At 66.4% G+C, this 57,004-nt stretch carries 48 protein-coding genes and 3 pseudogenes (1 of these 51 cut by a window edge); 21 read left to right on the top strand and 30 right to left on the bottom strand.

What is annotated here, in order from left to right:
• The 3 genes in view from ABIC51_RS36025 to ABIC51_RS36015 are tightly spaced (each overlapping or abutting the next) and all read right to left on the bottom strand, a layout consistent with a single transcriptional unit that may run on beyond the window.
• Nucleotides 1-359, bottom strand: the beginning of a protein-coding gene (locus ABIC51_RS36025) for an iron-siderophore ABC transporter substrate-binding protein (RefSeq protein WP_175897549.1). It extends 616 nt beyond the left edge of the window; the window shows 359 of its 975 coding nt (coding positions 1-359); the start codon lies at nt 357-359; its stop codon lies off the left edge, out of view.
• Nucleotides 356-1,186, bottom strand: coding sequence for an ABC transporter ATP-binding protein (locus tag ABIC51_RS36020; RefSeq protein ID WP_124917557.1), 831 nt, complete (start codon nt 1,184-1,186; stop codon nt 356-358). The genes ABIC51_RS36025 and ABIC51_RS36020 overlap by 4 nt, the downstream gene beginning before the upstream one ends.
• Nucleotides 1,183-2,859, bottom strand: a complete 1,677-nt coding sequence (locus tag ABIC51_RS36015) for a cyclic peptide export ABC transporter (RefSeq protein WP_034196066.1) — start codon at nt 2,857-2,859, stop codon at nt 1,183-1,185. Before ABIC51_RS36015 ends, ABIC51_RS36020 begins: the two co-directional genes overlap by 4 nt.
• Nucleotides 2,860-3,078: 219 nt before the next feature.
• Here ABIC51_RS36015 and ABIC51_RS36010 point away from each other — a divergent pair, with 219 nt between their 5' ends.
• Nucleotides 3,079-3,864, top strand: coding sequence for an AraC family transcriptional regulator (locus tag ABIC51_RS36010; RefSeq protein WP_027791912.1), 786 nt, complete (start codon nt 3,079-3,081; stop codon nt 3,862-3,864).
• 77 nt (nt 3,865-3,941) lie between these two features.
• Here ABIC51_RS36010 and ABIC51_RS36005 read toward each other — a convergent pair whose 3' ends face one another.
• Together ABIC51_RS36005 and ABIC51_RS36000 are read right to left on the bottom strand one after the other, a co-directional pair.
• On the bottom strand, nt 3,942-4,700 hold the full coding sequence (locus tag ABIC51_RS36005) for an SDR family oxidoreductase (protein WP_146253908.1): 759 nt from the start codon (nt 4,698-4,700) through the stop codon (nt 3,942-3,944).
• A gap of 127 nt (nt 4,701-4,827) precedes the next feature.
• The gene (locus ABIC51_RS36000; RefSeq protein ID WP_146253909.1) at nt 4,828-5,772 is read right to left on the bottom strand and encodes a LysR family transcriptional regulator; all 945 of its coding nucleotides are present in this window, start codon (nt 5,770-5,772) and stop codon (nt 4,828-4,830) included.
• 166 nt (nt 5,773-5,938) lie between these two features.
• Between ABIC51_RS36000 and ABIC51_RS35995 the strand changes: the two genes are divergently transcribed.
• Nucleotides 5,939-7,153, top strand: coding sequence for an FAD-dependent oxidoreductase (locus ABIC51_RS35995; RefSeq protein ID WP_175897548.1), 1,215 nt, complete (start codon nt 5,939-5,941; stop codon nt 7,151-7,153).
• Nucleotides 7,154-7,276: 123 nt separating this feature from the next.
• Here ABIC51_RS35995 and ABIC51_RS35990 read toward each other — a convergent pair whose 3' ends face one another.
• Both ABIC51_RS35990 and ABIC51_RS35985 read right to left on the bottom strand, forming a co-directional pair.
• Nucleotides 7,277-8,209, bottom strand: a complete 933-nt coding sequence (locus ABIC51_RS35990; protein WP_060319595.1) for an alpha/beta hydrolase — start codon at nt 8,207-8,209, stop codon at nt 7,277-7,279.
• Nucleotides 8,210-8,270: 61 nt separating this feature from the next.
• On the bottom strand, nt 8,271-9,368 hold the full coding sequence (locus tag ABIC51_RS35985) for an OpgC domain-containing protein (protein ID WP_027791907.1): 1,098 nt from the start codon (nt 9,366-9,368) through the stop codon (nt 8,271-8,273).
• Nucleotides 9,369-9,748: 380 nt separating this feature from the next.
• Here ABIC51_RS35985 and ABIC51_RS35980 point away from each other — a divergent pair, with 380 nt between their 5' ends.
• Nucleotides 9,749-10,903 carry a porin gene (locus ABIC51_RS35980; protein ID WP_027791906.1) on the top strand — a complete coding sequence of 385 codons (1,155 nt, stop codon included), beginning with the start codon at nt 9,749-9,751 and terminating at the stop codon, nt 10,901-10,903.
• A gap of 41 nt (nt 10,904-10,944) precedes the next feature.
• On the opposite strand, the gene ABIC51_RS35975 is transcribed toward ABIC51_RS35980, so the two are convergent.
• A complete protein-coding gene (locus ABIC51_RS35975; RefSeq protein ID WP_226127920.1) occupies nt 10,945-11,856 on the bottom strand; it encodes a LysR family transcriptional regulator in 912 nt (303 codons plus the stop codon).
• Between the two features lie 138 nt (nt 11,857-11,994).
• Here ABIC51_RS35975 and ABIC51_RS35970 point away from each other — a divergent pair, with 138 nt between their 5' ends.
• Entirely contained in the window at nt 11,995-13,011 is a 1,017-nt protein-coding gene (locus ABIC51_RS35970) for an aldo/keto reductase (RefSeq protein WP_124917561.1), read from the top strand.
• Between the two features lie 211 nt (nt 13,012-13,222).
• Nucleotides 13,223-13,963, top strand: a complete 741-nt coding sequence (locus ABIC51_RS35965) for a sulfite exporter TauE/SafE family protein (RefSeq protein ID WP_226127918.1) — start codon at nt 13,223-13,225, stop codon at nt 13,961-13,963.
• A gap of 102 nt (nt 13,964-14,065) precedes the next feature.
• Here the strand turns inward: ABIC51_RS35965 and ABIC51_RS35960 are convergent, their stop codons facing one another.
• Both ABIC51_RS35960 and ABIC51_RS35955 read right to left on the bottom strand, forming a co-directional pair.
• A complete protein-coding gene (locus ABIC51_RS35960) occupies nt 14,066-16,252 on the bottom strand; it encodes a hypothetical protein (RefSeq protein ID WP_226127916.1) in 2,187 nt (728 codons plus the stop codon).
• 482 nt (nt 16,253-16,734) lie between these two features.
• A complete protein-coding gene (locus ABIC51_RS35955) occupies nt 16,735-17,631 on the bottom strand; it encodes a LysR substrate-binding domain-containing protein (RefSeq protein ID WP_027791901.1) in 897 nt (298 codons plus the stop codon).
• A gap of 522 nt (nt 17,632-18,153) precedes the next feature.
• Here ABIC51_RS35955 and ABIC51_RS35950 point away from each other — a divergent pair.
• The 3 genes from ABIC51_RS35950 (at nt 18,154) to ABIC51_RS35940 (ending at nt 21,150) form a co-directional block, all read left to right on the top strand.
• Nucleotides 18,154-19,014, top strand: coding sequence for a peptidoglycan DD-metalloendopeptidase family protein (locus ABIC51_RS35950; RefSeq protein ID WP_060173425.1), 861 nt, complete (start codon nt 18,154-18,156; stop codon nt 19,012-19,014).
• A 219-nt stretch (nt 19,015-19,233) separates the two neighbouring features.
• Entirely contained in the window at nt 19,234-20,133 is a 900-nt protein-coding gene (gene bla, locus ABIC51_RS35945) for a class A beta-lactamase (RefSeq protein WP_175897545.1), read from the top strand.
• Between the two features lie 144 nt (nt 20,134-20,277).
• Nucleotides 20,278-21,150: a LysR substrate-binding domain-containing protein gene (locus ABIC51_RS35940; protein WP_027791898.1), complete on the top strand. Its 873-nt coding sequence runs from the start codon at nt 20,278-20,280 to the stop codon at nt 21,148-21,150.
• Nucleotides 21,151-21,216: 66 nt separating this feature from the next.
• Here ABIC51_RS35940 and ABIC51_RS35935 read toward each other — a convergent pair whose 3' ends face one another.
• The 9 genes from ABIC51_RS35935 to sapR all read right to left on the bottom strand — a co-directional run bounded on the left by ABIC51_RS35935 (nt 21,217) and on the right by sapR (nt 29,162).
• Nucleotides 21,217-21,552, bottom strand: a complete 336-nt coding sequence (locus ABIC51_RS35935) for a hypothetical protein (RefSeq protein ID WP_059697445.1) — start codon at nt 21,550-21,552, stop codon at nt 21,217-21,219.
• 326 nt (nt 21,553-21,878) lie between these two features.
• A complete protein-coding gene (locus ABIC51_RS35930) occupies nt 21,879-22,133 on the bottom strand; it encodes a GlsB/YeaQ/YmgE family stress response membrane protein (RefSeq protein WP_027791896.1) in 255 nt (84 codons plus the stop codon).
• Nucleotides 22,134-22,262: 129 nt separating this feature from the next.
• Nucleotides 22,263-23,039 carry an ABC transporter ATP-binding protein gene (locus ABIC51_RS35925; protein ID WP_059697443.1) on the bottom strand — a complete coding sequence of 259 codons (777 nt, stop codon included), beginning with the start codon at nt 23,037-23,039 and terminating at the stop codon, nt 22,263-22,265.
• Entirely contained in the window at nt 23,036-23,950 is a 915-nt protein-coding gene (locus tag ABIC51_RS35920) for an ABC transporter ATP-binding protein (RefSeq protein WP_226127914.1), read from the bottom strand. Before ABIC51_RS35920 ends, ABIC51_RS35925 begins: the two co-directional genes overlap by 4 nt.
• A 1-nt stretch (nt 23,951) precedes the next feature.
• Nucleotides 23,952-24,866 carry a nickel transporter permease gene (nikC, locus tag ABIC51_RS35915; protein WP_226127911.1) on the bottom strand — a complete coding sequence of 305 codons (915 nt, stop codon included), beginning with the start codon at nt 24,864-24,866 and terminating at the stop codon, nt 23,952-23,954.
• 67 nt (nt 24,867-24,933) lie between these two features.
• Nucleotides 24,934-26,004 carry an ABC transporter permease gene (locus tag ABIC51_RS35910; RefSeq protein WP_354006952.1) on the bottom strand — a complete coding sequence of 357 codons (1,071 nt, stop codon included), beginning with the start codon at nt 26,002-26,004 and terminating at the stop codon, nt 24,934-24,936.
• 10 nt (nt 26,005-26,014) lie between these two features.
• Nucleotides 26,015-27,616 (bottom strand): ABC transporter substrate-binding protein, encoded by a 1,602-nt coding sequence (locus tag ABIC51_RS35905; protein ID WP_027791891.1) that lies wholly within the window; start codon nt 27,614-27,616, stop codon nt 26,015-26,017.
• A gap of 61 nt (nt 27,617-27,677) precedes the next feature.
• Complete coding sequence (gene ddpX, locus ABIC51_RS35900; RefSeq protein WP_027791890.1) at nt 27,678-28,241, bottom strand: D-alanyl-D-alanine dipeptidase; 564 nt, start codon at nt 28,239-28,241, stop codon at nt 27,678-27,680.
• Between the two features lie 27 nt (nt 28,242-28,268).
• The gene (gene sapR, locus ABIC51_RS35895; RefSeq protein WP_226127908.1) at nt 28,269-29,162 is read right to left on the bottom strand and encodes a sap1 transcriptional regulator SapR; all 894 of its coding nucleotides are present in this window, start codon (nt 29,160-29,162) and stop codon (nt 28,269-28,271) included.
• A gap of 259 nt (nt 29,163-29,421) precedes the next feature.
• Between sapR and ABIC51_RS35890 the strand changes: the two genes are divergently transcribed.
• From ABIC51_RS35890 to ABIC51_RS35875, 4 genes are all read left to right on the top strand, one after another.
• Nucleotides 29,422-29,670, top strand: coding sequence for a helix-turn-helix domain-containing protein (locus ABIC51_RS35890; protein ID WP_021161351.1), 249 nt, complete (start codon nt 29,422-29,424; stop codon nt 29,668-29,670).
• Nucleotides 29,671-29,673: 3 nt separating this feature from the next.
• On the top strand, nt 29,674-31,008 hold the full coding sequence (locus tag ABIC51_RS35885) for a type II toxin-antitoxin system HipA family toxin (protein WP_060173420.1): 1,335 nt from the start codon (nt 29,674-29,676) through the stop codon (nt 31,006-31,008).
• 380 nt (nt 31,009-31,388) lie between these two features.
• On the top strand, nt 31,389-32,645 hold the full coding sequence (locus ABIC51_RS35880; RefSeq protein WP_060173419.1) for an oxalate decarboxylase family bicupin: 1,257 nt from the start codon (nt 31,389-31,391) through the stop codon (nt 32,643-32,645).
• A gap of 90 nt (nt 32,646-32,735) precedes the next feature.
• Entirely contained in the window at nt 32,736-34,052 is a 1,317-nt protein-coding gene (locus tag ABIC51_RS35875; RefSeq protein ID WP_226127906.1) for an Nramp family divalent metal transporter, read from the top strand.
• A gap of 25 nt (nt 34,053-34,077) precedes the next feature.
• Here ABIC51_RS35875 and ABIC51_RS35870 read toward each other — a convergent pair whose 3' ends face one another.
• From ABIC51_RS35870 to ABIC51_RS35840, 7 genes are all read right to left on the bottom strand, one after another.
• The gene (locus ABIC51_RS35870; RefSeq protein ID WP_226127904.1) at nt 34,078-35,331 is read right to left on the bottom strand and encodes a hypothetical protein; all 1,254 of its coding nucleotides are present in this window, start codon (nt 35,329-35,331) and stop codon (nt 34,078-34,080) included.
• A gap of 27 nt (nt 35,332-35,358) precedes the next feature.
• The gene (locus ABIC51_RS35865; protein WP_021161346.1) at nt 35,359-35,901 is read right to left on the bottom strand and encodes a class I SAM-dependent methyltransferase; all 543 of its coding nucleotides are present in this window, start codon (nt 35,899-35,901) and stop codon (nt 35,359-35,361) included.
• A 178-nt stretch (nt 35,902-36,079) separates the two neighbouring features.
• Nucleotides 36,080-37,669 carry an ABC transporter substrate-binding protein gene (locus ABIC51_RS35860; protein ID WP_226127902.1) on the bottom strand — a complete coding sequence of 530 codons (1,590 nt, stop codon included), beginning with the start codon at nt 37,667-37,669 and terminating at the stop codon, nt 36,080-36,082.
• Between the two features lie 137 nt (nt 37,670-37,806).
• A complete protein-coding gene (locus ABIC51_RS35855) occupies nt 37,807-38,142 on the bottom strand; it encodes a hypothetical protein (protein WP_021161344.1) in 336 nt (111 codons plus the stop codon).
• Between the two features lie 257 nt (nt 38,143-38,399).
• The gene (locus tag ABIC51_RS35850) at nt 38,400-38,729 is read right to left on the bottom strand and encodes a hypothetical protein (RefSeq protein ID WP_027791882.1); all 330 of its coding nucleotides are present in this window, start codon (nt 38,727-38,729) and stop codon (nt 38,400-38,402) included.
• Nucleotides 38,730-38,895: 166 nt separating this feature from the next.
• Nucleotides 38,896-40,455 (bottom strand): DHA2 family efflux MFS transporter permease subunit, encoded by a 1,560-nt coding sequence (locus ABIC51_RS35845; RefSeq protein WP_124814588.1) that lies wholly within the window; start codon nt 40,453-40,455, stop codon nt 38,896-38,898.
• Nucleotides 40,456-40,868: 413 nt separating this feature from the next.
• The gene (locus ABIC51_RS35840) at nt 40,869-41,771 is read right to left on the bottom strand and encodes a LysR family transcriptional regulator (protein WP_060195414.1); all 903 of its coding nucleotides are present in this window, start codon (nt 41,769-41,771) and stop codon (nt 40,869-40,871) included.
• A 145-nt stretch (nt 41,772-41,916) separates the two neighbouring features.
• Between ABIC51_RS35840 and ABIC51_RS35835 the strand changes: the two genes are divergently transcribed.
• Nucleotides 41,917-43,947 carry an FUSC family protein gene (locus ABIC51_RS35835; protein ID WP_027791878.1) on the top strand — a complete coding sequence of 677 codons (2,031 nt, stop codon included), beginning with the start codon at nt 41,917-41,919 and terminating at the stop codon, nt 43,945-43,947.
• Nucleotides 43,948-43,989: 42 nt separating this feature from the next.
• Here the strand turns inward: ABIC51_RS35835 and ABIC51_RS35830 are convergent, their stop codons facing one another.
• Together ABIC51_RS35830 and ABIC51_RS35825 are read right to left on the bottom strand one after the other, a co-directional pair.
• A complete protein-coding gene (locus ABIC51_RS35830) occupies nt 43,990-44,910 on the bottom strand; it encodes a bestrophin family protein (RefSeq protein ID WP_027791877.1) in 921 nt (306 codons plus the stop codon).
• A gap of 12 nt (nt 44,911-44,922) precedes the next feature.
• Entirely contained in the window at nt 44,923-47,247 is a 2,325-nt protein-coding gene (locus tag ABIC51_RS35825; protein ID WP_175897540.1) for an FdhF/YdeP family oxidoreductase, read from the bottom strand.
• A 155-nt stretch (nt 47,248-47,402) separates the two neighbouring features.
• Here ABIC51_RS35825 and ABIC51_RS35820 point away from each other — a divergent pair, with 155 nt between their 5' ends.
• Nucleotides 47,403-48,824, top strand: a complete 1,422-nt coding sequence (locus ABIC51_RS35820) for an aminotransferase-like domain-containing protein (RefSeq protein ID WP_354006951.1) — start codon at nt 47,403-47,405, stop codon at nt 48,822-48,824.
• Between the two features lie 57 nt (nt 48,825-48,881).
• Here the strand turns inward: ABIC51_RS35820 and ABIC51_RS35815 are convergent.
• A pseudogene (locus ABIC51_RS35815) lies at nt 48,882-49,625 on the bottom strand (mechanosensitive ion channel family protein); the annotation flags it as partial.
• A gap of 310 nt (nt 49,626-49,935) precedes the next feature.
• Between ABIC51_RS35815 and ABIC51_RS35810 the strand changes: the two are divergent.
• From ABIC51_RS35810 to ABIC51_RS35790, 5 genes and pseudogenes are all read left to right on the top strand, one after another.
• Nucleotides 49,936-52,599: a TnsB C-terminal domain-containing protein gene (locus ABIC51_RS35810; RefSeq protein WP_275905624.1), complete on the top strand. Its 2,664-nt coding sequence runs from the start codon at nt 49,936-49,938 to the stop codon at nt 52,597-52,599.
• Nucleotides 52,565-53,725: an AAA family ATPase gene (locus tag ABIC51_RS35805; RefSeq protein WP_275905625.1), complete on the top strand. Its 1,161-nt coding sequence runs from the start codon at nt 52,565-52,567 to the stop codon at nt 53,723-53,725. The genes ABIC51_RS35810 and ABIC51_RS35805 overlap by 35 nt, the downstream gene beginning before the upstream one ends.
• 1 nt (nt 53,726) lies before the next feature.
• Nucleotides 53,727-55,124 carry a TniQ family protein gene (locus tag ABIC51_RS35800; RefSeq protein ID WP_275905626.1) on the top strand — a complete coding sequence of 466 codons (1,398 nt, stop codon included), beginning with the start codon at nt 53,727-53,729 and terminating at the stop codon, nt 55,122-55,124.
• Between the two features lie 110 nt (nt 55,125-55,234).
• Nucleotides 55,235-55,507, top strand: a pseudogene (locus tag ABIC51_RS35795) (transposase); the annotation flags it as partial.
• Between the two features lie 165 nt (nt 55,508-55,672).
• Nucleotides 55,673-55,945: a Mu transposase domain-containing protein gene (locus ABIC51_RS35790; protein ID WP_275934505.1), complete on the top strand. Its 273-nt coding sequence runs from the start codon at nt 55,673-55,675 to the stop codon at nt 55,943-55,945.
• 66 nt (nt 55,946-56,011) lie between these two features.
• Here ABIC51_RS35790 and ABIC51_RS35785 read toward each other — a convergent pair.
• Nucleotides 56,012-56,218, bottom strand: a pseudogene (locus tag ABIC51_RS35785) (ATP-binding protein); the annotation flags it as partial.
• A gap of 62 nt (nt 56,219-56,280) precedes the next feature.
• Here ABIC51_RS35785 and ABIC51_RS35780 point away from each other — a divergent pair.
• On the top strand, nt 56,281-56,541 hold the full coding sequence (locus ABIC51_RS35780; protein ID WP_011546520.1) for a transposase: 261 nt from the start codon (nt 56,281-56,283) through the stop codon (nt 56,539-56,541).
• Between the two features lie 38 nt (nt 56,542-56,579).
• Nucleotides 56,580-56,957, top strand: a complete 378-nt coding sequence (locus tag ABIC51_RS35775) for an IS3 family transposase (RefSeq protein WP_275934504.1) — start codon at nt 56,580-56,582, stop codon at nt 56,955-56,957.
• The last annotated feature ends 47 nt before the right edge of the window (nt 56,958-57,004 follow it).

Below are 57,004 nucleotides of genomic sequence, written 5' to 3'. Positions count from 1 at the left end.
CGTCGTAGCGGCGTCATCAACGCCGCATGCGCCGGCGTGACGATGATGAGATCCGGCGCGAGCGCGAGCAGCACCTCGAAATTCGGCTGATAAAGCAAGCCGACATCGGCGACGCCGGGCGGCAACGGCGGCGTCACGATGCCGCTCGCATACCAGTCGGGCAACGGAATGCCGACGGGCGCGCGCCCGAGCGCGAGCAGCGTTTCCGTCAGTTCCCAGTTGAGCACCACGATGCGGTGCGGGAACCGTGTGACCGCGGCAGCGACGCATGGCGCGGAGAACCGTGTGCCGGAGCCGGCGAGCACGGTGAGCGCGACGAGCAGTTGCCGGCGGCGCGGATTCGCAACGAGCAGGTTCATGCCGGAAACCCCAGACGCCGCCCGCTGACCGGATCGGCGCTCACGCGCATCGGCACGCCGTAGATCGATTCGAGGTGGACCGGGTCCATGATGTCGGCGGCGCGCTCGCGCATCAGCAGACGGCCCTCGCGCAGCGCAACGATGCGGTCGCAGAACCGCGCGGCCATGTTCACGTCGTGCAGAACGACGACGGCGCTCATCGCCCTCGTCGCGCAGAGCGTGCGCACGAGTTCGAGCACGGAGAGCTGATGGTTGAGGTCGAGCGCCGACGTCGGTTCGTCGAGCAGCATGCAGCGGCAGTCCTGTGCGACCAGCATCGCCAGCCATGCACGCTGACGCTCGCCGCCCGACAGTACGTCGACGGGGCGATCGGCGTGACGGAGCACATCGGCTGCACGCATCGCGCGCTCGACGTGCTCGGCGTCTTCGTCCCCGAAGCGTCCGAGCGCGCCATGCCACGGATAACGCCCGAGGGCGACCAGTTCGTGCACGGTCATGCCGTCGGTGGGCGGCGTCTGCTGCGGTAGATACGCGACCTGGCGCGCGAACTGGCGTGCGCCCCAGTCGGCGAGCGGCTTGCCCGCGTAGCGAATCGTGCCGGCAGTGGGGGCGAGCTGACGAGCGAGCAATTTGACGAGCGTGGATTTGCCCGAACCGTTGTGCCCGACCAGCCCGGTCACGCATGCGGGTTCGATCGCGAGAGTGATCGATTGCAGCAGGGGACGGCCGCTGGCGACGTACGACACGCGTTCGAGCGAGAACGTCGCGGCATTGCCGGTGTCGCCGCATGCGGAGCGGGCTGCTTCGTCGCGCACGATATGGCTCATGCCGCGCTCGCCATGTCGTTGCCGCCCGTACGCCGAGCATTGTCCGCGCCGGCCGTGTCCGCGGTAATCGCGGCGATGCGCCCGTTCTCGAGTTTGATGAGCCGGTCGGCGAGATCGAAGTAGCGATCGTCGTGCGTGATGACCAGCACGGTTTTGCCGTTCGCCTTCAGCGCGGGCAACAGCGTGCGATAGAACACGTCCTTGAAGGCCGGATCCTGATCGGCAGCCCATTCGTCGAAGACATAGAACGGTCGATCCTCCAGGAATGCGACCAGCAGCGCGAGGCGTTTGCGCTGACCTTGCGAAAGGGCGAGCGTGGAGAACGTGCCGCGCTCGATGCGCACCTTGTGGTCGAGTTGCAGCGCGACGAGCAACGTACGCGCCATCCCTTCGCGTTCGCCGGTCAGGCCGAGCAGCGAATCGAACAGATGAAAATCGCTGAAGACCACCGAGAAACGCTGTCGATACGCGGCACGCGTCGTGTCGTCCACGGCGACGCCATCGACGAGCAGACGGCCGCGCTCGGGCGCGTAAAGGCCGACGAGCAGCTTCGCGAGCGTGGTCTTGCCGCTGCCGTTGCCACCGACGAGATACACGAGCTCTCCGGCGTCGAACGTCAGATCGATGGGCCCGAGCGTGAACAGGCCGTCGTCGCTTTCGCGCACATAACGATGTTCGACACCTTCGAACGCGATGCGCGAGAATCCTTCGGCCGGGGCTGGGGCGGAATCGGCGTGATTGCCTGGTTCGGCAGGCAGCGCCGCTTCGAGCGCGCCGATGCGCTCGAACGCAACGCGTGCCGAGTTGAGCGACGGTAGCGCCGCGAGCAGCCCTTCGACGGGCATGATCAGATAGAGGAACACGAGCGCGTAACCCGACATGACGTGTGCGTCGGCGCCGAACAGATGCGCGAGCACGAAAGTCGTCAGGCCGACGAAACCGAACAGCAGCAAATTGCCCCAGCTTGCCGCGAGCGCGTGCAGCACATAGCCGCGCGTGCGCTGCACGCGCACCGCTTCCACGTGCGGTGCGAGCTCGCTGCCGACGAACGCGTCCGCGCGGGCGCGATGCAGCTTGAGTTCCTTGGCGCCGTCGAACAACGCACGAAACTGGTTCAGCAGCGTGTCCTCGCGGTCGCGCGAGGCGCGCAGATGACGCAGCGCACGGGCGCTCACCAGCTGCGTGCCGAGCGTGCCGGCCCCGAGCACGCCCAGCGCGACCGCAAGGATCGGCAGCGAGAGCATGCCGAGGTACGTGAGACAGCCGACGATCACGGCGCCCTGCATCGCAATGGAGGGCAGGCTCACGAAGAACACGACGATGCTGTCGAGATCCTGGGTCAGCGCGCCCACCGCGCGGGCCGCGCCGCACCGCTCCAGATCGCGGAACGACGCGGCGGTAATGCGCCCGATCGTCTGCATGCGCAGTTGAGCCTTGACGCGCTGACCGAGATACATGAATAGCGCCTGCGAGCCGATGCGCGTCACGAGCACCAGCGCGGCGAGCAGTACGAAGCGCATGCCCAGGTGCATCAGCTGTGCGCCCGACGCTTGCAACGCCTGATTGATGAGTGCCACGAGCGCCGCATTCGCGAAGCCGCTCGCGAGACTCGCGAATAGCGCGACCGGCAGCAACCAGCGTGAGTAGCGGAGCAATGAGGCAATGAGAGGCATAAGTCGTCGAAGGTCGTGCGGACGTGCTGGTTGCACGTGTTGTGTCTCATAAATAAGAATGAGACGTATTAAACGTGGCGAGCGGGATTTGGCCGTAACCATTGATGGGTAAGGAGATTAATGCCTCCCGCAGCCGAAAGGTAGACAGGCGATATCGATTTTTTGACAGAATTTGGTGAATTTGAAATATCATGGCGCACTTCCTTTCGAACGTCTCCGATGAAGGCCTTCCTGCTCAAGCGCTATCCGCTGGCGCGAGTGCCGCTGCCGCGCCAGGTGGCCGCGACTCTCGTGAACTACCGTCAAGGCGAACGCGTGGCTTGGCATCAGCATCGCCATGGCCAGCTGGTCTTTGCAGCGAAGGGCGTCGTCCGCGTGCTCACGCCGGCCCGCACATGGACGCTCCCGCCGTCGCGGGCGGTGTGGCTGCCGTCGGACGTCGATCACGAACTGCACGCGGTGGGTGACACCGCGCTATGCAGCGTCTATGTGGAACCCGAAGTGTTTCCGTGGCCTTGGGAGGAGCCGGCGGTCATCGCCGTGTCGGCGTTGCTGCGGGAACTCGCGCTCACGGTGGTCGACGGGGCGGATACCTATACGGCCACGAGCCGTGCCGGGCTCGCCGCGTCGTTGCTGATGAAAGTGCTCGCGGAAACGCCGAGCCTCGCCGAGCCGGGTGTGCCCTTGCCGCGCGACGAGCGCCTGCTCAAGCTGTGCGAGCACATGATGAACGACCCCGCGAGCGATCTCACGCTGGACTTCTGGGGCGAGCAATTCGGCGCGAGCGGCCGTACGCTCGCGCGCCGGCTGCATGCCGAGACGGGGCTGACGTTCGTGGCCTGGCGGCAGCAGATGCGTGTCGCGGAAGCGATCACGCGCCTTGCGCTCGGCCAGTCGGTTGCGCAGGTGGCAAAAGATCTCGGGTATCGCAGCGCGAGCGCGTTCATCGTCATGTTCCGACGGATCACGGGCGAATCGCCGCAGCGATATCTCGCAGCGAGCTGAACAGGCACGATTCGGGCCGGCCCGGCGACGCAGCGCGCCGGACACATGCGGTCCGATCGGGATTCCTCGTCGCGCGCTTACCCGCGCCCGACGAACGGCATGGCCGTCGCCATGATCGTCATGTTCAGGATGTTCGTGTCCAGCGGCAGGTTCGCCATCTGGACGATCGCGTTCGCGACGTGCGTGACGTCCATGCGCGCTTCGGGCGCGAGGCTGCCGTCGGCTTGCGGGACGCCTTGCGTCATCCGTTCCGTCAGCGACGTCGCGGCGTTGCCGATGTCGATCTGGCCGCACGCGATGTTGTACCGGCGGCCGTCGAGCGCCAGCGCCTTGGTGATTCCGGTCACCGCATGCTTGGTGGCCGTGTACGCGATCGTATCGGGGCGCGGCGCATGCGCCGAGATCGAGCCGTTGTTGATGATTCGGCCGCCCTGCGGCGTTTGCGCTTTCATCACGCGCCATGCGGCCCGCGCGCACAGAAAGACGCCGGTCAGGTTCGTCGCGACGACGCTGTTCCACAGATCGAATTCATATTCGTCGAGGGAAACCGCGGGCGCGTTGCGGCCGGCATTGTTGAACAGCACGTCGAGCCGGCCGAACTGCTGCGCGATCTGCGCAAACGCGTGGTCGACCGATGCTTCGTCGGTGACGTCCGCAGGAAACACGTGCGCGTCGCCGCCGGCGGTGCGGATCGCGTCCTGCGTTTCGCGCAACGAGGCCTCCGTGCGACCGAGCAGCGCGACGGTGAATCCCGCGTGGGCGAGCGCGACGGCCGCTGCGCGACCGATGCCGGAGCCGGCGCCCGTGACGGCTGCGAATTTCTTCGAGACAGACATGGCTTGATTTCCTGCTGGTTGAAAGAGGGCGAGGCGGCCGATGACCGGGATCATCGCCGCATCCGGCAATGTAGTCGAAATGCGCGGTGCGCATGTCCGGGCGACATCGCAACGCACGTTCGGCTGACTACTTCGTCCGGCCGGGCGCGGCCTTTCGTGCCCGCGTGCCGGTCTGCGCAAACAGATCGACCACGACGTCGCGCAGCCACCGGTTCCCCTCGTCCTGGTTGACCCGTGCATGCCAGAGCATGTGAATCGGCGTCCCCGGCAGCGCGACGGGCAGTGCGCGCCAGCCCAGCGAAAACGGTGCGGCGAGCTGCTGCGCGAGATGCTCGGGCACCGTCGCGATCAGGTCGGTGCGCTGCAGGATGTAGCCGACGCTCATGAAATGCGGCACCGTCAGCCGCACCTGGCGCGCCACGCGGCGGCGCTTCAGCCATTCGTCCACCTGCCCGTGACCGGTGCCGGCCGACACCACGACCAGATGTTCGGCATTGCGCCACGCGTCGACCGTCAGCGGCGCGTCCTCGAGCGGATGCCCCCGCCGGAACAGGCACACATAACGCTGATCGAACAGCCGGCGCTGATAGAAGCCGCCCTTGAGCTGCGGCAGCAGGCCGATCGCGAGATCGACGCGGCCGTCGGCCATTTCGTCGCCGAGGTGGATGCTCGTGTTGCGCACGGTATTGAGCGCGATGCCCGGCGCCGCTTGCGACAGGTGTTCGAGCAGCGCGGGCAGGAACACGACTTCGCCGATGTCGGTCATGCCGATCGTCAGCGTGCGCGTGGCGCGCAGCGGATCGAAACCGGTCTCGGGATTGAGCGCGGCGTGCAGGGTCGCGAGCGCGTGCGACACGGGTTCCGCCAGGCGCAGCGCGAACGGCGTCGGCACCACGCCGCCCGGCCCGCGCACGAACAGCGGATCGCCGAGCCGGCGGCGCAGCTTCGCGAGCGCGTTGCTCACGCCCGGCTGGCTCATGTTCATCTGCTCGGCGACGCTCGACACGCGCCGTTCCTGCATCAGCCGCTGGAAAAGCAGCAGCAGGTTGAGGTCGATATCGCTCAGTTCCATGGGTTTTGCCTCGCCCGGTTCATTGCATCCGGTGATGATGCAGATTCATTTCATTTTATTGTGGAATGAAAGTCGGCTCCCGAGAATACCGATACGGCCCATGCAATCGGCATGGCCGCTGCGCACGTCGCACACCCCACATCGGAATATCGGAGACACCTTCATCATGCAGACGAACCTGAAGATTGCGATCGTCGGCGCCGGGATCGGCGGGCTGACGCTCGCGCTCGCGCTGCGCGAGCACGGCATCGATGCGCAGATCTACGAACAGACGGAGGTGCTGCGCGAAGTCGGCGCGGCCGTCGCGCTGTCGGCCAATGCGACGCGCTTCTACGAACGCATGGGCCTGCGTGCGGCCTTCGACGCGGTGTGCGCGGACATCCCGGGGCTCGTCTACCGCGACGGCCGCAGCGGTGCGGTGATCGGCCATCATCGCGGCGAGCCCGACTATCGCCGGCAATTCGGCGGCGCGTACTGGGGCGTGCATCGCGCGGATCTGCAGGCCCTGCTGTCGAAGGCGGTCGGCCTCGACAGCATCCATCTCGGCCACCGGTTGACCGATCTCGTGCAGCACGCCGATCGCGTCACGCTGGCGTTCGACAACGGTGTGCGCATCGACGCCGATCTCGTGATCGGCGCGGACGGCGCGCGCTCGATCACGCGGCGCTGGATGCTCGGCTACGACGATGCGCTGTATTCGGGCTGTTCGGGTTTTCGCGGCGTGGTGCCGGCCGCGCGGCTGAGCCTGCTGCCCGATCCCGAAACGCTGCAATACTGGATCGGGCCGCACGGGCACCTGCTGAACTATCCGATCGGCGATGGCGGCGACCAGAATTTCCTGCTGGTCGAGCGTCATCCGTCACCGTGGCCGTCGCGCGACTGGGTGATGCCGTCGGAAGAGGGCGAGCAATTGCGTGTATTCAGGGACTGGCATCCGGCGGTGGTGCAGATGATCACCGCGGTGCCGATCAGCCAGCGCTGGGGGTTGTTCCATCGGCCGCCGCTCGGCCGCTGGAGCCGCGGGCGCGTGACGCTGATCGGCGACGCCGCGCATGCGCTGGTGCCGCACCACGGGCAGGGCGCGAACCAGTCGATCGAGGATGCGGTGGTGCTGGCGGCGCAACTGGCGAAGGCCGGGCCGGGCAACTGGCGAGAGGCGCAGGAAGCGTACGAGCGGCTGCGTCGCGGCCGCACGCGCAAGGTGCAGTACGCGTCGATTTCCGTGGCCGATGTGCTGCACCTGCCCGACGGGCCGGCCGCGCAGGCGCGCAATGCGCGTCTGGCCGAGCGCGACAGCGTGCTGCATCACCTGGACTGGATTCACGATTTCGATGCGCTCGCCGGGGAGCCGGACGAGCGCCAGGGCGGCACGTGGCTTTGAGCCCGCCGTCAGGCCCGGGCGCGCCGGGAGGGCGTGCGCGGCGCATGGGACGGGGCGACGGCCTGCGGCCGGCCGGTCACCGTCGCGCCGGGTGAAAACGTACGGGGTAGCGCCCGCCCGCCGTCACTTCACGCACTCGAGCGCGTACTTCAGTCCCGGCGCGAGCAGCCCGCGCCATACGTCCCACGTATGCCCGCCGTCGACGATGCGCAGTTCGGCCGGGTTCTGCGCGCGGCGCAGGTGCGTGTACAGCACGCTCGATTCGGCCTGGATGGTCAGGTCGTCGTCGCCGGCCGCGATGAACATCGGGATTCGCCAGCTGCGCGCGAAATAGCCGCGCATCAGCGCCGGGTAGTTGAGTTCGTGCCACACGCGCGGGTCGAACTGCCGGTCGCCGAACACGCCGACGTAGCGCGCGGCGGAATTGAGCGGCGGCTCGTTCGCGTAGATCGCGGGGCTCAGCAGCATCGCGCCGCAGAACAGCCCCGGTTCGAGCAGCGAGAAGCGCAGCGCGCCGAACCCGCCCATCGACACGCCGCCTATCGCACGGCCCGCGCGCTGGTTCGACACCGCGAAGTGCGCTTCGACTTCGGGCAGCAGGTCGTTGAGGAACGCGCTCTGCATCTTCTCCTTGCGGTCGACGTACCAGTCGGTGCCGCCCTGCGGCATCACGATCACGACGGGCGGAATCTCGCGGCGCTCGATCAGCGTGTCGGCGGTGGCCTGCAGCCGGCCCTGCGTGACCCAGTCGTTCGCGTTGCCGGCATTGCCGTGCAGCAGGTACATCACCGGGTAGCGCGCGCCTTCCGGGTTGTAGCCGGGCGGCAGGTAGACCGTGTACGACCAGTCGCGCTTCAGCGACGCCGACCGGAACGTGCGCAGCACGACGCTGCTGCCCGGATTGAGCGCGGGCTCCTGGGCGGCCGACGGGGTCGTCGCGGTCTGGACGGCCGGCGGCGGCGCGGGCGATACCGCGGGCGCGGGCGGCGTGGCGCGGGCGGTGGCGATGGAGCCGGCGATCAGGGCGAGGGCGAACGGAAGGGCGAGTCGGCGCATGTCGAATCGTTTCAGGAGAGGCGCCGGCTATCGTAGCAGCGGCGCATGACGGCGCGGCGCGTCATCGCCGCGATCGGAACGGCAGCCGCGCGACGAGCGGCCCGTAGAGTTTGGCGACGAGATACAGCAGGCCGATTGCGACGACGTCGGCGGTCAGCCCGAGTTTCACGTCGAGATAGCCCTCGGTCGCCTGGTAAAGCAGCGAATCGACCGCGAGCGAGATGCCGGTGCCCGCGACGAAGCACAGCAGCCCCTGCCGGCCGATCGTGCCGATCCACGGCATCGCGTGCGCGACCTTCTTCATCCAGCCGAGGTGGACGAGCTTGGCCGCGAGCCACGCGATCGCGAGGAAGTTCGCGAGCCGCAGCGCGCCGAGGTTCTGCTTGATCGACGGATCGGTCGGGAACGGTTCGATGCGCAGCCGGTAATACGCGCCGGCCGCGACGATCGCGAGCGACACGGCCGTCAGCAGCCAGCCCTGCGGCTTGGGCGCGAGCGTCTGGTAGACGGGCTGGCAGCGCGCGATCACGCCGAGCACGAACAGGAACTGCCACGCGAACGGGTTGAAGTCCCACGGCGCGCCTTCGACGGTCGGCAGGAAGCGCGCGACATGCGGCGCCGCGAACCACAGCGAGCCGCTGAACGCGAGCAGCAGCCACGGCTGCGTGCGTGCGAGCGGCAGCGTGAGCGGGACGAGCAGCGCGAAGAACGCATACATCGGCAGCACCGACGCGAGGTACGGCTGGCGGCGGAACAGCAGGATGTCGCGCAGCGCGGCGAGCGGCTTGTGGAGCAGGCCGTCGAGGTCGTTGGTCGGCATGTTCGGGCCGTCGATCGCGAACGCGTTCAGCACGGCCGTGATCAGCAGCATCAGGCCGGCCGTCACGAGGAACGCGCGGTAGATCTCGAACGCGCGCCGGATGAAGCGCTGGCGCGCGGCGGCTTCGTCGTGCCGCTCGGCGAGCGAGTTGTACGCGATCGCGGTCGCGAAGCCGCCGAGGAACACGAACACCTCGGCTGCGTCGCACAGCGCGTACGCGTGCAGCGTCACGCGCGACAGGATGCTGCCGCCGATGTGGTCGACGACGATGACGAGCAGCACGAGGCCGCGAAAGAAATCGAGCTCGGCGTAGCGGCCGGCCCGGGCCGGCGCGGTCATCGGGCCGCCTTCCGGCGCGGGCCGCGTGCGCGGCCGGCACACGCCGCGCATGAATCGGGGTGAAGCATGAATTCGTGAAGAAATGACGAACGGATGCGCATTGTGCCACCGATGCGCCAGGGCTCGGGTTTACGCGGATGGCGGCGCGTCCCGCCGCTGCCGATAAGCCGGGTCAGGCCGTCCGCGCGACGGGGCAGTTGGACGAGCGCAACGTTTTGCGCAGGGTTCACATGCCCCGGTGGACGGACGGTTTGCGACGTGACACCATTTTGTCCTCACGCGGCCGCACACCGCGTCGTCCGCCCTGCGGGCCACACCTAAAACAGATCGAACATTCGCCGGGCGCGCGACACGCCCGGCCCCGGCTCCGGAGATTCGTCATGAAGAAGCACGTCATTTTTACCGCCGCGCTGGCTGCTTTCGCCGCGCCGGTCTTCGCCCAGAACAGCGTGACGCTGTACGGTGTGATCGACGAAGGCTTCAACTACACGAACAACGTGAATGTGAATGGGGTCGGAAAGTCGAATTACCAGCTCGCGAGCGGCTATGCGCAGGGCAGCCGCTGGGGCCTGAAGGGCAGCGAGGATCTCGGCGGCGGGCTGAAGGCGATCTTCACGCTGGAAAACGGTTTTGACGTCAACAACGGCCGGCTCGGGCAGGGCGGCCGCATGTTCGGCCGCCAGGCGTTCGTCGGGCTCTCCGAGTCGCGCTTCGGCACGCTGACCTTCGGCCGCCAGTACGACTCGGTCGTCGATTATCTGGCGCCGCTCACGGCCAACGGCAACTGGGGCGGCACGCTGTTCTCGCACCCGTTCGACAACGACAACACGGACAACTCGTTCCGCGTCAACAACACGGTCAAGTATGCGAGCGCCGACTGGAACGGCCTGACGTTCGGCGGCACGTACAGCTTCAGCAACAGCACCGGCTTCTCGAACAACCGGCAGTACAGCCTCGGTGCGCAGTATTCGCTGGCCGGGCTGCAGGTCGCGGCTGCGTACCTGCAGGCGAACAATCCGGGCGTCGGCAGCGCGGGCGCGATCACCGCGGATGACGCGAACTTCGTCGCCGACCGCCTGCGGATCTTCGGCGGCGGCGTCAACTACACGTTCGGCCCGGCCACGGTCGGTTTCGTCTACACGAAGACGGACGTGAAGAATCCGGTATCGACGGTCTACCTGCCGGCTTCGACGTTCGCCGGCCTCGGGCTGACCGCGACGAAGTTCCAGAACTTCGAGATCAACGGCAAGTACCAGCTCACGCCGGATTTCTATCTCGGCGCGCAGTACGTGTACACGGACGGCAAGTTCGATGCTGCGGCCGGATCGTTCAAGCCGAAGTACCACACGGTCGGCCTGATGGCCGACTACAGCCTGTCGAAGCGCACCGACGTCTACCTGCAGGGCGCATGGCAGAAGGTTGCCGGCGACAAGACCGGCACCGCGGCCGACGGCGGCTACGTGGTCGGGACGGACGGCCCGTCGGCGTCGTCGAACCAGTTCGCGGTGCGCGCCGCGATCCGCCACAAGTTCTGAACGGGCGGCGCCAGGGCCGGGTACACCGGCCCCGGCTGCCGTCACGTCACCCAGGGCGCGGCGCCGAGCGTCTCCGCGAGCCAGTCGACGAAGATCCGCACGCGCGGCGCGAGATGCCGCCCGGTCGGAAACACCACCGACACGGGCAGCGGCTCGGCATTCCATTCCGGCAGCACCTCGACCAGCGAGCCGTCCGCCAGCAGCGGCCCGAGCCCTTCGCGCGGCGCCTGGATCAGCCCGAGGCCCGCAAGGCAGCACGCGAGATACGCCTGCGAGCTGTTGACCGACACGACGCTGCGCATCTTGACCGCATGCAGTTCGCCCGTATCCATGTCCGCATATTCCCAGTCCAGCTCACGGCCCGTTCGGCTCGAGAAATAGCCGACCGCGACGTGGTCCGGCAGCTCGTCCGGCGAGCGCGGCGTGCCGTGGCGCGCCAGATACGCGGGCGCCGCGCAGTTGATCTGCGCCAGCTCGCCGATGCGCCGTGCGACGAGCGACGTGTCGGACATCGTGCCGACCCGCACCGCGCAGTCGATGCCGTCGGCGACGAGGTCGACGAAGCGGTCGGTCGTGCCGATCACGACGCGCAGGTCGGGGTAGCGTGCGTGGAAGTCCGGTAGCGCCGGAATCATCTGGTTCACCGCGAAGCGCTCGGGCAGGTCGACGCGGATCGCGCCGCGCGGCGTCGCGCCGGCGTCCTCGAACAGCGTTTCCGCATCGTCGAGATCGGCCAGCAACCGCATGCAGCGCTCGTAGTAGGCCGCTCCCTCGGCCGTCAGCGCGACGCGCCGCGTCGTGCGCTGCAGCAAGCGGACCTTCAGGTGCTTTTCCAGATACTGGACGGCGTTGCTGACCGTCGGGCGCGGCAGTTGCAACTGCTCGGCCGCTTTCGTGAAGCTGCCGAGATGGGCGACGCGCGCAAAGATGCGCATTGCATGCAGATGATCCATGCGGGGCGGGGGTGTGGGCGGATGGACAGGCTCCATTGTTAATCAGCGTCGAATGGTTTGGTGGAGTGTTTCGCATTTATCGTGCGTCGCGATGCGCCCAGAATCCGGCCTGTTGATTCATCACTCGAGGAAACGGACATGGAGATGCGTGAACTGGGCCGGTCGGGCCCGCGGGTATCGGCGCTCGCGCTGGGCTGCATGGGGATGTCGGACTTCTACGGGCCGGCCGATCGCGCCGAGAGCATCGCGACGCTGCACGCGGCGCTCGACCACGGCATCACGATGCTCGACACCGGCGATTTCTACGGAATGGGCGACAACGAGATGCTGATCCGCGATGCGCTGCGCGGCCGGGCACGCGACCAGGTGCTGATCAGCGTGAAATTCGGCGCGCTGCGCGATCCGGCCGGCGGGTTTGCGGGCTACGACGCGCGGCCGGCGGCGATCCGCAACTTCGTCGCGTACTCGCTGAAACGGCTCGGCACCGACTACATCGACATCTACCGGCCGGCGCGCGTCGATCCGGCGGTGCCGATCGAGGAGACGATCGGCGCGATCGCCGATCTCGTGAAGGCCGGGTACGTGCGCCATGTCGGCCTGTCGGAAGCCGGCGTCGACACGATCCGCCGCGCGGCGGCCGTCGCGCCGATCTCCGACCTGCAGATCGAATATTCGCTGCTGTCGCGCGGTATCGAGGCCGGGATCCTGCCCGCGTGCCGCGAACTCGGGATCGGCGTGACGGCCTACGGCGTGCTGTCGCGCGGGCTGCTCGGCGGGCGCTGGAGCACGGCGCGGCAGGGCGAGCGCGATTTCCGCGCGGCGAGCCCGCGCTTCCAGGGCGAGAACCTCGCGCACAACCTCGCGCTCGTCGACGCGCTGCGCGCCATCGCCGACGAGAAGGGCAGCAATCCCGCGCAGGTCGCGATCGCGTGGGTGCTGTCGCGCGGCGGCGATATCGTGCCGCTGATCGGCGCGCGCAAGCGCACGCAGCTTCAGGACGCGCTGCAGGCGGCTGAGATGCAACTAACGGTCGATGACATCATGCGCATCGAAGCGGCGGTTCCCGCCGGGGCGGCTGCCGGTGAGCGTTATCCGGCCGCACAGATGGCTCACCTCGACAGCGAGCAGGGACGGGGGACATTTCAGGGGGACTGATCGACCGGGCCGGTAGCCGGCGCACGCGACCTGCGTTGAACGAAGGCAGGCGTGCGCCGGACGGCGGCGGCGCGGTGTGCGAATGTGCGCGCGCGCCGGCCGCGCCGGTTCCGCGCGGCAGGCCCGAGCCAGCCTCAGGCAAAGCCAGATGGCGGGCGGCGCGATCGGGGTTCACGATCGGCGCCGTACTCATCCGGACGGAATGCCTTTCATGCACATTGATACGCTGACGATCGTCGCGGTGGTTTTCCTGCTGGCCGGCGCGGTCAAGGGAATGATCGGGCTCGGCCTGCCGACCATCGCGATGGGCTTGCTGACGCTCGCGATGCCGCCGTCGGCCGCCGCGAGCCTGCTGCTTGTGCCGTCGTTCATCACCAACGTGTGGCAGTTGTGGCTCGGCCCGTCGTTCGGGCCGCTGCTGCGCCGGCTGTGGCCGTTGCTCGCCGGTCTGACGATCGGCACGCTGACGGGCGGGCTGCCCGCGCTCGCGGCCGGCAGCACCTGGACGCATGCGGCGCTTGGCGTGGTGCTGATCCTCTACGGGGTGTGGGGGCTCGCCGCCGCGCGGCTGCCCGCGCCGGGGCGCCACGAAAAATGGCTGTCGGCCGTGGTCGGCTACCTGACGGGTGTCGTGACGGCCGCGACCGGCGTGTTCGTCGTGCCGGCCGTGCCGTACCTGCAGGCGCTGCGGCTGTCGAAGGACGACCTGATCCAGGCGCTCGGGCTGTCGTTTACCGCCTCGACGATCGTGCTCGGCCTGCAGTTGCGCGTGACGGGTGCGCTGGAGACGGTCGATCTCGGCGTGTCGGCGCTCGCGCTCGTGCCGGCGCTGGCGGGTATGGCCGGCGGGCAGTATGCGCGGCGCGTGATGAGCGAGAAGGCGTTCAAGCGCTGCTTCTTCGTCGGGCTGATCGCGCTCGGCGCGTACATGGCGGCTTCGGGGTGGCGGTGAGCGGGCATCGCCGGCGAGCGTGATGCCCGCTGTCTGTGACGATCCCGAAGCCGGTCGTCGAAACCGGCTTCGGGCGCATTCACCGGGCGCGGGCCACCCCGCTCAGGCCGGATCGGCGTACTTCAGCGTCCACCCGAACGTACGGGTCGCGCCCGCGCCGAGTGCGAACGGCTTCGTCGTGCACGCGAAGTTCGAATGCAACTGGCCGATCGGCGTCGTCGACAGCGGATTCGTCGTGCCGTTCACCGTATCGAAGGCGGACAGCGCGCAGTTGTCGAACCCGGTCGCCGCGTAGCCGGTCGCGGGGCTGTTCGCGTACGTGACCGACACGCCGTCGCCGTTGGCCTGGGTCGAGGCGAAATCCGCGAACGACGTGAAGTCCGTTTCGACCGACAGGTTGCCGGTGAGCGTACCGGTGCTCAGCGTGTCGCTGCGCGCCACCGAGCCGTGCGCGAACGTCAGCACCGTATGCACCTGGAGGTCGAGATCCGTCGTGTACGCCGCGTTCTTCGATGCGAGCCGGAACTTCGCGGTATCGAACGACACGATCACCTGCCCGTTGCCTTGCTGGACATTCAGGTTCCTGTAGTACGTGACGGGAATGTAGGTCTTGCCGTTGTACGACACCTGCGGAATCAGCAACGCGTAGCCGAGATCGGTCGTGCCGTAGGTCAGCTTGTCGGAGGACGGCACCGGGTAGTACGGCGTGAACGAGTTGTAGTCGGGCGCCTGGCTGAGGTTCAGGTTGATCACGCGCCGGCCGTCGCGCACGGTCACCAGCGCCGCGCTGTACGGATGCGCGGGGTCGTTCGGCCGGTTGTACCAGGTGAGCGTGTAGCGCGGGCGCGCGTCGAGCCATGCGTTGTAGTCGGCGTCGGCCATCGGTGCCTTGCCGCCGAAGCCGAGCTTGTTCCACCACGCGTTCACGTACAGGTACTGGTGCAGCAGGCTGAAGTTCTCGCCCATCACGCGCGGCTTGCCGCGATATGCGTCCGTGCCGCGACCCTTGACCCACATGTTCACCGAGGGCGTCGGCAGCGACGGGTCGTACCAGAACGTGTCGAAGCGATGCGCCGCCTTCGTGATGAACGTGTATGCGACCTGCTTCTCCTGGTCGGACAGCACGCCGGCGTTGGCCGCGGCCGTCAGCACTTCCATGAACGCGGAATCGCCGTACGGGCCGATCGAGCGGCCGTAGTTGAAGCCTTCGCCGTCGCCGTTCAGCTGCGGCAGGATCAGGTCGACGGACTTGCGCAGATATCCCTTCAGTTCCGGCGTGAAATTCGCTTCGTTGCCCATCTCGAACGTGCGCTCGGTCACTTCGCCGATCAGCAGCGTGCTGTAGCGGTCGAAGCGCGCCTGGTCGTAGTAGGTCGTGTGCGTGTTCGACGCTTCGTCCGAGAACCCGCCCGACGAGTCGTTGCGGATATGGTTCGTGAGCGTGTACAGCAGCGCGTCGCGCGCGCCCATCGTCGCGACCGACGGATCGGTTTTCGACGCGAACGTCGGGCTGTTCCAGCCGAGCTTCTGGCGCAGCCCGGCGATTCCGTAGGACACCGCATAGTAGTTCTGCGCGGTGTTGAGCGACGCGATGTCGATCGGCGTGCCGGCGGCCGGGCACGTATCGACCTTGCCGCTCGCGTCGGGGCCGAACATGTCGCAGAACCGCAGCCGCTGCTGCAGCGTCGCGAGCATCGCGTCGCTGAAGGCTTCGTTGAGCATCCCGTGCGCCTGCAGGTTGTTCAGCGCGACGAGATAGTAGTACTCGCCCCACGACGTGTTCGCATACGTATAGTTGCCGCCCGACTGCGCCATCATCGCGGTCGTGATCTTCTGGTAGGTCGCGAGGTAGCTCGCGTATTGCGGATCGTTCTTCGACTTCATGTCGATCAGGATGTACGACAGGCCGAGCGCGAGCTTGCCGGGCAGGAATTTGTCGCCGGTATTCGTGTCGAGCACGTGGACGGGCGTGCCGTCGCCGAGATCCATCACGACCTGCGTGAAGTCGGGCGACTTCCGGATCAGGTCGAACAGCGCGCGCATCTGGCCCATCATCGTGATCGGCGTATCCGTGCCGGCCGGCACGCGCGTATCGGCCGCGCCGTAGACGAGCGCCTGCAGCGAGTTCGCCGCGAGCGAGGAGGCGGGCGGCGACGTCGGCGTCGAGTTCGACGGCGGGGACGACGAAGACGGCGGATCGGTGATGTCGTTGCCGCCGCAGGCACTGACGAACAGGACGGAAAGGGCGCTGAGCGCGGCGCCGAGCGCGAATCTGCTGCGCGGATGCATTGTGTCTCCAGTCTTGAATAGTGATGAGGGACGGGCGGGGGTGGCCGTCGCCGCGCTCGATGCCCGTGCCTGGCCGCCGCCTTGCAACCCTGATCCCTGAAGACGGACGGCCTGAATCACCACTCGAGCGGGCAAGCGTTCTCCCTGCGCGGGCCGTGGCCGGCGTCGCGCGGATGCATTGGAAAACGTTTTCCAAATTTAGGCATCGAGCGGCGTGATGTCAATGAACTTTCACGTCGAACGCGCCGGGAAAAACCCGGATGGCGGGGTACGAGGAGATGGAGCGACAGATTGGAATGCCGCAAAAATTACGGGGATTTCTTTCGGTCGTGACGAGGTGAAGCGCGGGAGGTCGATGCGGACGCGGCGAGCAGAGAGACTATCCGGCGACATATGCGCGCCGGATTTAGAGAGAAAACGTTATCCATAAGAATCGAAGCGAATCGTGCATGCATCGCGGCATCGACCGCGAGCGACGCGCGTCACCTCGGCGCGGTTTCGCCGGACAGGAACGCGACGAATTCGCGCGTGTACTTCGGCAGCGCGTCGAACGACCGCGCGCACAGCTTCAGGCGACGGTGGCTCCACGGATCGGACAGCTCGACGAGCCGCACGTCCATTGTCTGCATCGCACGTTCGGCCGCATGGCGCGACACGATGCCGATGCCCACGCCGCTGGCGATCACGCGGCAGATCGCATCGAAGCTCTTCAACTGCACGCGGTAGCGGATCCGCTTGCCGAGCGCGCGCGCCTGGTCGGCGAGATGCACCTGCAGTGCGCTGCCGTCGGTGAGGCCGATGAAGTCGGCGTCGGCGATCGTGTCGAATGCGACCTTGTCGTGTGACGCGAGCGGATGCGCGGCCGGCACGACGACGATCAGCCAGTCCTCGCGGAACGGCTTCTGTTCGAGCCCGCCGAGCCCGACCGAATCGGCGACGATGCCGACCTCGGCCGTCTTGTTGCGGATCGCATGCACGATCTCCTGGCTCGAGCGCTCCTCGACGCTGATCGACAGCTTCGGATGATGCGGCAGGTAGTCGGCCAGCGCATCGGGCAGGTATTCGCTCAGCGACGCCGTGTTGCACAGCAGCCGGATGTGCCCGCGCAGCCCCTGGCCGTATTGCTGCAGTTCGCCGCGCATGTGGTCGATCTGCTGCAGCACGGTGCGCGCGTGGTGTTCGAGCGCGCGGCCTGCGTCGGTGGCCTGCGCGCCCGACTTGGTCCGGTGCAGCAGCGGTACGCCGAGCTCGTCCTCCATGCCGCGGATGCGCTCGCTCGCGGCCTGCAGCGTGATGTGGGTCCGCTCGGCGCCGCTCGTGATCGTGCCGGCCTCGCAGATGTTCAGGAAGAGCCGCAGGTCGGTCAGGTCGAAGCGCATGATGGGTGGGGGCGATCGCGTTGGAATGGCCGATAAGTTAGCAGGGAACCGCGGCCGGGGTCTCAGGCTTAGCCTGAGGCCCGATTCGCCGGTTCCGTATTTTCGGGGCGCGATCGATGACGGATCATGGCCGCACATCAACCGGGGGAGCCTGTCATGCGGATCGATCCGTCGTGGGGCGTGTCGTTCAAGATCGCGCTGCACGTGCTGTTCCTGTGCATCGGCATCGCGTGGGCCTGTTCCGAACTCGCCGCGTGGCTGCGTTGAGCGTCGCGGCGCGCAGCAGTGGCACGCTGCGACACCTATCAAAACGAGCTCGTCATAGTTTTACGAAACGAAAATTCTTCCGTTTCCGCGCGAAAAAACCATCAAGTTTTTCCGAATCGGACCGTATTACCGGTAGCGAATGCCGGCCGGCATCCGGTTCGTGATCGTTTGTCATCATTGTTTTCATCCGGTTACACGTCGGCCGTTCCGTTTTTGAGATGCTTGAAAGATTGTCAAACCGGAGTCGGATCGTCCATGAAATCGCACGAGATTCACCGTCACGCGGCGTGGCTGCCGGGCCTGGCCGCCGTGCTCGTCATGGCCGGTTGTGCAAGCACGCAGTCCGTTCCGCCGAGCGACACGCTGGCGGCACAGTCATTACCGTCGAGCCCGCCGGCCGTTGCGCCGGCGGCTGCCACCCCGCCTCCCGCGCCGATTCTCGTCGCGCAGAAGTACGTCGTGAAGCGCGGCGACACGCTGACGGGCATCGCGTCCGCGAACGGCTGCAGCATTGCCGACCTGCGCACCTGGAACAAGCTCGGCGCGAACGGCAGGCTGCGCATGGGGCAGGTGCTGCGCATCGTCAGGCAGCAGCCGTTGCCGCCGCCGGGCGCGGCCGGCGTGCAGGTGGCTGCCTCGTCGGCTGCGAGCAATGGCGCGGGGAGCAGCCCGCCATCGGCGCAGGCCACCGCGTCGACCGCGAGCGACCGTCAGGTCGTCAAGGAAACGAAGCGGCATGCAGGCGGCGTCGCGCTCAAGTGGCCCGCCAACGGCAAGATCGTCGACGGGTTCCGGCCGGGGCAGAACCGCGGCATCCAGATCGCCGGCCGGCCGGGCGACCCGGTCCGCGCCGCGGCCGACGGCCGCGTGATGTACGCCGGCACCGGCCTGAACGATTACGGCAGCCTGATCATCGTCCAGCACAACGCGGATTTCCTGACCGCCTATGCGCACAACCGCAAGCTGCTCGTGAAGACGGGCGACATCGTGCGCCAGGGCGACGAGATCGCCGAGATGGGCGACCTCGACAACTCGCGCGTCGCGTTGCTGTTCGAAGTGCGGCGCGACGGCAAGCCGGTCAATCCGATGCCGTACCTGCCTTCGTCGCAAGGGTGAGGCCAGGTCGTTTCGCTGGAACGTGGCGGCGGTCGCTGCTACGCTAGGGCCTGTTCATGCGAGTCCCGTGCTTCGCGCGGGGCCGACGGCCGTCTTTCGGGGATGCGCGGTGAATGCCGTCGCGGGCCGGCCGCCGGCGCGAACGGGGGCGCTTCGTCAAGGCGTGCCCGCGTCGCTTCGTGCCACCGTTTCCGACAGAAGACAGAACACACCTCATCCATGGAACACTCTCCGACACGCCGCTCGCTGTTGCTTGCCGCCGTGGCCGCGCCGTTCGTCGCCGCGTGCACGTCCGCGCCGGTCGCCGACCAGGGGCGCGCCCACGCCGCCCAGGCCGAATTGACCGCGCTCGAGAAGGCGTCGAATGGCCGGCTCGGTGTCGCCGCGCTCGATACGTCGAACGGCGTGCGCATCGCTCACCACGCGCGCGAACGCTTCCCGCTGTGCGGCACGTATGCGGTCGTCGCGGCCGCCGCGATGCTCGCGCGCGGCTCGCTCGACGCGTCGCTGCTGCCGCGCCGGATTCTTTACCGCCGCTATGAAATCGTGTCGGGCTCGCCGGTCACGGAAAGCCACGTCGACACGGGCATGACGATCGAGCAGCTGTGCGTGGCGATGCTGCAGTCGGGCGACAAGGGGGCCGGCAACCTGCTGATGGGCGTGCTGGGCGGCCCGCAGGCCGTCACGTCGTTCGCGCGCGCGAGCGGCGACACGTCGTTCCGCCTCGATCACTGGGAACCCGAACTGAATCACGCGGCGCCCGGCGACGAGCGGGACACGTCGACACCGGTCGCGATGATCGACACGCTGCAGCGGCTGGTGCTCGGCAACACGCTGCCCGAACCGCAGCGCGCGCAGCTGACGGAATGGATGGTCGGCGGCGCGCGCGGCGCGACCGGCATCGCGGCGGGCGTGCCGCCCGGCTGGCGCATCGCGGACAAGGCCGGCACGGGCGGTTACGGCACGACGACCGACGTCGCGGTGCTGTGGCCGCCGTCGCGTGCGCCGATCGTGATGGCCGTGTCGTTCACGCAGCCGCAAGCCGCGGCGGCGGCCCGCGCGGACGTCGTCGCGTCGGCGGCGCGCATCGTGGCGGGCGCGCTCACCGCGACGGCCTAGGGCCAGCGCAAGCCCGTTATTAGCGTGAACAGGCCCTAACGCCTCGCGCCTCGCGCAAAACCGGCGTTTGGCTTATCGTGTCGGACAGCGCGCGCCGGAGCCGGCGCGCGGCCCTTTCGCGCCGTTTTTGCGTTTGCCTTCTTCATGCACCGACTTCCGCCCCTGCACGCACTGCAGATCTTCTCGACGGTGGCCCGCCACCGCAGCTTCACCCGCGCGGCCGAGCAGCTGTGCGTCACGCAAGGGGCGGTGAGCCGGCAGATCCAGACGCTCGAGGCGCATTACGGCTTTCCGCTGTTCAAGCGGCATGCGAAGGGCCTCACGCTGACGGCGGAAGGCGAGCAGTTGCTGCCGGTCGTCAACGAGAGCTTTGCGCGGATCGAGGACATCTCGATGAAGCTCACGCGGCAGCGCACCGATCTCGCGCTGAAAGTGCCGACCTGCGTGATGCGCTGGATGCTGCCGCGCATCATGCGCTTCCAGGACGAGCATCCCGATCTCCACGTGCAGATCACGACCGCGTGGCAGCACGTCGTCGATTTCTCGACCGAGCCGTTCGACGCGGCGATCGTGTACGGCACGTCGCCGGGCGCGGGCGTGTTCGCGCTGCCGCTGTTCGACGAGCGGCTGACGCCCGTCTGCGCGCCCGAATTGCGGCAGACGTCGCCGCTCGACTCGGTCGGCGACCTGGTGCGTCACACGTTGCTGCATCCGACCCGCGACCATCGCGACTGGCGCGCCTGGCTCGATTACGCGGGCGAGCGCGGCGTCGATCCCGCGCGCGGGCCGACGTTCGACACGCTCGATCTCGCGACGAACGCGGCGATGCAGGGCTTGGGCGTCGCGGTCGGCGACGTGACGCTCGTCGACGACGACGTCAGCGCGCGCCGGCTCGAACGGCCGTTCGATCTCGTGCTCGAGACGGGCGCGCGCTACTTCTTCGTCTATCCCGAGAACATCGGCAACCAGCAGAAGATCCGCGCGTTCAGCGACTGGATCGCGCGCCACCGCGACTGAGCGGCGCCGCGCGCGTTCACCGAACCGGCGTGCGGAACCCGCCGGGCGTCGCGCCGGCGAGCGGCTTTACTGGTATGTCACGACCGCGATCATCGGTGCGTGATTGTTGCCGGGACGGTTCGGTAAAACGATTGCGCGCGAGGCCTGAGTAAAGGTCGTGGTCTTGATCGCCTGCTGGCTCGCCGCGTCGACGAACGCGATCTGGCCGGTTGCCGGGCGCGGACAGTCGGCGCGTACGCGCCCATTGGCGAGATCGGGCGTATCGAGCGCGAACGAGCAGGGCGGCTCGACGATCATGCCGGAGAAGTGGATGATGCCGGACGCGCCGGCGGCGAAGGACGAGGAAGTGGCCAGAAGCGAGGCAGCCAGGGCGAACGAGGCGGCGATATGGCGATGCTTCATGACAGGCTCCATATAGGAAGCGCGTCGCAGCGGGGCCGCTCGGGTGGCAGTCCGTCAACGCCGCGATGCTGTATGCGTAAACGGCAAAACCATTGGGCCTCTTGAATGAAAAAATCGAAATAATGACTATAGGCAAACGATTGCGAATTGCTTGAATCAATGTAGGCCGAATCTGCGCAATCGCAAGTCAGGGAAAAGCCGGGGGGATAAGATCGAACGGCGAACGGTCGTCGCGACCGTTGTGCGGGCAACGGCCTCGTGCCGTCCGGAAAGCAAAACGCCGCTCGTCTCGAGCGGCGTTTTGCGTTGGGGCGAAGGTGCGCCGTTCAGTTCATGCGCTTGCGTACCGCGCCGACGATCACGAGCAGCACGATCGCGCCGACGATCGACGCGATCCAGCCCGCGCCCTGGCCCGGCGAGTACCAGCCGGCGGCGCGGCCGACGTAGCCGGCGATCAGCGAGCCGACGATGCCGAGCACGGCGGTCATCAGGATGCCCATCTTGTCGTCGCCGGGCTTGAGCGCGCGGGCGAGGAGGCCGACGATGAGCCCGACGACCAGGGTTTCGATGAATTGCAGCATGAACGCCTCCCTATTGCGGTTGAGCTGTTGACGAAACGAAGTTGACCCGTGCGGCGCACAAGGGTTCCATGCGGCGGCAAGCCGGCGCGTGGCGTGCCGAGTATCGCATGGCGGCGCGACGTGCGGATGTCACGCGGCCGGCGCGCCCGGCGCAGGCTCGAGACGACGATAGCCTTCGGTTGCATTCAGCAGCGTGCGCGTGTAGTCGCGCGCCACCTGCCCGGCGCGCACGTCCTCGATCCGGAGCTGCTCGACGATCTCGCCCTGCTGCATCACGGCGACGCGCTGGCACAGGAAGCCGATCACCGCGAGGTTGTGGCTGACGAGGATCATCGTCAGGTTGCGTTCGCGATGCAGGCGGCGCAGCAGGTTCAGGATCTCGGCCTGCACCGACACGTCGAGCGCGGACGTCGGCTCGTCGAGCAGCAGCACGCGCGGCTCGACGATCAGCGCGCGCGCGATCGCGACGCGCTGCCGCTGGCCGCCCGACAACTGGTGCGGATAACGAAACCGGAACGTGGGGCCGAGGCCGACCTCGGACAGCGCGCGGGCGATGCGCGCATCGGTGTCGCTCATGCCGTGGATCGACAGCGGTTCGCGCAGCGTCTGGTCGACCGTGAAGCGCGGATGCAGCGACGCGTACGGGTCCTGGAACACCATCTGCACGTGGCGGCGAAACGCACGATCGGGCGTGCCGCCGACCGGCCGGCCGTCGATCGACAGGCTGCCGGACGCGAGCGGCACGAGGCCCGTCAGCGCGCGCAGCAGCGTCGACTTGCCGGAACCCGATTCGCCGACGAGCCCGAACACCTCGCCGTCGCGCACCGCGAAGCTCGCGTCGCGCACGGCGTCGACGTGACCCGTGCGGGTCGGGAAACGGATCGATGCGTGATCGACGTCGATCATCGTGCGGCCTCCTGTCGATCGGCGGGCGTGCCGGCGTGCGGCGCGGGTTCGAGCCACGCCGGATCGCGCCGCAGCACGGGCAGTTCGTCCGGCGGGTTCGTGAGCGGCGGGTTCGCCGCGAGCAGCCCTCGCGTATAGGGATGGGAAGCGTTGCGCAGGTCGCGCGCGGCGCAGGTTTCGACCACGCGGCCCGCGTACATCACCGCGACGCGATCGCAGAACGACATCACGAGCGGCAGGTCGTGGCTGATGAACATCAGGCCCGTGTCGTGGCGCGCGATCATCGCGTCGAGCACCGCGAGCACCTGCATCGACACGGCGACGTCGAGCGCGGAGGTCGGCTCGTCGGCGATCAGCAGGCGCGGGCCGGTCGACACCATCATCGCGATCATCACGCGCTGGCCCATGCCGCCCGACAGCTCGTGCGGATACGCATCGGCGACGCGCGCCGGGTCGCGGATCTGCACGGCCTCGAGTGCATCGACGATCCGCTCGCGCAGCGCGCGGCCGCGCAGCCCGGGTTCGTGCAGCCGGAACGCTTCGCCCATCTGCTTGGCGACCGTCATCACCGGGTTCAGCGAATATTTCGGGTCCTGCAGGATCATGCCCATCTGGCTGCCGCACAGCCGCCGGCGTTCGCGCGGCGACATCGCGAGCAGGTCGTGGCCCGCGAAGCGCATCGTGCGTGCCGACCAGCGCGCGGCGTCGGGCAGCAGGCCGAGCAGCGCGCGGCCCGTCAGCGATTTGCCGGAGCCCGATTCGCCGACGATGCCGAGGCGTTCGCCGGGCGCGAGCGTCAGCGACAGGTCGCGCACGGCATCGGTGACGGTGCCGTCGTGCCCGCGAAAGCCGATCTTCAGGCCGTCGATCTCGCACAGCGGCGCGGGCGTGGGGGCGGGGTTCATCGGCATGTCACGCTCCATGACGGGGATCGAAGACATCGCGCAGCCCGTCGCCGAGCAGGTTGAACGCGAGGCTCACGAGCAGGATCGCGATGCCGGGCAGCGTCGCGACCCACCACGCGTCGAGCAGCACGTTGCGGCCCGACGCGACCATGAAGCCCCACTCGGGGCTCGGCGGCTGTGCGCCGAGGCCGAGGAAGCCGAGGCCCGCGACGGTCAGGATGATGCCGGCCATGTCGAGCGTCGCGCGCACGATCACCGACGACATGCACAGCGGCACGATGTAGCGCAGCAGGATGCGCGGGCCCGACGCGCCCTGCAGGCGGGCGGCGTGGATGAAGTCGGCCTGCGCGATGCGGATCGTCTCCGCGCGCGCGAGCCGCGCATACGCGGGCCACGCGGTGATCGAGATCGCGACGACCGCGTTGATCACGCCGGGCCCGAGCGCGGCCGCGAATGCGAGCGCGAGCACGATCTTCGGGAACGCGAGCGCGATGTCGGTGATGCGCATCAGCACGCTGTCGACGAAGCCGCCGCAATAGCCGGCCGTCGTGCCGATCGCGAGGCCGATCGGCACGACGATCACGACGACGAGCAGCGCAATGCCGAGCGTGAGGCGCGAACCGGCGATCAGCCGCGAAAGGATGTCGCGGCCGAGCTGGTCGGTGCCGAGCCAGTGCGACGGCGAGCCGGGCGGCAGCAGCCGGTCGGACAGCACCTGGCGCAGCGGATCGTGCGGCATGATCAGCGGGCCGACGATCGCGACGACGATCAGCGCGACGAGGATCGCGAGCCCGAACAGGTTGAGCGGGTTGCCGGCGAAACGGCGCCAGCGGCGATACGCGAGGCCGAGTGCGGCCTGCGAGCGCGAGGCGGGCGCGTCGGACAGCAGCCACGCGCGCAGCGTGAGACGCTCGGCGTTCATGGTTGGACAACCTTCGGCATGGGCGATGAAAGAAGCAGGGTGGAAGCGGTCATGTCGTGTCGGCGCCTCAGCGCGCGCGCGGATCGAACACGCGGTACAGCGCGTCGGTCAGCAGGTTGACGGTGATGAACATCGCGCCGATCACGAGCGTCTCGCCGAGCACCGCGTTCATGTCGGCGTTCAGCAGCGCGCCGGTCAGGTACGAGCCGAGCCCCGGCCACGCGAACACGATCTCGGTCAGCACCGAGCCCTCGAGCAGGTTGCTGTAGGTGAGCGCGATCACGGTGAGCAGCGGCACCGCGATGTTGCTGAACGCATGCCGCCAGATCACGCGGCGCTCCGGCAAGCCCTTCGCGCGCGCGGTGACGATGTATTCCTGGCTCAACTGGTCGAGCATGAACGAGCGCGTCATGCGGCTGAGATACGCGACCGAGTAGTAGCCGAGGATCGCGGCCGGTAGCGCGATGTGCGACACCGCGTTGCGGAACACGTCCCATTCGCCCGCGAGCGCCGCGTCGATCAGCAGGCTGCCGGTGCGCGGATCGACCATCCCGTCGTACACGGGATCGAGCCGGCCCGGCCCGCCGACCCAGTGCAGCCGCGCGTAGAACAGCAGCAGCCCCATCAGCCCGAGCCAGAACACCGGCACCGAATTGCCGATCAGCCCGACGAAGCGCGCGATGTGATCGATCGGACGGTTGTGCTTCACGGCGGCCGCGACGCCGAGCGGCACGCCGATCGCGATGCCGATCAAGGTCGCGATCGTCGCCAGTTCGAGCGTGGCCGGGAATACGCGCTTGATGTCGTCGAGCACGGGGTTCGCGGTCAGCAGCGACGTGCCGAGATGGCCGTGCAGCACGTCGCGCGCGTAGATCAGGAATTGCGTGACGAGCGGCTTGTCGAGCCCGAGCGCGATGCGTTCGGCCGCATACGCCTCGGCCGACGCGCGATCGCCGAGGATCGCGAGCACGGGGTCGATCGGCACCTTGCGGCCGATCACGAACGTCAGCGCGAGCAGCCCCGCGAACGTGACGGCGAGCGTGAGCGTCCAGCGCAGCACGCGCAGTGCCCAGCGCACGGCCGGGCGCCGCGCGGGCAGCGTGCGCAGGGCTTCGAGGGAGGAGGCGGGAGTCGACATGCGGTGAATCTTATTGCTTCTTCAGGTTGCGGTACGACACGAGATCGTTGATCGGCCCGACTTCGAGCCCGCTCACGCCGGGCCGCGTCGCGACCTGCGCGACTTTCTCGAACATGATCACGAACGGCGAGCGCGCGAGCATTTCCTTCTGCATCGCCTGATACCGTTGCGCGCGTTTCGCGGCGGTCGGTTCGGCGAGCGCGGCGTCGGTTTCCTTCGTCAGTTGCGGAATGTCCCAGCTGTTGCGCCAGGCCAGCATTTTATAGCTCGACTTGTCGGAATTGTCGGGGTTCCACGCAAAACCCTGCGCGTTGCTGTGCGGATCGATGTAGTCGGCCGACCATTCGCCGATGTAGATGTCGTGCTGGCGCGCGCGGTATTTCGCGAGCGTCTGCTTGTTGTCGCCGGGGATCAGCTGCACCTTGATGCCCGCCTGCGCGAAGTTCGCCTGCACGGCCTGCGCGATTTCGGTGTACGGATAATCGTTGCGCACGTCCATCGTCACCGAGAACCCGTTCGGCACACCGGCCTTCGCGAGCAGCGCCTTCGCCTTCGCGACGTCGAGCCGGTACGGGTTCGCGTTCAGCGTGCCGAGGAAACCTTCGGGCAGGAAGGTCTGGTGGACCTTGTAGGTCGTCTTCACCACGTTGCCCTGGATGCCCGCATAGTCGACGAGCCACTTCAGCGCTTCCTGCACGTCGGGCTTCGCGAGCGTCGCATTCTTCGTGTTCAGGCCGAGATACAGCAGCGTCGCCTGCGGCGATGCCGACACCTTCGCCTTGCCGGATTTCACGACCGACGCCAGATCGTCGGGGCTCAGGTCGCGTGCCGCATCGACGTCGCCGTTCTCCAGCAGCAGGCGCTGGCTCGCGGCTTCGGGCACGTGGCGCAGCACGATGCGCTTCATCGCGAGCGGCAGCCGGTAGCCGTCGAAGCGCTGCAGCACGACGCTGTCGCCGGCGGTCCACTTGACCAGCCTGTACGCGCCGGAGCCGGCCTCGTTGGTCTTCAGCCACGCGTTGCCGAAGTCGCTGCCCTGCTGGTGCGACAGCAGCAGCTTCCTGTCGAGCACCGAGGCGGGCCAGGAGCCCAGCACGTTCAGGACGAAGGTCGGCGCGTACTTCTGGTCGGTCGTGACCGACACCGTCAGGTCGTCGAGCTTCTTCACGTTGGCGACGACGTTCGCCTTCGTGAGCCCGATGCCGGTCAGCACGGCCGCCGGCCCCTTGTCGAGCAGCACCGCGCGCTGGATCGACCACGCGACGTCGTCGGCCGTCAGCGGGTTGCCCGAGTGGAACTTGAGGCCGGGGCGCAGCTTGAACGTGTAGGTCAGCCCGTCGGTGCTCACCGTCCACGACTGCGCGACGTCGCCGTTGAATTTCGACGGATCGCGCAGGTCGACGCGCACGAGCCGGTCGTACGTGTTCGCGACGTATTCCTCCGGCACCAGCTCGTAGACCTCGCCCGGATCCAGCGTCGTGAATTCGTCGAGCAGCGTGGCCATCACGAACATGTCCTTCGGCGTCTCCGCATGCGCGGCGGACAGCGGAACGGCGGCGAGAACGGATGCGGCGGCCAGCGCCGCGACGAGCCGGGATGTCAGGGGTTTCATCTGCGCTCCATGTGTCGTTGAAGTCGTTGAACGTGAACGGTGGGGAGAATGCGTCGGGCCGTCACATCAGGCGCCACGGGCCGCTTGCCGCATTGTCGATCTGGGGCAGCGCATGCGAGCCGGGCAGTTCGTAGTGCCACCATTCGCTGTCGATGTGCGCGAAGCCGGCCGCGTGCATCACGCCGAGCAGCAGCAGGCGGTTGCGCTGCACGGCTTCGGGCAGCCCCGCGTGGAAGTGGCCGGATGCGGCGACCATCTCGTCGAAGCCGGTGCCCATGTCGAGCGGCTCGCCATCCGCGCCGACGAGCGTCAGGTCGAGCGCGGTGCCGCGGCTGTGATTCGAGCCGCGGCCGAGATCGGCGACGAAGTTCGGGTCGGGCAGGAAGTCCCACAGCACCTGCTGCGCCTGCGGCGGCCGGTACGCATCGTAGATGCGCAGCGTGAAGCCGGCCTGCGCGGCGACGTTCACCGCGCGGCGCAATGCGGCTTCGGCCGGCGCCAGCAGCAGGCAGTGCGCGCGGCGGTAGATCGGCTTGCCGGTCAGGTTGCGGTCGGTCGCGTAGACGAGGTCGATGTCGACGCGATGGGTGGCGGGCGTGATTTCGACGAGGCGGTGGTCGTTCATTGGCGGTTCGGGTTCGGGCGGGCTCGCTCAGGATTCGAATTGGTCGAACGTGTGCTGCAGTTCGCGGTTGCGCGCGACGCGCCGGTCGATCGCGGGGCCGAGGCGGTCGACCACGGCCGTGATCAGCAGGTTGAACAGGCAGGTGAGCGGTGCGAGCGAATCCCAGAACTGGCCGACGTCGGTCTTCACCTGCAGCAGGTCGGCCGGCCAGTCGCGCGCCCATGGGCACGAGAGGTCGGTGACCAGCGCAAACGGCTGCCCGCGCTCGGCGGCCGCCTGGCAATAGCGGCGCGCGCTGCGCGAATACGCGCGGGTGTCGGTGACGATGCAGTACGGCTGCTCGAATTCGGAGTTCAGCGAATCGACGTACGAGCCCGACTGGCCGTCGGAATAGAACACGCGCGGGCGCAGGTACTCGAGGTAGCTGCTGAACGCGTTGCTGATCCCGCGCGTCGACTGGATGCCGAGGATGAATACCGCGTCCGCATGCGCGATCCGGTCGGCGACCTGCGCGAACACCGGGCCTTCGGCGAGGCGGTACACGTGGCGGATCGCGTCGAGCTCGCGCTCGAGCGACGATGCGAGCGGGCTGTTGCCGGCATCGCCGTTGCCGTTTCCGTTTCCGTGGGCCGGTTGCGTACCCGCGACGCGGCGGTATTCGTCGAGCCGGTCGGTGATCATCCACGGGCGATCGCCTCCGCCGCGCAGCTCGCGTTTCAGGTCGTCGAGATTGCGGTAGCCGACGCTGCGCAGGAAGCGCCCGACAGAGATGCCGCTCGTGCCGGCCTGCTGCGCGATCTGGTCGGCCGTTTCGAGCCCGAGCCGGTCGAGGTTCGCGAGCATGTAGCTCGCGATGCGCTTCGCGGTCGGCGTGAGCTCGGCGTAGCGGGATTCGACGGTACGGGCGAACGCGCAGGTCATCGGCTGTTAGATCGTTGTCGTCTGATGATCGAATGTCATCTATCTAACGAAGCCAAAATCATTCACGCCAGCGGATAAAAACTATGGTGTGAGGATAGGTGATAGGGTCGGAAGTGCGTTCGACGGTGGGGCGGTCCGCGCCGGAAGGGGCTTGATTTTATCTCTGCCAGGAATAATTTGCGTTTATGTCTGATGGAGATAATTTGCGTTTATGTCTGTCAGGCATATACTGCATTTATTGTCTTCGGGGATCCATGCCGTGAACTTCATCGTCAATACGTCCGCGCAACTGGGCGAAATCCTGTCTTCCGCGCGTCAGGCAAAGGGCCTGACGCAAGCGGAAGCGGCCGGGAGAATCGGCGTGGGCCAGTCGCGCCTGTCGTCGCTCGAAACCACGCGTACCGAAAGCCTGTCGCTTAGCCAGTTGCTCGAGTTGACCGCGCTGTACGGTCTCGAACTCAGCATCCGTACGAAGGACGGGCACGACGCAGCCGACGTCGAGTGGTAAGCGATGGGACGCAGAACGCACACGCGCGCGTTGTCGATCTGGACGAACGGCCAGCGGGTCGGCACGTGGCGGATTCCCGCGCGCGGCGACATGGAACTCCTGTACGACGCTGACTGGAAACAATCGGCCGTCGGCCGCCCGTTGTCGCTGTCGCTGCCGTTCGGTGTCGGCGAAGCACCGCTGCGCGGCGAACGCGTGAATCACTTCTTCGACAACCTGCTGCCGGACAGCGATGCCATTCGGCGCCGCCTGGCCGCCCGGTTCGGCACGGCGACGACCGAGCCGTTCGATCTGCTCGCCGCGCTCGGCCGCGACTGCATCGGCGCGGTGCAATTGCTCGGCGAGGACGATGCGCCGACCGGCCTGAATCGCATCGACGGTACGCCGCTGTCGGACGACGACGTGGCACGCGTGCTCGATCAGGCGAGCGGGGTGGCGACGGCAGGCGGGGACGACGACGATTTCCGGCTGTCGCTGGCCGGCGCGCAGGAAAAGACCGCACTGCTGTTTCATGACGGACGCTGGATGCGCCCGCATGGCGCGACGCCGACGACGCATATTCTGAAATTGCCGCTCGGGCTGGTCGGCAACAAGCGGGCCGACCTGACGGCCTCCGTCGAGAACGAGTGGCTGTGCCTCGCGATCCTGCGCGCGTTCGGCCTGTCGGTCGCGCAGGCGGAAATCGTGCGTTTCGGCGCGCACAAGGTTCTGTCCGTCGCACGCTTCGATCGTGCGTTGCATCGCGATGGCGGGTGGCTGTTGCGCTTGCCGCAGGAGGACTTCTGCCAGGCGCTCGGCGTGCCGCCTCATCTGAAGTACGAGTCGCACGGCGGCCCCGGTGTGCCCGATCTCGCAGGCCTCCTGCGCCGCTCCGAAACGTCGCGGGAAGATCTCGACACGTTGTTCGCCGCCCTGATCGTGTTCTGGATGCTTGCCGCACCGGACGGGCATGCGAAGAACTTCAGCCTGCGCCTGCTGGCGGGCGGCCGTTTCCGGCTGACGCCGCTTTACGACGTGATGTCGATCTGGCCGGTCGAAGGCGACGGCGCGAACCAGTGGTCGTGGCACAAGGCGAAGCTCGCGATGGCCGTGCACGGCAAGCGCAAGCACTATGCGATGCGCGACATCACGCGACGGCACTTTAGCGCGATGGCCGAGCACTGCCTGCTCGGCGATATCGCGACGCCGATCGTCGAACGGCTCGTCGCGATGACGCCGCATGTGATCGAATCGGTCGCCGCGGCGTTGCCGCCCGGCTTTCCGGCACGGGTCGCGGAACGGATTCTGGGCGGCTTGAGGTTTGCCGCGCAACGGCTCGACGCGATGCCGCGAGAGTGAACCGCTTCCGGTCGCGGCGCAGGTCGCCGGTATCCGGCGTATCCGCATCCGCACGGGCCCGCTCGATACGATCGGTGATTCGAATCGGCCGCGTCGTATCCCGATCTCGTGTTGTCGCCATGCAGGGTCGTCACGACGGGGCGCAATCGTATCTCCTCATTTACCGAAATCCGTTTCCTTCCCGCCATCCCGCTGCACCGCAATAATTACAAAATTAAAGCCGATCAGCTTAAATCATTAATTCAGGTTAATAATTCATTTAATTTATTCGTCGAATTGTATTTAACTTGCGTGACGGGATGTTCGATTTTCGATAATCCGAAAAACGGCATGTGTTCCGTAATGGGAATTCACTTGATCGCAAGAATGAAGGAGAAGTCATGACGAATCTTTCTCGACGCAGGATGCTGGCGAATACCGCCGGCGCCATTGCCGCCGCCGGTATTGCGGTATCGGCCAAGGCCGCCTCGTTCGGCAATCCGGACAGTCCGCCGGAAGGCGCGGTCAATGCGCGCAACCGCCAGAGCCTGACCGATCCGGGGCCCAAAAATCCGGCTATCGCCAACCAGTTTCCGTCCTTTCAGGATCCGCCGGCCACCGATATCAACGGCATGCCGTTATTCTGGGCCTCGTTCAATAATGCGCATAAAAGAATTCAAAATGGCGGATGGGCGCGTGAAGTCACCCAGGACGATTTTGCGATTTCCGAAACCATTTCCGGCGTCAACATGCGCCTGACGCGCGGCGGCATTCGCGAGATGCACTGGCACCAGCAGGCCGAGTGGGCCATCATGCTCGACGGCCGGTGCCGGATCACGGTGCTCGACGAACTCGGGCGGCCATCGGTGCAGGACGTGAAAACCGGCGATCTCTGGTATTTCCCGCCCGGCCTGCCGCATTCGCTGCAGGGCCTCGGCACCGACGGCGCCGAATTCCTGCTCGCGTTCGATAACGGCCGCGCATCCGAATTCAACACGCTGCTGCTGACCGACTGGGTCGCGCACACGCCGCCCGACGTGCTCGCGCTCAACTTCGGCGTGCCGGCCGACGCATTCCGGAACATCCCGCTCGACAACCTGTGGATCTTCCAGGGCGACGAACCGGGCCCGCTCGCGGAAGCCCAGCGCGCATCGGCGTCGGCGGCAGGGGCGCCGCCGCATCCGTTCATCTTCTCGCTCGGCGACATGAAACCGGTCAGGAAGACCCGCGGCGGCGAAGTGCGGATCGCGGACAGCACGAACTTCAACGTGTCGACGACCGTCGCGGCGGCGCTCGTCACCGTGCATCCGGGCGGCATGCGGGAGCTGCACTGGCACCCGAACGCGGATGAATGGCAGTACTACCTGCAGGGCGAGGCTCGGATGACCGTGTTCGACACGGGGCCGAAGGCGCAGACGGCCGACTTCCGCGCGGGCGACGTCGGCTACGTGAAGAAAAGCCTCGGGCACTACGTGCAGAACACCGGCAACACCGATCTGGTGTTCCTCGAGATCTTCAAGACCGACCGCTATGCGGAAGTGTCGCTGTCCGACTGGCTCGCGCATACGCCGCCAAAGCTCGTCGAAGCGCACCTGAACGTCGCGCCGGACGTGATCGCGCAGTTTCCGCGCAACCGTCCCGACGTCGTGCCGCTGTAACGCCGCCGCTGTCGCCGCGGCCGGCAGCCGACATGCCGGCCGCGGCGCCCGACCTTCAGGAATCCTGCCTCATTCGAACGGAACACCACCATGATTCCCGTCACGAACAAACCTGCCGGCAGCTTCGCGCTGCCGAGTCTGCCTGCCGGCCACACCGGCCACCCCGACGGCGCGGCGCGTGCCGCGCTGGAAGGGCGCCGCACCGGCGTCGCCGCGCTGCTGCCGTTCGTCGGCCCGGCCGTGATCGCGTCGATCGGCTATATGGATCCCGGCAACTTCGCGACCAACATCCAGGCCGGTGCCGCGTACGGCTACCGGCTGCTGTGGGTCGTGCTGGCCGCGAACGCGATCGCGATGCTGTTCCAGGCGATGTCGGCGAAGCTCGGCATCGTGACCGGCCGCAATCTCGCGGAGCTGTGCCGCGACCGGTTTCCCGCGCCGGTCGTATGGGGGATGTGGGTCGCGTCCGAGATCGCCGCGATGGCGACCGATCTCGCCGAATTCCTCGGCGGCGCGCTCGCATTCGGGCTGTTGTGCCACCTGTCGCTGTTCGCGGGGATGATCGCGACGGCGCTCGCGACCTGCGCGATCCTCGCGCTCGAAAAGCGCGGCTTCCGGCCGCTGGAGGCCGCGATCGCGGCGCTGGTCGGCGTGATCGGCGCGTGCTATCTCGGCGAACTGCTGATCGCGCCGCAGGACTGGCATGCGGCCGCGTTCCACCTGGTCGTCCCGCAGATTCCGGATCGCGCGGCGCTGACGATCGCAGTCGGGATCGTCGGCGCGACGATCATGCCGCACACGCTGTATCTGCATTCGGGGCTCACGCAGGATCGCACCGCGCCGCGCGACGATACGGAGCGGCGGCGGCTCGTGCGCTTCTCGAATCGCGAGGTGGTCGTCGCGCTCGGGCTGGCCGGGTTCGTGAATCTCGCGATGGTGATGATGGCGTCGTCGGCGTTTCACGCGAACGCGCCGGGCATGACCGACATCGGCGACGCGTATCACACGCTGATCCCGGTGCTCGGGCCGGCGGCCGGCGCGCTGTTTCTCGTCGCGCTGCTGACCTCGGGCGTGTCGAGTTCGGTGGTCGGCACGATGGCCGGGCAGGTCGTGATGCAGGGCTTCATCCACCGCCGCATGCCGGTCTGGGTGCGGCGCGCGGTGACGGTCGTGCCCGCGTTCGCGGTGGTCGCGCTCGGTTGCGACGTCACGCGTGCGATGGTCGCGAGCCAGGTGGTGCTGAGTTTCGTGCTGCCGATGCCGATGATCGCGCTGCTGATGCTGTCGGCGCGCGCGGACGTGATGGGCGCTTACGCGATGCGGATGCCGCTGCGGATCGTCGCCGGCGCGGCGACGGTCGTGATCGTCGGGTTGAATGCGTACCTGGTGTGGGCGGCATTCAATTGACCGGCGGCGGGCCGCCGCCCGCTGCCTACTGCTGCATGTCCGGCGCCTCGCGCAGCCGCCAGATCGCATTGCACTGCTGGCCGCCGAGGCTCGTCGAGCGCAGCGTGACGACGGTGCCGGGCGCGATCCGGTACGTGAAATGCGCCGTCAGCTCGGTGCCTTTCCGCTGCGGCTGCCCGTCGACCAGCACTTCGCACAGCAGCGGCGACGGCGACCCGGACGGGTGCGTGACATAGACGTTCAGCCGCGCGATGTCGCGTGTCGAGGTGAACACGACTTCGTGGTTCCCGCTGCCGATCAGCATCGTGCCGCCGGGTTCGTCGATCGCCTGCAGGTAGGCGCCCGCGCTTGTCTCGATCGTTGCGGCCGCAACGGTCAGCCCGGCCGAGCGCACGTAGTCGGTTGCCGCGATGCGCGCGGCGACCGCGTCGGATTGTGCCGGCGTGCCGTCCGACAACGCGAACGGCACGCCGTCGCGCAGCGCGGCGTCGACGTGGTTCGCGTAGTAGCGCCAGCGGTCGAGGAAGCGGATGTCGCCGGTCATGTGCAGCGCGCGGATCGGCTCGCCGTGATACCGGAGCGTCGTCGTGCCGGTGCCGGCATCGAACGCTTCGTGAATGCCGTACTTGCTGACGAAGTTCTGGACCGGATCGAGCAGCGCCGTTTCGCCCTGGGCGCTCCACAGGTGCAGGAACGTCGTATCGATCCCGAAGCATTCCTGGAAATCGGTGCCGATGCGGGCGGTGCAGTCGCGCAGGTGGCCGGCGTAGCGTGCCCACGCGTCGGCGGTCCCGGCAACGAGCCCGGCCTGCAAGGCGCTGCCGTGGCGTGCGGAGACTTCGTCGACGACGAGGCGCCAGTGATGGTCGCGCCGCTCGCCGATCAGCGGCGTGACGACGAACGTGCAGAACAGCGGGTCGGGGCACGCGTGGAGCCGGTCGTCGCCGATCTGCGAGAACAGGTCGAACGGCGGCGCGCAGAACCAGATGTCGGCGTCGTACAGCGCGAGCTTGCGGATCTGCGGGTTGCGTGCGCAATACTCGGCTGCCTCGATGAAGCGGCCGACCGGCAGCGCATACGCGCTCGACGCGTCGATCACGTCGACCGACTGGCTCGCGAGGATCTGCCGCTTGCGTTCGGACAGCCCGTAGCCGATCACCGCGATCCGCCCGTCGTAGCCGGTGTGCCGCAGCGACAGCAGGAACGGCACGAGCATCTCGTACCACGCGCGGTTGTTGTCGTTGATCGCCACGCAGACCGCGTGTTCGCTCGATTGCATGTTCGCCCCCCGTTGCGCGCGCCCGGCTCAGTAGCCGACGTGGCGCTCGCAGACGACCGCGCCGCAACCGCGGCTGTCGTGATACGTAATATGAAACTGCTTGTTGTCCCACAGCCACTGGAACACCGCCTGGTACACGCCGGCCACGGTCATGTCGTGCAGCACGATCTTCTTGCGCGCCAGCGGGCCGAAACGGTTCAGTTCGGCGAGCGTCTGCTCGTACGTATGGGTGGTGTCGATGAACAGCAGGTCGGCGGCGAGCGGCTCCATCGCGAGATCGTCGGCGATCCGGAATTCGAAGTCGATCGACAGGTCTTTCGCCGCCTGCTCCAGTTCGGGCCGGATCTGGAAATACTCGTCGGAGATGTCGACCGACACGAGGCGCTTCGGCTGCGCGAGCAGGAAGGCCGTCGTGGTCAGCCCGGTGAACACGCCGAGCTCCAGGATGGTGTCGCATCCGGCGGCCGTTTGCGTATAGAAATCGAAGCGGGAGGGGCTGTCGCCGAGCCAGCCGATCGGCTCGATCTTGTACTGAAGGAACTCCATTCGCAGTTGTTGTAGCGTGCGCATCCTGTTTTCCTTGGCGAAGCGGATTGGCGGATTCGATGGTCCCGATCGTCGCCGGTCGCGGCCGGCGTCCGTGGCGTCGCGCATTGTAGATCGCCTGCGCCGCACGGCATAGCACCGCCACGGCGGCCCGCAGCGATTACCCGCGCGCCGGCAGGGCCGGGCGCGCGGGCGGGCGCCATTATTTCGCGAGCGTGCGGTATGACACGAGGTCGTTGATCGGCCCGATTTCCGGCCCGGTCACGCCGGGGCGCGTCGCGACCTGCACGACCTTCTCGAACATGATGATGAACGGCGAGTTCGCGAGCACGGCCTTCTGCAGCGCTTCGTAACGCTGCGCGCGTTTCGCGGGCGACGGCTCGACGAGCGCGGCCTCGGTGTCCTTCGTCAGTTGCGGAATGTCCCAGCTGTTGCGCCACGCGAGCATCTTCGTCGGCGACTGGTCGGAGTTGTCCGGATTCCACGCGAAGCCGCGCGCATTGCTGTTCGGGTCCATGTAGTCGGGCGACCATTCGCCGACGAAGATGTCGTGCTGGCGCGCGCGATACTTGCCGATCGCCTGCTTCGCATCGCCCGGAATCAGCTTCACGCGGATGCCGCCCAGCGCGAAGTTCGCCTGCAGCGCCTGCGCGATCTCGAGGTACGGATAGTCGTTCGGCATGTCCATCGTCACGTCGAAGCCGTTCGGCAGGCCGGCCTTGGCGAGCAGCGCCTTCGCCTTCGCGACGTCCTGCTTGTACGGCCGCGCGTTCGACGCGCCGAGGAAGCCTTCGGGCAGGAAGGTTTCATGCACCTTGTACGTCGTGCTGACGATGTTGCGCTGGATGCCGTCATAGTCGACCAGCCATTTCATCGCCTGCTGCACCTCGGGTTTCGCGAGGTTCGGGTTCTTCGTGTTCAGGCTCAGGTACAGCAGCGCGGACACCGGCCACGACGCGACCTTGATCTTGCCGGCCTTCGTCAGCGCGGCGAGGCTGTCGGGGCTCAGGTTGCGCGCGGCGTCGGCGTCGCCGTTCTCCAGCAGCAACCGTTGTGCGGACGCTTCGGGCACGTGGCGCAGCACGACGCGTTTCATCGGGTACGGCGTGCGGTATTTCTCGAAACGCTGCAGCACGATGGTCTCGTTGGGCGTCCACTTGACGAGCTGGTACGGGCCCGAGCCCGCGTCGTTGGTCCGGAGCCAGCCGCTGCCGAAATCGTTGCCCTGCTGGTGCGACAGCAGCAGCTTCTTGTCGAAGACCGATGCCGGGCATGCGCTCAGCACGTTGAGCACGAAGCTCGGTGCGTACTTGCGGTCGGTTTCGAGGACGACGGTCTGCGGATCGACCACGCGCACCTTCTGCGCCACGTTCGCCTTCGTGAGGCCGAGGTCGGCGAGCACGCCGGCCGGGCCCTTGTCGAGCAGGATGGTGCGCTGCAGCGACCACGCGACGTCGTCGGCGGTGACCGGGTTGCCGGAATGGAACGTGAGGCCGGGGCGCAGCTTGAACGTGTAGGTCACGCCGTCGGCGCCGACCGTCCACGATTGCGCGATCTGCCCGTCGAAGCGCGTCGGGTCCTTCAGGTCGACGCGCACGAGCCGTTCGTAGGTATTCGCGACGTACTCCGACGGCACCAGTTCGTAAATTCCGCTCGGGTCGAGGGTCGTGAATTCGCCGAGCTGCGTGGCGACGACGAAGATGCCGGGCGGCGTGGCCGCGTGCGCCGGCAGCGCCGGAACAAGCGCGACGAGCGCGGCGCTGACGAACAGCCGGGACAGCAGGTGCTTCATGCGGGCTCCGTTGAAAGGGAATCGTGGGTGCGATTCTCTCATCGACGGCCACCCGGATGAAAATATTCAGCGTGCGCGCCGACGGGCCGGCGCGCAGGCGCGAGCCGGGCGGGCGCCCGGCATCGGCGGGGTTCGGATCAGATCAGGCAGCGTGCGAGCGCGAAGCGCATCGTTTCCTCGGGCGGCTCGCTGCCCGAGCCGCGCACGACCTTGACGACCGAACCGTTGCCCGACGGCGTCAGCGTGACGAAGTACGAGTTCGAGCCGACGGCGATGTCGGTCACGCCGTTGTGCTGCGATTGCTCGGTGCCCGGCAGGCGGCTGTCGAGGCAGTTGGCGATCGCGTAGGCCGGACGTTGCGACGACACGTACATCATCGGCGCCGCGCCGGACGAGGCGGCCGAGTCGGACGACGGCGCGGAACCGCAGGCGGCGAGCAGGGCGGCGGGAAGGAGCAGCAGGAATCGTTTCATGGTGGATCGTCGTGGGTCTCGTATCGAGGCTGGGGCGCGGGGTAGGCGAAACGCGAAGCTTCGCGACGAAACCGCCCGGAATCGGGCCATGTTTGACGGACGACGATGCGGCAGGCGGCTGACGACGGAGTATACCCGCAGCATTTGACGCCGTTGACGCGTTGAAACGATTCGATACACAACAAGCACCCGCTGCCGCGCGGCGGCAGCGGGCGTTTCAGGGGGTGGCGAATGGGCACCTGCCGGTGTTGTCGATCTTATTGGCCGATCTGGTGGCTGACCGCATTTTCCTGCTGGTTCAGCACGTGCTTTTCGCTCTTCGTGATGTGGCTGCGATCCTGCGCAGCCATGTCCCGCTCTTCCCGGCGGATCTTGCGGTCGTCACGGTGCAGGCGCGCGGCCTGTGCGTGCGACATCTCGCCTTCCTTCACTTCGTGACGGATCCGGCGATTCTGGTTTGCGAGGCGCTGGTTGACCGCTTCGCGGCGCGGATGCGCCTGTTGCCACGATGTGTCGGCGAACGCGGTGCCGGTCAGTACCGACATCAGGGCGGCGGCAATCGCGAGATGGCGGGTCAGGGCTCGCATGGTGTTTTCTCCTGTCGTTGCGCGCTCGAATCGTGGGCGCTTGTCCAGAAAACGCGGCGCGGGCACCGGCTGTTGACGTTTCCGCCTGTATCGATTGCAAGTCTTTATTACGTCGGCGCGTGGCCCCGGCGTGCGCGGCGCGGGCTCCGGCCGCCGCGCACGCGGATCAATGCGCGCCGGCCGCCGCCGCGTCGGCATCGCCGCCGCCCGAGCGCGACGGTTTCGTGATCCAGATCAGCGGAATGATCGCGACGAAGATGATCGCCGATACATAGAAGATGTCGTTCAGCCCCATCACGGCCGCTTGCGAATCGACCGACGCGTTGAAGAGGGCGAGCGCCGAATCGGGGCTCAGGTGCAGCAGCGAGCGCGTCGTGTCGACGTGTTGCGCGAAAGTCGGGTTGTCGATGCTCGCCTGTTCGGTGAGCCGCGCGTGATGCAGGATCGTGCGGTCGTTCCAGGCGTTGCTGATCAGCGACGTGCCGACGGCGCCGCAGAACGTGCGGCCGAAATTCGACAGGCCGGCGGCGGCCGGAATCTTTTCCGGCGGCAGCCCGGACAGGATGATCGACGTCAGCGGCACGAAGAACATCGCCATCGGGATGCCTTGCAGCAGCGTCGGCAGCACGAGGTCCCAGCGCGACACGTCGGTGTAGAAGGTCGTGCGCATCATGAACACGACCGCGAAGCCGACGAACGCGAGCGTCGCGATGTAGCGCGGATCGGTGCGCGGCAGCAGGCGCCCCATGACCGGCGTGAGCAGGATCGCGAACACCCCGAGCGGCGCGGTGGCGAGCCCCGAATCGACCGCGCGGTAGCCGAGATAGCCCTGCATCCACTGCGGCAGCAGCACGAGCGTGCCGAAGAACATCCCGTACGCGACCGAGATCGCGATCGTGCCGCCCGCGAAATTGCGCTGCGTGAAGAGCCGCAGGTCGACGATCGGGTTAGCCTCGTGCAGCTCCCACACGAGGAAGAACGCGAAGCCGATCAGCGCGACGATGCCGAGCGCGACGACGACGGGCGAGTTGAACCAGTCGAGATCCTTGCCCTTGTCGAGCATGATCTGCAGCGACGCGACCCACAGCACGAGCAGCAGCAGGCCGACCGTATCGATCGGCAGGCGGCGCGTGGCCGATTCGCGATCCCGGAACACGATCCACGTGACGGCGGCCGCGAAGAAGCCGACCGGGATGTTGATGTAGAAGATCCACGACCAGTTGTAGTCGTACGTGATCCAGCCGCCGAGCGACGGCCCCGCGATCGGGCCGACGAGCGCCGTCATCGACCACAGCGCCAGCGCGCTCGACGATTTCTGCCGCGGCCACGCGCCGAGCAGCAGCGCCTGCGACAGCGGCGCGAGCGGCCCGGCGACCGCGCCCTGCAGGATCCGCGCGGCGAGCAGCGTCGGCAGGTTCGGCGCGATCCCGCACAGCCACGACGCGAACACGAACAGCAGGATCGACGTGACGAACAGGCGTACCTGGCCGAAGCGCTGCGTGAGCCAGCCCGTCAACGGAATCGACACCGCGTTCGCGGCCGCAAAGATCGTGATGACCCACGTGCCTTCGTCGACCGACACGCCGAGGTCGCCCGAGATGGTCGGAATGGCGACGTTCGCGATCGACGAGTCGAGCACGTTCATGAACATCGCGAGCGATACCGCGATCGTGCCGATCGCGAGCTTGCCGCCCGACAGCGGGGCTGGAGATGACGGAGTGGACATGGGTTTCCTGCGTAAGAAGCGTAAGGTGCTTGACGGCTGCGGCCCGTCGCGGCGGGCACGCGCCACCGCGCACGCACGCGCGCGAAGGCGACGCAGGCGCGGCGCGGCCGCTGAACGGAAAGGCGCACGGCGCGCGATGCGGCCCGGTAGCCGGGGCCGACGCGTGCGATGTGCGGCTCGATCGGATGCACGAAGCCGTGGCGGGCTTCGGAAGGCGGGATGCTGCCGGTCAGGAAGGCGGGACGCGCGTGACGCGTCTGCGGGCAGCGGTCAGGCGGCTGGCGTCGCCGGTGGAGTCGTTGTGCATCGCGACAGGCTAACGATGCGGCGAGCCGCCATCAACACGGGCCGGCTCATTAATCGATTTCGCGCCGCGCAATAATCGGTGTGCGAACCGTGCCGTACCGAGCCGGTTACGGTGCGGTTCGCCATGCGGTGAACAGTTCCGCGAGGAAATCGACGAACGCGCGCACCTTGCTGTCGAGCGTCGCGCGCCGCGGGTACAGCACGTGCAGCTCGACGTCGTCGGCCCGGTGCCAGTCGGGCAGCACGATTTCGAGTTCGTTCCGTTCGAGCCGGCGGGCCGTGTAGTGCGTCGAGGCCAGCGCGATGCCGCCGCCGCTCGCGGCCTGGCGCAGCACCGTCACCGATTCGTTGGTGATCAGCACCGGCCGCACCGGCACGTCGGCGACTTCGCCGGCCGCATTGGTGAGCCGCAGCGTCAGGCCGGGCGCGTCGCGGCCGACGAGCAGCAGGTCGTGCCGCGCGAGATCCTGCGGCGTGGCGGGCCGGCCGACGCGGTCGAGATAGGCGGGGCTCGCCGCGAGCTTCGCCTGCGACCAGCCGAGCGAGCGTGCGATGTAGCTGGAGTCGGTCAGCACGCCCGCGCGCAGCGCGACGTCGAAGCCGTGCTCGACGAGATCGAGCGGGTTGTTGTCGTAGATCAGCACGAGCTGGACGAGCGGGTAGCGCCGGCGAAACTCGGCGAGCGCCGGCTCCAGTTCGAACAGGCCGATCGAGTAGGGCACCAGCACGCGCAGCGTGCCCTCCGGCGCCATGCGCAGCGCGCGGGCCTGGCGGTCCGCGTCGAGCAGGATGTCCTCGGCGCGCAGGCAGCGCTCGTAGTAGTCGCGTCCGGCCTCGGTGACGGACACGCGGCGCGTGGTCCGGTACAGCAGCTGGACGCCGAGATCGTCCTCGAGCTGCTTGACCTTGCGGCTCACGCGGCTGAGCGGCATGTCGAGTTGCGTGGCGGCGGCGGTGAAGTTGCCGCGCTCGACCACGCGCAGGAATATGCGGATGCTTTCGAAGTTCATACGGGGTGCTTCCGTGTTCGACCTGCGCGCATCTTACCTTCGCCGGCCGGATCGCTCCGTGCGGCGGCGATTATCCTGCCCGGTGCAATAACGCATCCTGTCCGCGCCTCTTAGTGGCGGCGGCGCGCCCCCGTATGCTCGCCGCATGAAATTCGCCTTGCCCGATCTGCCGCCGCGCGCGGCTTTCCGCACCGTGCTGCGCGACGCACGGCCCACGCTGCCGCCCGGTGCGCTCGCCTTCGCGTTGCGCAACACGGCCGCGTCGCTGCTCGCGCTCTACATTGCCTTCCGGATGAATCTCGACGACCCGAAATGGGCCGCATCGACGGTGTGGATCGTCGCGCAGGGCAGCCGCGGGATGGGCTTGTCGAAGAGCCAGTACCGGATTCTCGGCACCGCGATCGGCGCGGTCGTCGCGCTCGTGCTGACCGGTGCATTCGCGCAGACCCCCGAACTGTTCCTGCCGGCGCTCGCCGCCTGGATCGGCCTGTGCGCGGGCGTCGCGACGTTCCAGCGGAATTTCCGCGCCTATGCGGCGGTGCTCGCCGGCTACACGGCCGCGATCGTCGCGATGGATGCGGTATCCGCGCCGTTGCACGCGTTCGACATCGCGGTCGCGCGGTTCCTCTACGTGGTGGTCGGCATCCTGTGCGGCGCGTTGTTCGATACGGTCTTCGCGCCGGGCGCGCCGCTGGACGATGTCCGTACGCGGCTCAGGCGCTATCTTGACCGCGCGGCGGCGGTCGGCGCGGGTGCGCTGCGCCGCGAGCCGAACGTCGCGGCCGTGCACCGGCTGTTCGCGGATGCGCTCGAACTCGACACGGCGGCCGAATATGCCGCCACCGGCGCGCCGCCGGTGCGCAACGCGATCGGCCATCTGCGCACGGCGGTGCTGGGCGTGCTGTCCGCGCAGGCCGCGGGGCAGGCGTTGCACGATCACGCGGCGCGCAGCGGCGGCACGCCGGACCCGCTGGTCGCCGATGCCGCGCAGGTGCTCGACGGCGTGGCGGCGTCGGGCGAAGCGGGCGCCGCGCTCACCGCATTGCGGGCGCGCGTGGACGACGCGGTGCGCGCCGAGGCCGCGGAGCCGGCCGGCTCGGACCCGTCGCGCCTGCTCACGCTCGACCGGCTGGCGGCGCTGCTTGCCGGGTTCGACGCCGCCTTTGCGGGCAAGGCGTGGCTGGACCTGCCGAATCCGCCGGCGTCGCGGGTGCGCTATGCGTTCCACCACGATCCGGTGCTCGCGTGGCACAACGGGATGCGCGCGTTCATCGCGGTGCTGATCGCCGCGGCGTTCTGGATCGTGACGGCGTGGCCGTCGGGCGCCGGGTTCGTCGCGATCACGGGGGTGGTCTGCGCGCTGTTCTCGACGCGCCCGAACTCGGTGGGCGCCACCGTCGGCTTCCTGAAAGGAGCCGCCTGCGCGGCGGTCGCGGGCGCCCTTTGCAACTTCGTGCTGCTGCCGGCGGTGTCGGGCTTCGAGATGCTCGCGTACATCCTCGGCGTGTTCACGATCGGCGCGGGCATCGCGATGCGCCATCCGCGCGCGGCCGGCATCGGCAGCGGCTTCTCGATCTTCTTCTGGAATTTCACGTCGCCGGACAATACGGCGCGCATCGGCGACGCCGCCTTTCTCAATTCGGCGCTTGCCACGCTGCTCGGTATCGCGTTCGGCGCGATGGTGTTCGCGCTCGTGTTCCCCGGCGATCCCGGCGCGAGCCGGCGGCGCCTGCATTGCGCGGTGCGCGCCGACCTCGCACGCATCGCACGCAATCCACGGGCGTGGCCGGCGAGCGCGTGGCTGAGCCGTACGGCCGACCGTCTCGGGCGCGAGCTCGGCTTCGCGGGCCGTCTGCCGGCCACCCTCATCGAGCGCGACCTGCGCGACTTGCTCGCGGCCTGGACGATCGGCGACAGCCTGTTGGCGCTGGCCGAACTGGCGGCGCGCGAGCCGGCGGCGCGCCGTGCGGTCGCGTTGGTGCGGGGGCGGGTCGGGCTCGCGGATTTCGCCCGGCTCGAGCGGGCTTGCGGCGCGGCGGCCCGCGTGCTGCTGCGGCGCGTGACCGAGGTCGACAGCGACGACGGGCGCGCGCTGCTGCGCGGTGTCGTGCTGCTGCGGACGATCGCGGAGACGGCGGCCGCGCATGACGGCTTCCTGCGCGGCCGTCGGGATTGACGGGAGGAGGGGCGGCGGGTCGCGCGAGCGGCGGCCCGCGCGTCAACTGAGGCGATAGGCCTTGCCGGGCGTCACTTCCGCCGGTAGCGGCTCGCGGTTCAGTTCGAGCAGCGTGCGCTCGATCGTCCGCGTCATGGCATCGAGCGCGAGATGGTTCGGCCCATCGCCGAACGGTTCGGCGATCGCGTGCGCGATCGCGTCGAGCGCGATCAGCGTATAGGCGACGAACACGGTGACGAACGGCGTTGCCGCGCCGATCGAATCGACGAGGCCGAACGGCAGCAGCACGCAGTACGCATAGATCGTCCGGTGCAGCAGCACGTCGTACGAGAACGGGATCGGCGTCGACGCGATGCGCTCGCAGCCGCTCACCATCGCGACGAGATCGTCGAGGCGCGCGTCGAGCATCCACAGTCGCGTATCGGCGAGGCGCCCGGCGTCGGCGCGCGCGGCGAATGCCTCGCGCAGTTCGTGAACGATCGCGACCGGCGCATACCGGGCGGCGGCGATACGCGTACAGGCGGCGCCGTCGAGCAGCGTGCGCAGGTCGGCCGCCGGATCGGTGCCGCGCAGCTGATGCTTCAGCGCATAGACGAACGCGACGACCTTGCGCACGAACGCCTGCCGTGACGCGTCGTCATCGTCGATCGCGCCGTAGCAGAGCGCCTGCGATACCAGCGTGCGCGTGGCGGTCAGCACGCCGCCCCACAGCTGACGGCCCTCGCGGTAGCGTTCGTAGCTCGCATTGTTGCGAAACCCCGCGAAGATCGCGAGCGTGAGGCCGATCAGCGTGAACGGCGTCGGGTTCAGCGGCACCTTCTCGCCGAGCACGCGGCCGCCGCCCCACACCGCGACGACGCTGATCGCGAGCGTCAGCACGAGTTGCGGCAGGATGGTCGGCAGCACCGATCCGTTCCAGACGAGCAGCATCCGCAGCCAGTGCTCGCGCGGACGAACGATCATCGCCGTGCTCCGTCAGGCGGCGATCGATGCCGGCGCGGCCGCGCGATGCAGCAGCACGGGTACCGACTTCGACGTCGGCGTGTTGCACACGTCGCCGACGCTGTCGAGCGGCACCAGCGGGTTGGTTTCCGGGTAGTACGCGCCGATGCAGCCGCGCGGGATGTCGTACTCGACGAGCAGGAAGCCGTCCGCGCGCCGCTCGATGCCGTCGTGCCACACGGTTTCCATGTCGACCCATTCGCCGGCCTTCAGGCCGAGCATCGCGAGATCGTCGCGGTTGGCGAACACCACGCGGCGCTGGCCGAACACGCCGCGATAGCGGTCGTCGAGCCCGTAGACGGTCGTGTTGTACTGGTCGTGCGAGCGCGTCGTCATCAGCGTCATCAGGCGTTCGCCGTGCAGCGCGCGGGCGCGCTGGATCGGCGTGTCGGCGGGCAGCGGGTGCGCGATGAAGTTCGCCTTGCCCGTCGGCGTGAGCCATTCACGGTCGCGCGACGCGACGCGCAGGTGGAAGCCGCCCGGCCGCGCGATGCGCGTGTTGTAGTCGTAGAAGCCGTCGACGGTGGCCTCGATCGCGTCGCGGATCTTCGCGTAATCGTCCTTGTAGGCGAGCCAGTCGATCTTGCCGCTGCCGAACAGCGCATGGCCGATGTGCGCGACGATCGCGGGCTCCGACATCAGGTTCGGCGAGGCCGGCTTGTTCATCCCGTACGACACGTGGACCATGCTCATCGAATCCTCGACCGTCACGCCTTGCGCGACGTTGTCCTGCAGGTCGATCTCGGTGCGGCCGAGCGTCGGCAGGATCAGCGCGTCGCGGCCGTGGATCAGGTGGCTGCGGTTCAGCTTCGTCGTGATGTGCACGGAAAGATCGCAGCGGCGCATGCCTTCCCACGTGCGCGGCGTGTCGGGCGTCGCCATCGCGAAGTTGCCGCCGAGGCCGATCAGCACCTTCACGTGGCCTTCGAGCATGCCTTCGATCGTCTCGACGACGTCGTAGCCGTGGTGGCGCGGCGGTTCGAAATCGAACACGTGGCCGAGCCGGTCGAGGAACGCCTGCGACGGCTTTTCCTCGATCCCGACCGTGCGGTTGCCCTGCACGTTCGAGTGGCCGCGCACCGGGCACAGGCCGGCGCCGGGACGGCCGATGTTGCCGCGCATCAGCATCAGGTTCGTCAGCATCTGCACGGTCGCGACCGAATGCTTGTGCTGCGTGATGCCCATCCCCCACGTCGCGATCACGCGTTCGCTGCGCGCGTAGAGCTGCCCGAGGCTATCGATCTGTTCGTACGGCACGCCGCTTTCGGCGGTCAGCGCGGACCAGCTTTCGTTGCGAAGATCGTCGGCAAACGCGTCGAAGCCGGCCGTGTGCTCGCCGATGAACGCGGTGTCGAGCACGCGCGGCGTACCGGCGGCGCGCGCGGCGTCGTCGAGTTCGAGCACGCGCTTCGCGATCCCCTTGATCAGCGCAAAATCGCCGCCGATCGTCGGCTGGATGAACGTCGATGCGATCTTCGTGCCCGACATCGTCAGCATCTCGATCGGGCTTTGCGGATCGGCGAAGCGTTCGAGGCCGCGCTCCTTGAGCGGGTTGATCGACACGATCGTCGCGCCGCGCTTCGCGCATTCGCGCAGCTCGCCCATCATCCGCGGGTGGTTGGTGGCCGGGTTCTGGCCGAAGATCAGCAGCGTATCGGCGTGCTCGAAATCGTCGAGCGTGACGGTGCCCTTGCCGACGCCGACCGACGGCGGCAGCCCGCGGCTCGTCGCCTCGTGGCACATGTTCGAGCAGTCGGGGAAGTTGTTCGTGCCGTACAGCCGCACGAGCAGCTGGTACAGGAACGCCGCTTCGTTGCTCGCGCGCCCGGACGTGTAGAACGCGGCCTGGTTCGGATCGGGCAGCGCGCGCAGGTGGCGCGCGATCAGCTCGAACGCGTCGTCCCATGCGATCGGCACGTAGCGGTCGGTCTGCGCGTCGTACACCATCGGGTCGGTGAGCCGGCCGTGCTGCTCGAGTTCGAAGTCCGTCTGTTCGAGCAGCTCGGTAACCGTGTGCGCGGCGAAGAATTCGGGCGTCACGCGCTTGCTGGTCGCTTCGGCAGCCACGGCCTTCACGCCGTTTTCGCAGAATTCGAACGTCGATGCGTGCTGGCGGTCGGGCCATGCGCAGCCGGGGCAGTCGAAGCCGTCCGGCTGGTTCTGGCGCAGCAGCGTGCGGTAGTTGCCGCCGGTGACCTTTTCCTTGATCAGGTTGATCGTGACGGCCTTCAGCGCCCCCCAGCCGGCGGCCGGGTGGGTGTACGGTTCGATGCGCGCGGTAGCGGATTTCTTTTTCATGATGCAACGGGTGTCGGGGTCGATGGCCGCAGAGTACGCGCGGGCCTTGTTCGGCTGTGTGTACACCTCTTCGCTTCAAAAAAGAGTACAGTTTCGGCCATTCAGGCAGTGCGGATCGCAACTGTGTTGTTGAAGGGAAGTTGAAAGGGAGGCGCGTGAAGCGTTACGAACAACTGGCCGACGATCTCCAGGCGCAGATCGAGCGTGGCGTATACCGGCCCGGCGAGCGGATTCCGTCGGTGCGGCAGGCGAGCCGGCAGCAGCAGCTCAGCGTCACGACCGTGCTGCGCGCGTACCTCGTGCTGGAAAGCCGCGGCCTGATCGAGAGCCGGCCGCAATCGGGCTACTTCGTCCGTGCGCGCGCGTCGGCGCCCGCCGAGGCCGAGCTGCACATGTCGGCGCCGACCGCGGAACCGTCGGCCGTGGACGTGAGCCGGCTCGTGCTGTCGACGCTGCGTTCGATCGCGCGCGACGACGCGGTGCCGCTCGGCTCGCCGTATCCCGATGCGTCGCAGTTTCCCGTGCAGCGTCTCGCGCGCTATGCGCAGACGATCGGCCGCCGCCGCACCCGCTGGGGCGTGATCGACGATCTGCCGCCCGGCAACCAGGAGCTGATCCGCCAGATCGCGCGGCGCTACGCGGAGCGCGGGATCGCGGTCGAACCCGGCGAGATCGTGGTGACGATCGGCGCGACCGAGGCGATCAACCTGTGCCTGCAGGCCGTCGCGCGGCCGGGCGACACGATCGCGGTGGAGTCGCCGACGTTCTACGCGATGCTGCACGCGATCGAGCGGATGGGCATGCGTGCGCTGGAAGTCGCGACGCACCCGGGTGACGGCATCGATCTCGACGCGCTCGAACGAATCCTCGAACGCGAGCGCATCGCCGCGTGCATGGTGATGCCGAATTTCCAGAATCCGCTCGGCTTCCAGATGCCCGACGCGCGCAAGCGCGCGCTCGTCGAGCTGCTGGCGAAGCACGACGTGCCGGCGATCGAGAGCGATGTCTATCACGAGCTGCACTTCGGCGACACGACACCGAGCGCACTGAAGTCGTTCGACCGCGACGGGCTCGTGCTGCATTGCGCGTCGTTCACGAAGAGCCTGTCGCCGCGCTACCGGATCGGCTGGGCGATGCCGGGGCGCTACCGCGATCAGGTCGAGAAGCTGAAATTCCTGAACACGCTCGCGACGCCCGCGATCGAGCAGCTCGCGATCGCCGAGTACCTGAAGCACGACGGCTACGACTTTCACCTGCGGCGCATGCGCAAGCTGTATGCGCAGCAGGCGAGCCTGATGAGCGCGATGGTGCGGCGCTTCTTTCCGGAGGGCACGCGGCTGTCGCAGCCGCAGGGCGGGTATGTGCTGTGGGTCGAGCTGCCGAAGCAGGTCGACGCGATGAAGCTGTATGCGCTGGCCCTCGCGGAGCGGATCACGGTCGGGCCCGGGCACATGTTCTCGGCCGGCATCGATTACCGGCATTTCATCCGGCTCAACTACAGCTATCCGTGGTCGCGGCAGATCGAGGATGCGCTGAAGGTGCTCGGGCGGCTCGCGTCGGAGTGCGCGGCGCGGTGAGGTGAGTGCCGCCATGCCCGGCGGCAGGCGGCCGATGGCCGGCCGCCGTGTCGCGCGTCATCCCGCGTGCGGCGCCTGCAGCCCGGCTTGCCCGGCTTGCACGACGCCGGCCATCTGCCGCATGTCGAAGCCCGACGGGTGCTGGTACACGCGCAGCCCGAATTCCGGCAGCACCGCGATCAGGTGATCGAACAGGTCGGACTGGATGGCTTCATAGTCGACCCAGGTCGTCGTGTCGGTGAAGCAGTACAGTTCGAGCGGAATGCCTTCGGCCGTGAGCGGCAGTTGCCGCGCCATGCAGGTCATGTCGCGGCGGATGCGCGGATGGCCCTTCAGGTAGTTCGCGACATACGCGCGGAACGTGCCGAGATTCGTCAGCTGGCGGCGGTTCGCCGGGCAGTCGCCGGCCGCGCCGAGCGTGCCGTTCCATTGCTCGATCGCGTCGACCTTGTCCTCGAGATAGTCCTTCAGCAGCGTCAGGCGTTCGAGCCGTTCGATCTCGTCGTTAGAAAGAAAACGCACGCTCGTCGCGTCGACGAACAGCGCGCGCTTGATGCGGCGCCCGCCTGCCTCGGTCATTCCGCGCCAGTTCTGGTAACTCTCGGTGATCAGTTTCCACGTGGGCACCGTGATGATCGTGTGATCGAAGTTCGCGACCTTGACGGTGTTCAGCGTGATGTCGATGACCGTGCCGTCCGCACCGGCCGACGGCATCGTGATCCAGTCGCCGATCCGCAGCATGTCGTTCGACGACAGCTGCACGCCCGCGACGAGGCCGAGCAGCGTGTCCTTGAAGATCAGTGTGGCGGAACTCATAAAAGTCGCCCTATGGAAAGGAATTGGTTCACTGACGCTTACAAATTGCACAAATAGTTACAAATTGGCGTGTCGGACCTACCTGTCCCGTGAGCGACGTCAACTATTGTGGATGCTTGCGCTGTCTATCTGGCTTAGCCCCGCAACGCGGGCGAATGTGTCATCGAAACACCGTAGAAGCGCATCGGCCAGTCGCCGCGCATGACGGGAGGTTCGACATGGTGGTCGAGGTAGCGCACAACAGCGAGCAGTGGGCTGGAGTAGCGTGGGCGGCGACTGTAAAAAGGGAGTGATCATGTTGCGCTTTGATCCCGCCATGTTGTACTCGCTGTTCGATCGGTTGGATACCCCACCTGCGACACGTCAGCAAATTCTCGACGCTTTTCGGCAGCCCGCACGCTGGACGGCGCCAACGCCCCACGCGGCGCCAAGTCGATTGCCCTGTCCCAAAATGGGGATGCATGTAAATGTGGCCAACGCCATTGAACGCCGGGCCGCGCTCAACTACATGTTTGACGACCAGGTATTCGGCTATCTCGACGCCGCGATTCCGCTATGTGTCCAATATGTGGGGAGGAACGGGCGAACAGTACGCTATAACCATACTCCGTCGTTCCTGGTGATGACAGACGAGGGACTTTATTTAGATGACTGGATGCCGTGCTCTCGTGTAGAAAAGCTCGTCACGCAAGGTGGCAGTCGCATTGTAGCTGGGGATGATCAACCGCGCTCGCCTCCGTTCGAGAAGGCGGCGCTCAGCTTTGGCCTGACGTACCGGCTCCGAACAGACCACGATTTGTCCGAGAGAGTAAGTCGTAACCAGGATTTTTTTCGGACTTATTTGCTCGACAGCATGTGCCCCAACCCGGGCTTCGATCGGGACATTGCCGAGTTCCTTCGCTTAAACGGATACGCGACTCTCGAAGAATTGTTCGATGCGATTCCGCATCGCACGAAGGACGAATTCTACTCGGCTCTGGCAAACCGACGAATGATATCTGACTGGTCGAGTGCATTTGTCAAGGACAGCAATCGATTTATGGTCTTCCGGGACACGATCACGCTTGAGGTGTATCGATGTTCGAGCACACGAGTTTCATCGGAGCGTTTGCCACCTTGGCGTAGGGATTTGTTATCCATTGGAACGAAAATCTCCCTTGCCGGAACAGCTTACACCGTTGCTGCGTCCGGGGATCTCGACGTGTTGCTTCAGTCGGACGAGATCCGCGAGCCACTTATACTGCGGCAGTCGTTCGTTGAACGGGCCTACGCGTCGGGAACCCTTGTACTGATCGATGACGTTGACGGTTCCCCCCAACTGACCTTGGATTCCCCGTGGCGATATGCAACCACCGGCGCAGTGTTGCATGCGCAGAAGATGCGAGACCTGTTGGCCGCTTGGGAGGCCGGAGTGCGAAGTGAAGCGGTTCGGCAATACACTGACCGGACGTACCGCGAGTACGCTCAAAAGAAGCGTAAAGCGTTGGCAAACGGAACGGACGTGTTGGCAGCGTTCCTACCGCGCTGGGCAGCGCGGGGAAATCGCCGTGTGAAAGTGAAGCCGGGGGTCGACGCGCTGATTGCCAAGACGATCGAGGAAAAGTACGAGACGCTAACTGGAAAGTCCAAATGGTTTGTGTACGCCGAGCTCTGTGATCGACTAGCGCAGATTGGTGAAACGGTGTCGAAGCAAACCTTCCTGAAGCGTATCAAACGAGAAGACGGCGCACGTCTGGCGCGGAAACGGCGCGGAAGGAAGGCCGCGTATCAGGTGACACCGCTGTATTGGACGATGAATCGAGAGACGCCCCTTCATGGGGACTACCCGATGCAATTTGTCCACATTGATCACACACCTCTGGAAATAGACGTAATCTCGATGGAGACCGGCGAATCGTTGGGGCGCCCGTATCTGACGTTGCTCATATGTTCATATAGTCGCCGAATTCTGGGCTTCTATCTTTCACTGTTGAGTCCGCGATATTTGAGTTGCATGGCGGCCATCCTCGATATGGTCCGTCGCTTCGGACGCGTGCCGTCGACCTTGATCTTTGATGGAGGAGCGGAGTTTGGCTCCAAGGACTTCATCGGCTTGCTGGACTTTCTGCGGATTGAAGCCAAGAGTCGCCCCGCGTCTGCTTGCCGACACGGCACGGTGATCGAGAGGCATTTTGGTATTACACAGTCGATGCTGCTTCACAATCTTCCTGGAAACACGAAGATGCGTCGATGTGTTCGTGAATTGACGCAAGAAACCGACCCTGCGCGATTGGCTAACTTGACGCTGCCTGACTTGTATGAGGGCCTCGAGAAATTCTTTTTCGAAATATACGATACCCGGCGTCATGGGACGTTGCTGGCATCGCCACGATCGATCTACGAGAGCGGGATACAAGTTACCGGGGAGCGGCTCAATCGTCTGAAGCGCTACGAAGACTGCATACCCCATGCATTTCCGACCGTTCGGGGCACCACACGCGTTCTTGACGCGCAGCGCGGCTTGAAATTGAACTATGACTGGTATCGCAATCCTCGACTGGAGTTGACACGCTATCACCAACGAAGGGTCGAGGTAAAAATGCATTTGCTGAGACCGGAAATCGCGTACGCCCATGTCGACGGGGAGTGGATTCCCATGTATTCGACCCGCTGGCAGTTGGATGAACAAGCGACCGATTTCGTGAGCCAGGCGCGGGCCGAAGAGCGACTTGTATTGTGCCGTAGGACTCAAGTATCCCACCTCAAGTCAATGGTCGAGACAACGCGCCTGGCCGGCGAAATGATTGAATCGTCGGGGCATCGAACGGCGGTCGAGACGGTGCCGGAGACTGCGGCTGCATTGCCGGCCGCCAGTTCGACTTGCGCGAAAACGCCCAACGTGTCGATGGAGTCGACGTTCGAGAAACTGGAAACAGGAGGTGCTCGTGGGTACCGGTACACGTTCGAAGGCCCGCACTGATGTTTTGTATCCGCGCGAATTAGAGGCCGCCGCTGCTCCCGTGAGGTTGACCTACTTCAAAGATTCAATTGTGGCGCATCCTATGTTCGATGCGAAGCTTGCCGAGCTACGATCGTTGGTCGGCAGCGGCTTGCGCGGAACGATGTTGGTTCTGGTTGGACCGGCTGGCGTGGGGAAAAGCGCATTGGGCGAAGTGCTCTGTCAAATGGAGAATCGGGAGTATTTTGATGCGGTTCCTGACGATCCACATCGGATCCCGGCAGCTTGGGTGGAGGCATGGGCATCCGAGCGTGATCGTTTTGATTGGGTCGATTTCTATGAATCGATCCTCGGTGCGCTGCAAATTCCTCTGATTGGTGAAAGTGTGCCCGAGGTCAAGCGCACGTTGGCGGGACGTGAGATCGTGGTGCCGGTGTTTGACCGACATCCGCGCCCCACACTTCGCATACTCCGTCAGCGTTTGCGACGCGCGTTGGTGATGCGCTCACCTGCGCTCATTTTCGTTGATGAGGCATCAAACATTCTACTTTCCCGTGAGCATGAACATTTGAAGCGGCAGGCCAATACGCTCCGATCCATCGTGAATCGGGCCGACACCAGGCTTTTGCTGACGGGGGCGTACGAGCTTTACGAACTCGTGACGCAAAGCGGACAGCTCGCGCGGCGGGGAGAGGTGATTCATTTCAGGCCATATCAGCAGGATGAAGCGGAACAGTTTATGCTCGGCTTGATTGCGCTTCAAAACTGCATGCCTTTGAGCCGGCGACCTTCATTAGGGCGCTTCGCCGACAAGTTGTTCGAGCAGTCTCTGGGGTGCATCGGGCACTTGAAGCGAATTCTGGTCAGGGCGATGTCGATCGCAATGGCGGAGGGCAAGCAGATTGATGATTCGATACTCCTTCATAGTTGCTACCCTCCCGCAACGCTTGAACGCCTCCGCCAGGAAATCAGATTGGGGTATCGACGTATCGAAGGCAAGCCTCATCCCGATGAGGCTGAGCAAACTGATTCAGAGCAGGGTCCCGGCGACGCGGCTACTGTCGGGCGCTCGACAGTAGGGAAATCCGTTTCGCGTTCGAAGCATGTTGGTCGGACCACGCCAAGCCGCGGCTGGTTTGGAAACTAGCATGCAGATGTACGACTCGAGATATCGGATGCCGGAGCGGGCGCTGTTTGCCACGGTGCCCCAGGCAATAGATTCGGCTGCCCGTCAAAAGCTGTCTGACTATGTTGCCCACATGGCCGCTGATGCCCAAGTACCGGTGGGTGTGCTGGTGCGCACTTTCGTGGATTGGCCGACGACTGCGACAGGGAAGAAGCAGCCCTTTGCCTCCGGGCAGCGACTGGGTTATGTCAATGGGGCAGGCAAAACGGCGCATGCCTGGATTCGGTGTCTCGAGCCCCTTGTCGCTCGGCAAGATTTAGAGCGACTGACGCTTTTGCCTATTCACCGCACAATTGGCAACATTACCGGCTGGCTGACTAATTCGCGTCGATGGTGCCCAATCTGTCTGCAAGAAGATCTGGAGCAAGGCAGACGAATCTATGAGCGCCTGATCTGGTCCGTGGGCCTTGTTCGAAGCTGTCCGGAGCATCGCTGCAGTCTGGTCAATATCTGCCCGCAGTGTGGGTTTACGCACTGCCACGAACTTGACCGGCGACGACTATCGGGGTTTTGCTCCGGATGTGGCGGCTGGCTGGGCGGGGAGGCAGACATCGGAGGGCCCTTGCCGGGGTCTCAATATGATCAATGGGTGGCCGAAAATTTTGCTGCGCTTCTGGCATTTCCCGCGGAACGGCTGAATGAATTATCGCCCCAAAATTGGCCAGGTATGCTGGAGGCTGGGATAGAAGTGACGGCGAATCGGAAGGCAGTGAGGTTCGCCGAATTGTGCGCCACCGGGGCGTCGAATATCTGTGAGTGGCGTTCGGGTAAATCGTACCCCTCGATTCGCGCAGTGCTACGCATCTGTTGGGTGTTCGATATTCCGCTAGTTGATTTTCTGCGAGGCTCACAAGCTGCCTGGACCGATGCGACTGTTCGAGCGCTGCCAGCTGGAATGGCAACGACGGTACCCCGAACCTTCCACCGTGATGAGGATTGGGGGTACATCAAGAACGTGCTGACGAGCTATGCGGCGGGCGAGCGTCTATGTGGCAGTATGCGTGCTGTCGCCCGAGAACTTGCCTTGGACCGCAGCGTGCTGCATAGGCATTTTCCCGAACTTGTGCGTCAAATTGCCCGGTTGGGTCAACAAGAGCGTTTGGACGCGGCGGTCGCGCGCGAGATCGAACGACGCGATAGAATTTTGGCTTGCGCGCTGCGGATAGTTCAGATGTTGCTCGCCCAGGATATTTATCCAAGTTGGCGACGTATCGAGAGCATATTGCGAGACCAGTATCAAGTAATTATCACGCGTCGTGACAACTCGTTGCTGCGACGCGCCCAAATCCAAGGTGGGGTCCTTCCTAAAAGGACTGAAAAGGCAGCAGAGGCACGCCGTGTCATGAACTCGAGCCGTTGACAGCTGTTTTTTTGGAGTCGCAAAAAAATTGACCCTGACCCAAGAAATAGTCCGGTGCAAAAGTAGAGAAATTCGGCATGATGTGTCCAAGCGGACACGAAGGCCATGCCATGAAGACGAGCAAGTTTACGGAAGAGCAGATCGCATTTGCCCTGAAGCAAGCCGAGCTGGGTACGAAGGTCGAGGAGATCTGCCGCAAACTCGGAATAAGCGAGGCGATTTTCTACAACTGGAAGAAGAAATTCGGAGGGTTGGGGCCTTCTGAGCTGCGCCGCTTGCGTCAGCTCGAAGAGGAAAACGCGAAGCTGAAGCGGCTCGTGGCGGACCTGAGCCTGGACAAGGCCATGCTGCAGGACGTACTCGCAAAAAAGCTCTGAAGCCTGCCCGTCGGCGCATGTTGATCGATGAATTGCGTGATCGCTATCGAACCAGCCTGACGAAGACTTGCGCGTTGTTTGGCATGTCTCGTTCGCTGTATTGACCTGAGACGTTTCTTGTAGCCATATGGCGAGTGAGTTCTCTTTTATCCTAGAGGCAAGGAGAACTCGATGAAGAAGCGATTTACCGACGAGCAGGTCGACGTGCGCTACACCAGGACGAGCGTCGAGATCTTCCATCGTGGCCAGCGCATCGCCGCCCATGCCCGAAGCGAGCGGCGCGGCCATCACAGCACGATCGCCGCGCACATGCCACCGAACCACCGGGCCGCCACCACGGAGTGGAACCCGCAGCGCCTGCTTAAATGGGCCGCCAGCATCGGCCCGCGCACGGCCGCCGTCGTCGAGCACCTGCTCGGCGGCCGTCAGCACCCGGAGTGTTGATTTCCACCGAATCTTGACCCACCGTTTTCATCTAAATCTGACCCACCCCGAGACAGCGTAGTACATCTATTCCGGTGTGGATAACTCCTCACTGCCTGCTGCTTTTGCTGCTCTCTTTCTGGTTGCCTTCGCCTTGGCAGAACTGGACTTGAAGCGCCAGGATTCATTGCCCGTTTCGACGATGTGGCAGTGATGGGTGACGCGGTCCAGCAGCGCCGTCGTCATCTTTGCGTCCCCGAACACGCTCGCCCACTCGCCGAAGCTGAGGTTGGTGTGACCTGCTCCCCGCGTTTAGTACGGTGACGGTGTAGAGTCCGTTCCAGAGAGGAACGGCAATGAAAAAGCGATTCACCGAAGAACAGATCATCGGCATCTTGAAGGAAGCCGAGGCTGGCTTGAAGCCGGCGGAGCTGTGCCGCAAGTACGGCATCTCGGAAGCGACCTACTACAACTGGAAAGCGAAGTTCGGCGGGATGACGGTCTCCGAAGCGCAGCGCCTGAAGGAACTGGAGCAGGAGAACAACAAGCTCAAGCGCCTGTTGGCCGAATCAATGCTCGACAACGCCGCGCTGAAGGACCTGCTGGCTCGAAAGTAGCAAGCCCGCAGGCCAAGCGCGAAGCGGTCCGGATATTGATGACCGAACGTGCCATGGGTGTTACCCGAGCCTGCGGGCTGGTAGGGATTTCGCGCTTGCTGTTCCACTACGAATCACGCCGCCGAGTTGACGACGAAGCGCTGACTGGCCGGATGATGGCCATCGCCGCGCAGAAGCGCCGATACGGCTATCGCCGGATTCACGTGCTGTTGCAGCGGGATGGCTGCTTCGCCAACCACAAGCGCATCTGGCGCCTGTACAGCAAGGCGGGGCTGAGCGTGCGCAAGCGGCGACGCAAGCGTATTGCGGCTGTCGAGCGCACGCCGCTGCCGTTGCCAACAGGCCCGAATCAGAGCTGGTCGATGGACTTCTCTATGGTCCACCCGCAAACCGCAAGCGCAGACTGGTGGCGATAGACGACTCGCGTTTATCTATCCGGCCTATAGCGATCCGATCGAATCCG

This window comes from Burkholderia sp. 572 (assembly GCF_040545135.1).
GTDB classification, from domain to species: domain Bacteria; phylum Pseudomonadota; class Gammaproteobacteria; order Burkholderiales; family Burkholderiaceae; genus Burkholderia; species Burkholderia cepacia.
Note: the sequence above shows the minus strand (reverse complement) of the source record. Positions and strands in the feature narration are given on the sequence as shown.

Coding starts and splice junctions, on each gene's coding strand:
- ABIC51_RS36020 (WP_124917557.1), bottom strand. CDS start 1,186: ATGAGCCATATCGTGCGCGACGAAGCAGCCCGCTCCGCATGCGGCGAC.
- ABIC51_RS36015 (WP_034196066.1), bottom strand. CDS start 2,859: ATGCCTCTCATTGCCTCATTGCTCCGCTACTCACGCTGGTTGCTGCCG.
- ABIC51_RS36010 (WP_027791912.1), top strand. CDS start 3,079: ATGAAGGCCTTCCTGCTCAAGCGCTATCCGCTGGCGCGAGTGCCGCTG.
- ABIC51_RS36005 (WP_146253908.1), bottom strand. CDS start 4,700: ATGTCTGTCTCGAAGAAATTCGCAGCCGTCACGGGCGCCGGCTCCGGC.
- ABIC51_RS36000 (WP_146253909.1), bottom strand. CDS start 5,772: ATGGAACTGAGCGATATCGACCTCAACCTGCTGCTGCTTTTCCAGCGG.
- ABIC51_RS35995 (WP_175897548.1), top strand. CDS start 5,939: ATGCAGACGAACCTGAAGATTGCGATCGTCGGCGCCGGGATCGGCGGG.
- ABIC51_RS35990 (WP_060319595.1), bottom strand. CDS start 8,209: ATGCGCCGACTCGCCCTTCCGTTCGCCCTCGCCCTGATCGCCGGCTCC.
- ABIC51_RS35985 (WP_027791907.1), bottom strand. CDS start 9,368: ATGACCGCGCCGGCCCGGGCCGGCCGCTACGCCGAGCTCGATTTCTTT.
- ABIC51_RS35980 (WP_027791906.1), top strand. CDS start 9,749: ATGAAGAAGCACGTCATTTTTACCGCCGCGCTGGCTGCTTTCGCCGCG.
- ABIC51_RS35975 (WP_226127920.1), bottom strand. CDS start 11,856: ATGGATCATCTGCATGCAATGCGCATCTTTGCGCGCGTCGCCCATCTC.
- ABIC51_RS35970 (WP_124917561.1), top strand. CDS start 11,995: ATGGAGATGCGTGAACTGGGCCGGTCGGGCCCGCGGGTATCGGCGCTC.
- ABIC51_RS35965 (WP_226127918.1), top strand. CDS start 13,223: ATGCACATTGATACGCTGACGATCGTCGCGGTGGTTTTCCTGCTGGCC.
- ABIC51_RS35960 (WP_226127916.1), bottom strand. CDS start 16,252: ATGCATCCGCGCAGCAGATTCGCGCTCGGCGCCGCGCTCAGCGCCCTT.
- ABIC51_RS35955 (WP_027791901.1), bottom strand. CDS start 17,631: ATGCGCTTCGACCTGACCGACCTGCGGCTCTTCCTGAACATCTGCGAG.
- ABIC51_RS35950 (WP_060173425.1), top strand. CDS start 18,154: ATGAAATCGCACGAGATTCACCGTCACGCGGCGTGGCTGCCGGGCCTG.
- bla (WP_175897545.1), top strand. CDS start 19,234: ATGGAACACTCTCCGACACGCCGCTCGCTGTTGCTTGCCGCCGTGGCC.
- ABIC51_RS35940 (WP_027791898.1), top strand. CDS start 20,278: ATGCACCGACTTCCGCCCCTGCACGCACTGCAGATCTTCTCGACGGTG.
- ABIC51_RS35935 (WP_059697445.1), bottom strand. CDS start 21,552: ATGAAGCATCGCCATATCGCCGCCTCGTTCGCCCTGGCTGCCTCGCTT.
- ABIC51_RS35930 (WP_027791896.1), bottom strand. CDS start 22,133: ATGCTGCAATTCATCGAAACCCTGGTCGTCGGGCTCATCGTCGGCCTC.
- ABIC51_RS35925 (WP_059697443.1), bottom strand. CDS start 23,039: ATGATCGACGTCGATCACGCATCGATCCGTTTCCCGACCCGCACGGGT.
- ABIC51_RS35920 (WP_226127914.1), bottom strand. CDS start 23,950: ATGCCGATGAACCCCGCCCCCACGCCCGCGCCGCTGTGCGAGATCGAC.
- nikC (WP_226127911.1), bottom strand. CDS start 24,866: ATGAACGCCGAGCGTCTCACGCTGCGCGCGTGGCTGCTGTCCGACGCG.
- ABIC51_RS35910 (WP_354006952.1), bottom strand. CDS start 26,004: ATGTCGACTCCCGCCTCCTCCCTCGAAGCCCTGCGCACGCTGCCCGCG.
- ABIC51_RS35905 (WP_027791891.1), bottom strand. CDS start 27,616: ATGAAACCCCTGACATCCCGGCTCGTCGCGGCGCTGGCCGCCGCATCC.
- ddpX (WP_027791890.1), bottom strand. CDS start 28,241: ATGAACGACCACCGCCTCGTCGAAATCACGCCCGCCACCCATCGCGTC.
- sapR (WP_226127908.1), bottom strand. CDS start 29,162: ATGACCTGCGCGTTCGCCCGTACCGTCGAATCCCGCTACGCCGAGCTC.
- ABIC51_RS35885 (WP_060173420.1), top strand. CDS start 29,674: ATGGGACGCAGAACGCACACGCGCGCGTTGTCGATCTGGACGAACGGC.
- ABIC51_RS35880 (WP_060173419.1), top strand. CDS start 31,389: ATGACGAATCTTTCTCGACGCAGGATGCTGGCGAATACCGCCGGCGCC.
- ABIC51_RS35875 (WP_226127906.1), top strand. CDS start 32,736: ATGATTCCCGTCACGAACAAACCTGCCGGCAGCTTCGCGCTGCCGAGT.
- ABIC51_RS35870 (WP_226127904.1), bottom strand. CDS start 35,331: ATGCAATCGAGCGAACACGCGGTCTGCGTGGCGATCAACGACAACAAC.
- ABIC51_RS35865 (WP_021161346.1), bottom strand. CDS start 35,901: ATGCGCACGCTACAACAACTGCGAATGGAGTTCCTTCAGTACAAGATC.
- ABIC51_RS35860 (WP_226127902.1), bottom strand. CDS start 37,669: ATGAAGCACCTGCTGTCCCGGCTGTTCGTCAGCGCCGCGCTCGTCGCG.
- ABIC51_RS35855 (WP_021161344.1), bottom strand. CDS start 38,142: ATGAAACGATTCCTGCTGCTCCTTCCCGCCGCCCTGCTCGCCGCCTGC.
- ABIC51_RS35850 (WP_027791882.1), bottom strand. CDS start 38,729: ATGCGAGCCCTGACCCGCCATCTCGCGATTGCCGCCGCCCTGATGTCG.
- ABIC51_RS35845 (WP_124814588.1), bottom strand. CDS start 40,455: ATGTCCACTCCGTCATCTCCAGCCCCGCTGTCGGGCGGCAAGCTCGCG.
- ABIC51_RS35840 (WP_060195414.1), bottom strand. CDS start 41,771: ATGAACTTCGAAAGCATCCGCATATTCCTGCGCGTGGTCGAGCGCGGC.
- ABIC51_RS35835 (WP_027791878.1), top strand. CDS start 41,917: ATGAAATTCGCCTTGCCCGATCTGCCGCCGCGCGCGGCTTTCCGCACC.
- ABIC51_RS35830 (WP_027791877.1), bottom strand. CDS start 44,910: ATGATCGTTCGTCCGCGCGAGCACTGGCTGCGGATGCTGCTCGTCTGG.
- ABIC51_RS35825 (WP_175897540.1), bottom strand. CDS start 47,247: ATGAAAAAGAAATCCGCTACCGCGCGCATCGAACCGTACACCCACCCG.
- ABIC51_RS35810 (WP_275905624.1), top strand. CDS start 49,936: ATGTTGCGCTTTGATCCCGCCATGTTGTACTCGCTGTTCGATCGGTTG.
- ABIC51_RS35800 (WP_275905626.1), top strand. CDS start 53,727: ATGCAGATGTACGACTCGAGATATCGGATGCCGGAGCGGGCGCTGTTT.
- ABIC51_RS35790 (WP_275934505.1), top strand. CDS start 55,673: ATGAAGAAGCGATTTACCGACGAGCAGGTCGACGTGCGCTACACCAGG.
- ABIC51_RS35780 (WP_011546520.1), top strand. CDS start 56,281: ATGAAAAAGCGATTCACCGAAGAACAGATCATCGGCATCTTGAAGGAA.
- ABIC51_RS35775 (WP_275934504.1), top strand. CDS start 56,580: ATGACCGAACGTGCCATGGGTGTTACCCGAGCCTGCGGGCTGGTAGGG.